Here is a 55405-nt window from a genome sequence, read left to right as displayed (position 1 = left end):
GCTCGCGCTGCGTCTGTCGATCTGACGATAATCCGGGGCGGCGCATGCGGCCCCCTTACACGAGGTTTTACCATGTCTGACATCACCATTTATCACAATCCCGCCTGCGGCACTTCGCGTAATACGCTGGCGCTGATCCGCAACAGCGGCGCAGAACCCAACGTAATCCATTACCTTGAAACCCCGCCGACGCGTGAAACGCTTGAAGCGCTGATTGAAGCGATGGGTACCGGCGTACGGGCGCTGCTGCGTAAAAATAGTGACCCGTATGAACAACTGGGCCTCGCCAGCGACAGCTTCTCAGATGAAGAGCTGCTGGACGCCATGCTGGCTCACCCGATCCTGATTAATCGCCCGATAGTGGTAACGCCGCTTGGAACAAAGCTTTGCCGCCCTTCAGAAGTCGTGCTGTACATTCTGCCTGATCCGCAGAAAGGTCCGTTTACTAAAGAAGATGGCGAAGTGGTGATTGGTGCGGACGGTAAACGCGTCAGCCAGTAATTAGAAAGGATGAAAAGAAAAACCGGCGAAACGCCGGTTTTATCAGATGCTGCGCTGGTTAACCCTGGCTGAGAGCTGCTCCGCGCTCTCCTTTCTCTCGCTGTAGCGATCGGTAAGATAGTCGCTGCGCCCACGCGTCAACACGGTGAACTTCATCAGTTCTTCCATCACGTCCACGATACGCTCGTAATAGGCCGACGGCTTCATCCGGCCCGCTTCATCGAATTCTGTCCAGGCTTTTGCCACGGAAGACTGATTAGGGATGGTAATCATGCGCATCCAGCGTCCCAGAATGCGCATCTGGTTGACCGCGTTAAAAGACTGAGAGCCGCCGCTGACCTGCATCACCGCCAGCGTTTTCCCCTGCGACGGGCGCACCGCGCCTGTTGACAGCGGTATCCAGTCAATCTGCGCTTTCATCACGCCGGTCATCGCGCCGTGACGCTCTGGTGAACACCACACCATGCCTTCTGACCACAGCACCAGCTCGCGTAGCTCGGCAACCTTAGGATGCGTTTCGGGGGCATCATCGGGAAGTGGTAAGCCGGATGGATTAAAAATCCTGACTTCAGCGCCCATCGCCGTCAGCAGTCGAGCCGCTTCTTCAGTGGCGAACCGACTAAACGAGCGTTCACGTACAGAACCGTACAGCATCAGTATACGCGGCGCATGAGTGGGCTCTGTTGCCAGCAGCTTTTCGGTCGTCACCGGTGCATCAAACAGGTCAGCATCGATATTGGGTAGCGTCATATCCGTCAGGTTCATTCTGTTTTCTCAGTTAACTGTGTTGGCAGGTTGAAGCCACATCCACCTTCTCCGCTACAGCACTCTTCGACGAGAAAGGCCAGCAGTTGCTCAAGCCGCTCATACTGTGGGAGACAAAAAAGTGTTCGCCCCTGTCGATCTTGCCGGATAAGCCCGACAGACATCAGCGCGGAAAGATGATGGCTCAGCGTGGATGCAGGAATATCCAGCAGCTTCTGTAAATCGCCGACCGGCAGCCCGCCGTGTCCGGCTTTAACCAGCGCTTTATAGACGGCCAATCGCGTGGGATGGCCGAGTTCTTTTAATGCGCTGGCTGCGGTATTCATGTCCATGATGCCTCCTTAAATCTATATTTCCAGAATAATGGAAATATAATTCAAGTCAACGAGTGTGATTGTGTTGTCATGTCCTCAATAAGGAAAATGTCCGCTGTTCGCTCTTAGCGGACATTGGCCTGTGCGTCATTCCGCTTTGTGCCAAAAGCGGACGTTGCTTGCATCATGGAATGTTAGTTTACCGGGAGCAGGTCAGCGCCTCTATGCAGCTAACCCCGCATCTAATGATTTTCTGCATATCGCCATTTTCAAATTTGAAGTCTGATTTATGAAACTGCGTAGTAAGAGATTTGACTGAATGGCCGGATGGCGCGAGTGCAGAACAGCGCCCCAGGGGGAAGGTGTAACGCGCCGTCCGGCACGAGAGGAATTATGAAGGCCATCTGCAATAGAAACAACTTTAAAGAGGAACGCGTTGCAGGTTGCATAACGGATGTTATGAGCGTAGCTCATATGGGCAATTGGGGGGTAATGCCAAATATTTCAACAGGCGTTTAATTAGTCCACCGGGCCTTTAAGTGCAAAAGTATAACTTTATCATGGTTTTAAATGAGATAAGCCATCCCTGAAGATGGCATTATCAAATGCAAATACAGACGCAGTTTTGTAAAAATGTTGCCGCATTAAATGGCACACAACCAAAGTATTTGAACCAATTATACAGCGTTTGTGCGGAATACGCTGACAGCATCCCTCAGGCTTGCGGCCCGGCTTGCAAGTTCATCAGCAGATGATGCAGACTCTTCAACCAGTACGGCATTCTGCTGCGTAACCTGATCCATCTGTGTCACCGCAATATTTATCTGAGATATGCCCGCACTTTGTTCTTCAGAAGAAGATGAAATCTCTCTGACTAATTGAGATGTTTGCTCAATAGCTTCCACGCTTTGCTTAACTTTTTCACCGGCATCCCGGGCCATCGAAATTCCCTGTTCGGCATGCTCAACTGACTGCTCAATCAGTCCTTTAATCTCCTTCGCCGCTCCAGCCGATCGCTGTGCCAGTGCTCTGACTTCAGATGCAACAACAGCAAAGCCCTTGCCGTGCTCACCTGCCCGGGCAGCTTCAACGGCTGCGTTTAAAGCAAGAATATTCGTCTGAAACGCTATCCCGTCAATAACGGAGATGATCTCTTTAATCTGCCCCGCACTGTTGCTTATCTTTTCCATTGAATTCAGCACTGACTCCATCGCCTCACCGCCTCTTAAGGCCGCACTGGTAGCGGAATTGGCCATTTCAGCAGCATGACGGGTGTTATCCGCATTATTGCCGATGATTGACGATAACTGCTCCATACTGGCCGCGGTTTCAGCCAGAGAGGCTGCCTGCTCTTCCGTTCGTGCCGACAGATCACCATTTCCGCGAGCAATTTCTTCAGATGACGTAGCAATAGTGACAGCGTTGCTTTTGATGTTTTCAACCGTAAGTGTAAGTCGCTGACTCATTTGCAGTAATGCCTTGAGCAGTCCGGCAGTTTCATTACGTCCTTTCACCGTAAATGTTGACGTAAGGTCACCACCTGCGACTTCAAGCGCAAGCTTTGAGGCTGCACTGATAGGCTTGGTAACGGAGCGAATGATAATCAGAGCGAAAATTACTGCTAACAAAACGATAAAAACAAGAACGGTCAGTAGAGCATATTGTGCATACCGGTGTTCCTTAATCTGCCCATTCAGCATTTCATTCAGTTCATTACCTCCGGCAATGGCGTAGTCGCTGAATTTGTTAATAGCGTGCGTAAAGAGCGCTGCATAGTCCTTCGGGTTCTGATTCGTCATGCTCCGGTTAATGAAAATCGCTTCAGCGGTTTTGAGAGCACTTTTTGCCTCCTCAACGGCTGCATCTGCATTTGCGCTAAATTTTTGCTTAAGTGTGTTATCAGATAAAAATAGTTTTTCAGAATCCTGAGCAAATAAATTCAGGTTATACGAACCATTACTGATTAAGGACTCCATACGGACAGAGTCTGCTTCACTTATGCTTTCATTTCGGGCAAGAAGGGAAGTGCCGAATGCACGTATTTTCCCAAGGCTTTCGGTCAATTCAGGCAATGATGAAAAATTACTCGTAATTAAACGGTACGTGTTGATATCTGAATCGAGAGAAAGGCCGTAAAAATCCAGCACATCACGGTTCGCGTTCAAAAGGTTGCGGATGAGGAGGGCATGCGCATCAAGACTGGCTGTCAGAGTCAGTTGTGAAGAATCGATTCTCTGCTGTAACTGGCTCCACTGTGTGCGCACATCATTGATTTTGCTGATTATGGCAGCGCTGCCTTCTGTCTTGGCCATATCTTTGGTAATAACATCAGTGATGTTTTCAATTTCATCTCTGACCTGAACGCGGGACGGTGTTGCGGGATTTTTGGTTGCAATGGCAAGGGCGGTTTCTGCACGATGGCGCTGTAGCAAATTGAGTAGGGCTAAAATCCTATTTTCTACGGGTACACCTGTTACCTCCCTTTGCTTGTCCTGAATGTATTTATTACCTTCGGAAACAAAAAGCATGGTAGGAACTGAGAACAGGACAAGGGAAAACAGGCCCAGAATGGCAAATTTAGCGGTAAGACTTATATTGTTAAGAATCTTATTCATTTATAATTCCTAGTGAATTAATTCGTTATAGTGACAATTACAAAAGATACATTTGCAAAGCACCTTAACCTTTTTATCGGTTATTCCTTCATTAACTTTATACCGCATTGTTGATTTACTGCTTTACGGAATAAACTTTAAGTAACGTTAAACAAAGCACTTAAGCTAAATAATCATTTTTTCTCGGGATGAAGTTCTGTTCGCAGCGGCATTAGCCATTGCTTGATTTTCATCTGAGAATTTTTACTGAGATTTGAATGAGTCGGCTGAACTAAATGCGGTTCGCGCACATGTATTATTAATATGTCGCCGAAGGACGTTGTCTCGGGGGTGTAAGGTGAAGCAAAACTATCTGACCTGGCAGGCGCTTTGATCGCTGCGAGTGACCTGCTCCCCGTTGCTTCACTCATAACGCTGTTAGCAATGTCCGCTTCTCGCTCATAGCGGACTTTAGCCAGCTGCAGGAGTTGACCTTGCCTTGCACCATCAGAATCTGGCGAGCCGTAGGAGTCCAGAAGGATACTTTTCTTTTTTCTGATTACAGTCGGTTTCAGCTGCAGGCAGAGCATCTACAAAAGCCTTCCTAGCAGCTTCTGTCTGACTGTGGAAAAATGACGAGTTGAATTTCAGGACAACAGAGGGATATGTATGTCGGCTTTTCATAACTGGCTACTTGAGATCGCAGGCGGGAATTACTTCGTTTACATTAAACGCCTTTCCGCCAATGACACTGGCGCAACAGGCGGTCATCAGGTCGGGCTTTATATCCCTTCTGGTATCGTTGAGAAGCTATTTCCGTCTATCAACCATACCCGTGAGCTCAACCCTTCAGTCTTTATCACAGCACATGTGTCATCACATGACTGCCCGGACAGCGAAGCCCGGGCAATTTATTACAACAGCCGTCATTTTGGTAAAACCCGAAACGAGAAGAGGATTACACGCTGGGGAAGAGGCAGCCCGCTTCAGGATCCTGAAAATACCGGAGCCCTGACTCTTCTGGCTTTCAGGCTTAATGAGCACGGCGGGGACAGTACGGCTGTGGACATCTGGGTCTGCGTCAGCCCTGATGAAGAGGACATCATTGAGACGGCTATTGGTGAAGTGATCCCCGGAACGCTTATATCCGGGCCTGCCGGGCGAATCCTAGGCGGCCTGTCTCTGCAGCAAATGCCCGTTAATCATAAATACACTATCCCGGAGGACTGGCAGCAGCGCTTTCCGTCCGGAAATGAAATTATTGAGTATGCCGCCGGCCATTATGTGAAAAATTCCCTTAATCCGGATGAGCAGCTTATTGACCGTCGGCGCGTCGAGTACGACATTTTTCTGTTGGTTGAGGAACTCCATGTTCTGGACATAATCCGGAAAGGATTTGGCTCCGTGGATGAATTCATTGCGCTGGCCAACTCTGTCAGTAATCGTCGTAAATCCCGGGCCGGAAAGTCACTGGAGCTGCACCTGGAGCATCTCTTCATTGAGCACGGGCTACGGCACTTTGCCACGCAGGCAGTTACGGAGGGCAATAAAAAACCTGACTTCCTTTTCCCTTCCGCAGAGGCTTACCACGACGCCGAATTTCCCGCAGAAAATCTGCGTATGCTGGCAGTTAAGACCACCTGTAAAGATCGCTGGCGCCAGATACTGAATGAAGCCAACAGAATTTCTCCGGTTCATCTGTTTACGCTGCAGGAGGGCGTATCACAGGCACAGTACAGAGAAATGCAGGCGGAAGGGGTCAGGCTGGTCGTGCCGTCGTCAATACATAAAAAATACCCGGAAGCGGTAAGGGCAGAATTAATGACGCTGGGCGCCTTTATTGCCGAGCTCACAGGGCTTTACGCCGATCTTCCTTAAATAATCTCCCGGCATACCCTGCCGGGAGGTGCACTCAGATGTTATCCGCCTTCCCAGCATCGGCAGAAACGGCTTTCAGAATGTAAGGCTCCAGCAGTCTCGCAACCGCTTCAAACACAGGAACCACTACGGAGTTACCGAACTGACGGTAAGACTGCGTGTCCGACACCGGAATACGGAAAGGCCTGCCGTCGGGCTTCTCGAAGCCCATGAGGCGCGCGCACTCACGCGGCGTCAGCCTGCGTGGCCGATGCGCCTGATTTTCTTCGTTCGCGAAATCTGTTTCACCCGTAGCCATATCCCAGCCACGATCAATCAGAATTTCAGATCCGTCTTTGTGATAGCGGGCAGAAAGCGTACGGGCAACGCTTTCCCTGTTTTCAGGGTTTACTAGGCCAAAACCGAAGCCGTTCCCCTTAGCCGCGTGCTTTTTGGCGTAGTTGTAAAGGTACTCCCAGAGCTTTGGCGTCAGGATATATTTGCTGTCCACCACAGGCTCCAGTAGTTCGCCAAATGACGGCCGCTGTTCCGGATAAAAACGACTGACGTCCCGCAGGGTAAAACCCTGGTGAATATTCAGATCGCGGCGGAAACCAACCAGCACGATACGTTCACGGTGCTGAGGCAGGAAATGCTTTCCGTCGATGACTTTAGGATCGCTTTTGCCCATGTCAGCCGCATCCGCCACTTCATAACCCAGCTCGTCCAGGGTCTCCATAATGACTTTAAAGGTTTTACCCTTGTCATGGCTCTTCAGGTTTTTAACGTTTTCCAGCACAAAGACAGCCGGCTTTTTGGCGCGGATAATGCGCGCGACATCAAAGAAAAGGGTTCCCTGCGCTTCACATTCGAAACCGTGCGCCCGGCCGAGTGAGTTTTTCTTACTCACGCCAGCAAGGCTGAACGGCTGACAAGGGAAACCAGCCAGAAGTACATCATGATCCGGCACATGCTCGTCAATGTAGGCATAGGCATCAGTTTCTGGTACTTCAGGTTTGTCACTGAGCGTAACTTCCCGGATATCGAGATTAAACGTGTGTGCCTGCTCATCGTTAAACCAGTTGGCTTTATACGTGCGCACAGCCTCTTTATTCCATTCACTGGTAAAAACGCACTGGCCACCGATGGCTTCAAAGCCTTTTCGTATACCGCCAATGCCGGCAAACAGGTCAATAAACCGGAAAGCATAGTCCGGGTGATGCGCTGGCGCTTCCGGCAGCATTTTTCGCAGAAGTGCCTCTTCGGCTGACGTCAGCGACTTAGGTGAACACTTACCATTAATCCAGCGATTAAGAGTTTCGCGAGTCCAGTCGTTTTTGCCGACTTTCCTGAGTAACTCGGCCACGTACTTCTGATCATAGATTTCCAGCACCTGCTCAATTAGCTTTTTATCATTTTCCTGCCGGAGCTTTTCGTCTATCTCTGCTTTCTCAAGCAGATCCTGCGCCAGTAATTCAAATTCAGACATAATGCCTCCAATGGGTCTTATAGGTGAAACTTTATCACTCATCTGACCCAGAGGGAAAGGTTTAATCTGGATATTTAAACAGTACCAGCCATCGATAGCTGCTGTTTCTAAAAAGCACCTTAAATGAGGCTTGGTACGGGAAATGGCTCCTTTACATAGTGATATGAGATTTATTAAGAGGGTAGTTAAGGCTCTTTACAATCGATCACGCTACGTGAATTCTGCTTAAAATTCGGCAGGTATGGCATAAAGCGGAGAAAATCGGCCCAGTATACCCAAAAGTCACCCCCTCAAATGCACCCATTTTATCATTAAGTCATTACCTAAAAGTCATGCTATGATAAGTCATCACCTATAAGTCATGGTAGCCTGAAAAATGTACATTTTTGCGTACCTCCGCGCATCTACCCGGCAACAAGATGCCGAGCGTGCTAAAAACAGCCTGCAGCAATTTGTAGCTGAGCGCGGCCATCGTGTAGCAAGCTGGTATGTTGAGAATGTTTCTGGTGCTTCACTTCAGCGGCCCGAACTTATGCGGCTACTTGAGAATGCCTCGCCAGGGGATGCCTTACTGATTGAGCAGGTAGATCGGCTTTCTCGTCTTGATGATGCTGGATGGGTAAAACTCAAGGAATTGATTAACAGTAAAAGTTTATCGATAGTAAGTTTGGATCTACCAACCAGTTACGTCGCGCTGGAGAACCATAGAAGTGACGACTTTACTGCTGCAATGCTCAGAGCAATAAATGCAATGATGTTAGATATGCTTGCAGCTATAGCCCATAAGGACTATCAGGATCGCAGACGCTGGCAGCAAGAAGGTATCAAAAAAGCTGTTGAGCAAGGAAAATTCAAAGGAAAGCAGGCTAACCATCAAATGCATAAAAACGTTATAAAACTGCGGCTACATAACGGGATGAGCATTAGTGAAACAGCCAATATTTGTGGGGTTTCTGAACGGCAGGTAATCAGGATTACTAAACGTTATCTTGCTGAGCATGATGAAAGTTTGCTTAATGAGTAGAGGTGATAAATGTTACAACCAAAGTTCTACAGACATTCTATGTGACTATTAAGCTCAAAGATTATTCTAAGGAGAGGCTATGGATAACTCAGCTTTCAACAGAGGAAGGCGTGCCGCCGGATTTTGGCTCAGGCTCTCTAAAAGCGCGAGAGCTGCTAACAATATTTGTATCGCATGGGCTGTCAGGCGTGAACTTCCTGCTTTTTTAGGGCGCATACCGGTTCCATTGGCGTGCTTTGTAGCGCTGTGTACTGCGGTCGCATGTGGAGTGATCTTCGGAACCATTATGATCATTGGCGGGATATTTGTTTATATGCTGTGCAACATAGCTATCAGCGGTGAAGATGGCTGCAGCGATGATCATGCCCCTTCTTATGGGACTGAGTGGCGTGATGGTTATGAGGGAACGGGGATTTATACAGGCTCATCAATGCCAGGAGCAACATCATCCAGGGTAGATAATTACGACGACGAGGAAGATTAGAGGGCATCCATGCCCACTAACAAAATCATAGCTTAGCGGCACTTTTAGCTGTATTTACAGCTGAGCCTCCCGCCTTTTGCACATCGTTTGTACCACTTTTGAACGCAGCATCCAGTGTGCCGCCAATACGTACGCCAGCCCATGAAAGTGCCCCCATCCATACTGCAGGCAGTACCAGAAACATCGTGGCCATAACAAAGTTCATGATCAGGTCATCCGAACTGTTCTGAAATCCGGCCATGTTAAAGCTACTGTGCGTGTCAGAGCTGTACAGCGCTGTCAGCAGCCAGCTGTCGAGCCACCGCGCCAGCTCCCACCAGAACGTCAGGAAGTTCAGCGCAAAAAGCACAAACGTAAGCGTAATAACGGTCTTAATTTCATAAGCAGAGAACGCCAGGATAAGCGGCAGAATCACCACTACGGCCATGAGCAACACGGCCTGGACCATTGGCAACGCCTGGCGCATGGCATCAAATGCTGGGAACGCTGCCAGACTGCCTAACGCGGTGCCGCCGATTGCAGCTACGCGGGCTACGGAGTTATCGAGCGTGAAATCGGCGTTGCCTCCGTAGCCGGCATAGACGTGTCCGCCCTGTGATACGGTCAGACTCTCAGGACTGACCAGGCGGCGGATAATAGCCTCTTTATAGTCCGCTGAGTTGCCCCCGATCATTTTCATGGCAGCTGTCAAACGGGTCCATAATCCCGGGTCAGCCTGATCGACGACGCGAGCCTCCAGCCCGGTATCAGCGCTATTCCACCACTCGCGGCATGTCGGATAGCCGCCCCGGCCTGTATCCGGCCTTCCGCTGTCGCGGCTTTCATTCCAGGCAAATTCAGCCCTGGGCGTTTTCGATTGCAGGCTGCCGTAATAATTACTGAGGAAAGTTTTGCTGCCTATCCACTCAATATCACGCAGCGTGGCTTTGTCTTTCGTCTGCCCCTGATCCTGACGTTTCCACATATACAGCGCGAGCGAATAGCAGTCGTTGGTAAAGTCCTGCAGCTCCTCCGCGAGAGATTTGTTGTTAATACGCGTGTGCTGCACCTCGAAGCGGAGCTGACGCATGTCCGGACGGCAGGGGATAGTGGCAACAGACGCCTGGGTAATGCCCTTTGCCAGCTTGTGAATCAGATACCACCAGACCGGCGCGGCAGCCGTCTGATCATTAATGCTCGATATGACCGGTGAATATCCCGTGTCATCGGGCGCTTTTGGCGTCCACGTCCCGCAGCTCTGCGCACGCGACGTGTCATATTTTATCGTGCTCATATCGACGTTCATCAGCGGCATACAGCAGGCAATCATCACCAGAAAAGACGTGTAAACCGCGTGCTCCATGCGGGGTATGGACAGGGCACCTTTATTCCCCTCATCTTCACCTTCTTCACGCACTTTCAGCCAGATGCCGATAAGCCGGAAAGCGACAGGCGCGGCAAACAGGCCGGTCGTGATGAGAATATTCCAGAGTCCGTTGTTAACCACCCAGCCGAGCAGGGTAAGGAAATATTCCAAGTAGCTGTTAGTCAGCATCAGGACGCTCCCGTGCCGCCGAGCAGCACTAGTTCACAGACAACGGCAAAAATAAGGCTGACAGCCGCAATGCGGATCAGCGGCTGCCGGTGTTGCGGGCCGAAGCCCGGTGCACGGAAAACTTTCACAAAACCCCACGCAAGCACACCATAAATCGCCAGGCGCCATATCAGCCAGCCATAGCGGGCATGCTCCATCCAGTCGCGAAATGTAGCGGCCTGTGCAGGATTTTTTATTGCCCGATCCGCGACGATGAGCCCGCCCAGCAGAAATGCCAGTAGAGCGCCGGCAGTACACAGCACGCGAAACAGCGCGGGGTGCCGACGGAAAAATGAGGCGCGTGTCGCCCCGTTATCGGTTTTCATAGGCTGCGCTCTCATCAGTTGTTTTCCGTCTCAGGAACGGCTAGATGGTTCATACGGTTGTCGGTGCTGTCATCGCTCTGCGTCTGAGGATTACTGTTAACGCGCCCGTTTTCCCGATCGATAATGGTGAGCACTGAATTACGAGACAGCTCGCGCTTAAGCTCCATTTCATTTCGTAAAGCGGTGATCTCACGATCGATGGCCGCAACGCGACGATCGCCTTCCTCAATGGCCGCATTCTGCGCGGCTGCGTTAGGCTCAGACATGCCGGTAACAATCATGCGGCGCATAATCAGCGCGGTTTCAACCGTATCCGCCATCGCCAGCTCGCCGGCGAGGCGGGCGGTCAGGGCTGCGTTATCAGGATCCCGCTGAAGTGCTCTGATAACGCCTGCAGTGATGGGCAAACTGCCTGTTTTGAGCTTTGCCAGGTTAGTCGCGTTGGGCTGTTCGGTGCCGTTAACGAGTTTTACCAGCTGTTCAGTATTCTCTTTGGTGGTCTCTTCCAGAATCGGAGCAAAGCCAGTGCCGGCCTGAGTAGCCCCCGGCTGCTGTTCGTCATCGCCGCTTGTACACTGAGATGCATCGCTGCAGGTGCGCAGGGAGCTGTCTCCCACAACCTGAACCACGGCTTTAGCGGCTTCTTCAGCACTCGCATATTTTCCGCAGGCTCCCCCGTTACAGCTGTTGCTGCTGATCGTGTCAGAGCTCAATACCGGCAGGCTGTTCATCATATTGAACCCTGCGGCCGTTAAGTCATGCGTTGGCCGGATGGCCTTCTGCCCCTGACCGCCCCGTTTTTGTCCGCCGATCCAGTTCTGGCCTGAGTTGCCCTGCAGCTTGTCCGCTGAGTTATTCACGCGGACAGCATCAGCGTCTCCACTGTTAACAAGCGATCGGTACTCATCCATTACCGCGCCCTGCGTCCATTTGTTGTTGCCGGCAAAATCCATCATGCGCTTCGACATGTTCTGGCAGTTGAGCTGGGCTTTATCAAAAGAGACGTTTGCCTGCAGCACGCCGTTTGTGAGCATGTCGTACAGGCCGGGATTGGCACGCTGGATAATCATTGCCGGCAAGCTGGCGACGGCACCGGTGGCGTTCTGAACCACGTCGCCCATGAGATTTTTGAAGCCATTTGTTACCCCGTTGAGCTGATTACCGACCGTCGTTTTCAGGTCGAAGTTGCCGCACATCAGGTCGCTGCTCCAGCCTGCGCTCATACCGATTTTACGCATGTTGCTGCGCGTTGCCGGCTGTGAAATCACTGAGCCGCCGCCGAGCGTATAGTAGAGCTTGTCAGAAACCGCGCCGCTGACGTCCTTGCCGTAGCCTATGGCGCTGTTATTTACGGAGGGCAGTGAAATACCGAATGTGCCGGACTGGTTATCATCAGCTGCCTGCGCGGATGCCGCTGCGGACGCAATACACAGGGCAAGTGCGGCCGATTTAAATTGAACTGGTGACATTGTGCCTCTCAGAAGTCAGTTGAATAGAGGAAGGTCTGGCCGCGTCGCTTGCAGCAGCTGTAGGGCTGCCATAGCGCATAGGCTTCGTTGCCGTCCTGAGCAATGGGATACGCGCCGTCAGGGAAGACGGCGCAGGAAGTAGAAAGCGTGGGTGAAAGGCGCTGCCATTTATGATTCGCCGTGCCCGTGTTTTCTTTCACCTCTCCTGGCGGCCAGTAGCCGGCTTTGTGCGTGCCCTTGAGTACCTGATAAACGTGAGGCTGCCCGGACCGGGTGATAATGTCGGCGACCCGCTGCGCGACCACGGCAGAGGCTTTGTCATCGTCCGTCTGGCTGACGAAGCCCGAGCGGGGATAAATATTGCCCCACATGTTGGCGTTGACCTGGCTGCCCAGTTCATGCTGGCCGGGAACCAGCGCCTCGGGATACAGCGATTCAGGTAATCCCGATCGCCAAACAAGTGAATCCAGCGTGCTCAGAAAGTAGGGATTAAATGGCGTGGCGGCGGTATTGCATGAATAACCGGGAATGCTGCCACCAATGACGGAGGTGGCTGGGTGGCCTATCGCATCGGCGTACTTGAATTTGATGTTCGACTTACGCTGCCCGGGAGTCTTAATATCGGCGGCATTACCACCGCCGGCTGGCGCCCCGCTGGTCAGCGCGTTATCGATCGTACCGGATGCGCCGCTCATAAACGCCATTTCTGTCCAGGGATTACCACCCGGGCCGGTGTAGGTGGACACTACGACTTCAGGAATGAAGTGCGTCACTTTAACGGAGGTTTTCACCGAACAGCCAAAGGGCGTACACATCAGCCAGTAACAGATGCCGCTGACGCGCCAGCTTATACAGTCCTGAGTGATGGCGCTGGCAATGATGCCGGCAGTATTAATGGCAGAAACCGTGGCCGGCGTCGCGGCTGCTACCAGCACGGTGGCAACGCCGGCGGCACGGAAGTGTGTTTCTGGGGAGAAGCGCATCATTTACCCCCCTGACTGCGAAGCATGGTAGCCCGCGCAACGTCGGACGTGCCATAAACCACATCCCGGTCATCGAAAACGACGGCAGGGAACTTATGTAGCCCGATCTCCCAGGCATGCACAACCTGCCGGTATGCCTGAGCAATCTGCTCCTGCTGTCCGGGCCACTGCGGCGACTGAATGATTTCGCGGGCCTGCTGAGCGGCCAGCTGCGGATCTGCAGCCAGCTGGCCGAAAATGGAGTTCTGCAGGCGGTCGGGGCCATCAAGCCAGACAACAGAGCTTTCTTCAGACAGATTCTGAGGCGGATGTCCGGCATCGGTATAGACAACGGTGCCGGCCATCAGCTGAAACGGTATAAACAGGAAAAATGAGTTTAATAGCCTGAGTCGCATAGCGGATCTCCTTCACGGTAACATGCCGTCAGAGTGGCAGCGCCGAGTCAGGCTTTCAGTAGTAAACTCTTTTTCAGAAAATGAAAATTTAGTTATTTCAAGAAAAAACTATTAGTAGAAATATAAACAGAGTAATTTATACCTCTGAAAATATTATAAAATGTTACTAGGTTAAGGTGGTTTTTATGAAGCTAGATTTTTTCAAGCCAATAGTAGACACTAAGGATTACCATCCTAACTTTGAAAGGCTTCTGCCCGACAAATATAACAGCGCAAAAAGGCTATTTAATGATTGGGCGTCTGGTTTTGATGATAGAGACGGTAAGTTGGTTAAAGAGTTTCAGACGACTTTTAACTCAACTTTTTGGGAGGTCTACCTACACGCCACTTTTAGAAGCTTAGGGTTTGAAATTGATTTTTCCTATGCATCACCTGATTTTAATTTAAATAAAAACGGGTCGGAAGTTATTGTTGAGGCCACAATTTGCAATTCTGCAAATGGAAAAACCCCAGAATGGGATCGGGCTGAGGAATATAAAAGTTCGATTCCAAAGAGGTTTTGGGATTTAAATAAAGAGGCAATGATAAGGATTAATAACTCAATTGTATCAAAGGTAAATAAGTACGAAAAAAGTTATAGTAAATTACCACACGTTAAAGGAAAGCCATTTGTGATTGCTTTGGCTCCTTTTGAACAGAGGTTTTTCAATCTTCAGAATGACCGCCCTATAAGAGCTGTTCTGTATGATGAATACATCAACGAAGACATATACTTAGACAACCCTGAGCGTTATCCTGATGGCCCTCCAGTGCAAAACTTAGGATTTGTAGAAAAAGATAATGGTGCAGAGATACCCCTCGGTATTTTTAACGATAATCAATATGAATGCGTGAGTGCTATAATTTTTAACAATGCGGCTACTTTCAGCAAGCTCCAAGCTTTAGCAAACAAAAATGGTGAAAAGGTAATGATCAGTTCAACATGGTCAACCCCTCCAACTGGTAAGCCAGAACACATCGAAGGTTGGTCATCAGACTATAAAGAAAACATAACTGATGGCCTTATGATATTCCATAATCCATTTGCAAGAATCAAGGTTGACCCAAAATTATTCCGAGCTGAACGTATTTTCCAAGTTTACGCAAGTGATGAAGAATGGACCTTAATATTTGAGAATTATGAAGACAGATTATTAACAAGGTCAGCCTATTCATTTTAATTTAAAACTTAATTATAAGTCAGTGGGTTATAGTTGGTTTTTTAAAACCGGCCTTGCGGCCGGTGATAATTTGAGGTTTGAATTAATCTGAGAAAATGGAGTTAATCCACAGTGTTAGGTAAACCATATCCGCAGCGTCAGGTACGTTTACATGCCAGCGTGGCGAATCGAATTCGTGATCCAGCGGGAGACCGGCACGGCCTTCCTGCGTCAGCAGAATGTCCGCACGCTTGCCTCTGCTGTCCTCAATATGAACCGACACGCAGCTACTCTTACCAATACGATGTGGATTACAGGTGATCGTTACCGGCGATTGCAGCCTTGACCTCAACGCGTTCTCCATTGCTTTAAGGCGCTCTGCCGTCGTTGCCGTCATCGCGGGCTCACCCTGCGGATGCAGCCTGAACATAGCAGGGGTTGGCGTATCGTCCGGCGCAGGGCGCTGGATCAGAGGTTGCGCATACTTGAGCTTAATCATGCGGTCAGCATCTCTCTCTTATCATTGTGTTCGGGCATCCCGTCCGCATCTTCCTTCATCAATCCACGCAGACGATCCAGTTTTTTCGCTACGAGAATAGCAGCATCCAGCTCAGAACAGTTATGTTTACGCATCAGCGCTTTACGTTCGGCTTTCTCTTCTTTTTCCGTCATCCCGAGCGCGAGGTAAAGGCTGGGCGGAACAGCGCGGAACAGCGCTTCAATTTTCTTCGAGAGCACCACACCTTCGGTATAGCACCTTGAGAGTTTACTGGCGGAAAGCAGCACGGCTTTTTGTTCTTCTGAAAGCGTTCGGAAGCGGGCAATATCCTCCACCTCTTTTTTCGGCATCGTCAGACAGATCCACCACTCCGCCATATTCAGCATCTTGCCGGCAGCGTTCGGGTAATCCTCAAGGTTCTGAGTGGCAAGCCACAGCCATGCGCCAAGCTTACGCCACATTTTGACTACTTTGGTCATGTAGGGGGCGAGAAGTGGGTTAACTGTCACAACGTGCGCCTCATCCACGGTGAAAACAATGTCACGTTCAAGGTACTGGTCACGTTCGGCAATGTTGTTGATGGTGTTCGTCAGCGACACCATCGTGAGCGCCATCTGCGCCTCGTACCCTTCACGGGCAAGGTGCGCTAGGTCGATCAGCGTAACGTCCGCCTCCGGCCACAGAGAGCCCTCCTGGTTAAAGAGCTCTGCCTCAAAGCTTCCGTGCTGCGTAAACATGCCCAGGGATTCGGCCATTTCAGCCGCTTTCGCCCGGCGGGTTTCATTACGTACCTGCCCGTTGCCGCTTTCAGTCTCCAGTGAAATGGCGTTAAGCGCATTCTGCAGGTCGCCTGGCAGCATCTGGCGGCCTTCCTCTAGGGTTTTACGCGCGGCCATAATCAGCGCCTCGCGGATCATGGCGCGGTCAGCACGTTTCAGCGCGGCGTCTTCTTTCGGGTCGCCGCCGGTAATCATCATTCGGGCAGAAATCTCCATTTCGCCCAGAATGTCGCGCTTACCGTTCTCTTCATCATCATCTGGATCGTCTTCAATATCCGGCAGGTCACTCTCATCAATTGCCGGGGCGGGCGCGTCGCCGTCAAACAGCTTATGCGCATCAGCAAAGGGGGGCAGCGATACGCCGCTGCCGGGTTTGACGCTGACTTTGTTAACCGTAAGGCCCAGACTTTCAAAGTAGTCAGCGGTCAGCCCGAAACTGTTACCGGCTTCCGCGATGAACAGACGCGGGCGGTGCACGGCCATCAGCTGACAGAGCATCGAGCAGAGCGTGGCCGATTTACCTGCGCCGGTCGGTCCGAACAGCAGCATGTGCGCGTTCTGAGAGCGGTCATCCTTGTTCAGAGGATCAAAATCAAGCACGTCGCCGCCACGGTTAAAAAAGCTGAATCCGGCGTTGCCGGTCCCGGTTTCGCGGCCGGTGACGGGCAGCAGCCCGGCAAGATGCTGAACCCACGTCAGGCGGGTATACCAGTTTTTTTTGTCGTGCTGCGGGTTAAAGCACATAGGCAGCGCTCGCAGCCAGGTGTTAAGCGGGCCGGTTTCATGTTCAGCGCGCACCGGCTGCAGCCCTTCGTTCAGGAGTACGGTGCTGAGCTCGATGCGCTTACGGTTCATTTCAGGCATGTCTTTTGCCCGGAGCACAAAGGTGATGGCGGCGCGATAAAGTTTGTGGCGGTTTCCCAGCAGCTCCTTGACCGCCGCAACGTCCTGACGGACGCGCCCCGACTCGGTATTCTCGCCGATGGCGTTTTTCGCCAAGCGGTTAAACTTCTCTTCCAGCGTGTCCTGCGGCTCAGCGACAACTGTCATGCACAGCATGGTGCCTTCGGGGAACGTGTCCATCAGCGCGTTAATTTTCTTTTCACCACGGCTCTTTTCTCCGGTGAGCGTGCCGGGCTCGGGGGGTTTACGCAGGCGCTCCACGGAAATGGCTGAATGGGCAATGTTATCCAGCCACCACACGCCGTTCTCAACGTCAGAACGTGGCGGTGTGAACAGCAGGGTTTCGGTGAAATCATTCTCTACGGGGATCATGCCAGCAGGCGTGTCGCGACTGTCTTCATAGGCAGCTGCGCGGTAAAACGCTTCTTTATTCATGCCCTCGGGCGCAGGATTGAACATCCGCAGCAGCCAGGCGTGAACCTGCAGACCGTTCTGACGCTTGCAGTGGATGTTCACGCTGGAAAAGGCGCTGCAGAGGCGCTCACACGCCTGATTCAGCATGCCAATGGGTGACATTAAATCAGCGCTGTTTTTTGTCGCCCAGCGGTAGATAACCATGCGCGTGCGCCGCTGCTGCCCGCGCCACGGCTGGCCGGTGATCAGCTTGTCTTCAAAGAGACCTTCAGGACGCGCAATCCCGCGCATATGCTGCTCAGTCTCCTTAAGCCACGCCTCGGTAAACTCGCTGCCCTGCGCGTGCGGCCTGACGTAGCCGCGCAGCCGGTTAAGGTAGGCATCAACGTTATTCTCATCCTGACAGTAGAACTGCACGATCCAGGGATTGCTCGCCAGATCGTCAAAGCTGTCCTGCAGCGCATCTTCCACCACGTCGCGGATCTGCTCCAGGCGCTCGTCAGGACGGCCTTCGGTTGCCGCCGGCGTCACTTCATATACGGCTCCCACGGAGAAACCATCATCAAGCAGCAGGCACTGCTCCGCGTCCAGAAACTCTGCCCACGGCAGATAATCAACGATAGACGGATTGTGTGAATAAACGCGCTTTTCATCGGCCTGAGACATTTTACCGGGACGGGCAACGGGCTCCGGACCGGCTTGCTCAGAAACGTCAGTTAAGTGACGGTTTTTTTCAGGGGATTTCCCTTTAAAGAGTCCAAACATTACAGCGCCTCCGTACGTTCGCCAGGCATGGCGTACTGCGTCTGGTCATAGAAGGGGAAAACTGTGCTGTAACCTGGCACGGGGGTGTTTCCGTGTGCGAGATGAGGGAACACGTACATCACCATGTCAGGATTAGGCAGCCGCGGGAACTGCTGGCTGATTTCGGACTCCTGCGTGCGGCTATAGCTTCGATCGTCGCGAAGTGCGGCCTGTTGCTCACTGTCAGAAAGGCCTCGGCGCAGCGTGCTGCGGGCTTCACTGCCTCGCGAGACGCCTGATTCACCGTCGGTGCCTTTCCACAGCTCCAGCATGTTGCTGTTGCCCGGCGGCAGCATTTCATCTTTGTTTGTGGAGCAGCCGGCAAGCGTGCTGGCTGCAATAATCATGAAAACCCCGAATTTTGCAGTAATACCCATGGTTATTCTCCTCAGTCCAGTCCGCCGGTGCTGCCGTCTTCGCCAGGCAGGGTAAAGTCGTAACGCACCCGGCGGCCCTTGTCTTCATAGTCGATCGCCAGCTCGCGGGTAATGTGTACGGCAAGTTTTGCCCCCGGCTGTACGTAGATAGCGTCAAAAGTCTGCCCGTAACGCTGTTTGACCCACTCGGTGATTTCGTCAGAACTGCCTGAAATCGCCTTGCCCAGAACGGCCTGTCCGGCGTCGCCGGTAAGGGTGGAGGTCACGCCGCCGTAGGCGTTGGTCTGGCTTGTCGTCTGGTTCTGGCCGATGGCATCTCCCGCCGCGCCGGCTGCGCCCAGCAGTCCGATCGTTGGTAGATAGCTTGAGGCATTCGACTTGCGCGTGCCGGAGATGCAGGGGATCCCGTTTTCATCAGAAATCCAGCCGATACCGCCACTGGTGCCGGTCTCTTTACCGCCGCTCTGGTTGCTGTTATTGCCGCCCTTGCCGCTGCGGTCCGGCTTCGGCAGAGTACGCACGGTGCCGTCGGTAAACACAAAGGTGACGCTGTTGACCTGACCACGCACGCAGGACAGGGTCCAGTCGCCGGAGGCGGTGCCGGAGACGATCGCACCCTCAACGTCCGGCAGCTCAATGCCGTTAGCCGTCAGGTTGTCTTTTCCGATAAGTACCTTAAAGGGATAAGGGTCGGTTACGGTGCCGTTGATCGGCACGCGACCGAGCAGTGCCGTCATGGCGCGGCTGCCAATCAGCGTGGAGTTCTCCGGAAGCGTATACACCGGTTCGGCCTCTTCTTCCGCGCCTTTTTCAGCGGTTGACCCCTTTACCTGCTGTTCATAGCTGCCTTTTTGCTTCGTCAGCGCGTTTTCACTGAGAAACGACGTCGGGAACTGTGAACCGCCGGTGCTGCTGCCCGACGCGCCATTTTTCTGCGCCGATGACGTGGAGGGGCTGTCCTGGGGCGTGACCCACATTAAGCCATCGCTGCCGGAGGCCGGGGCATTGCCACCGCCGGCACCCATACCGTCGAGACCCAGACCCAGCGGGATATCGCTGTCAGACCCTTTTGCCTTGTCTGTAATATCCTTACCAGCACTCTGCAGTTTATTCGTCAGCTCGTTGATTTTTTGCGTCAGGACGTTCTGCTGCTGGCGCATCTGATTTTCGCGCTCGTGATAGCTTTTCTCCACGCCCTGAACGGCCTGATTGACCTGTCCGGAAACGTTGGTATTGCGCTCGCGCAACTTTTCATTTTCATCCAGCAGCTTGGCATTCTGCCGGTTGAGAGAATCCTGCTGCTGACGAACGGCATTAAGCGAGCCCACGATCGTTTTCAGCGTGTCCTGAGGCGTATCGCCCTCGATGCCGAGCGCCTTGAGTTCCTGCGGAGACAGGTTTTTTAGCGCGTCATTTGTCTGTGCATGTGCAGTCTGCGTGGCGGGCTCCTGCGGCTTGCTGTTATGGCTTTTCACTGCAATAAATCCGCCACCAACCAGGATGGCCGGAACCAGCACTTTAACCAGTCCGTTTGACTTAATTTTCATAGCGGATCACCTTCTGGGCTGGGCGAGTAGCAGCCTTATGTGCGACGGAGGGCTCACGTACAAAAGCGTCATCAGGGCGACCGGCGGTAACTAGGTACAGTGTGGTTGTGTCTTCCGGCGTGCCGGCGGCACCCAGCCAGCGGTGCTGAAAGGTGGCCGTGACAAACTGGCCCTGCAGCTCTCGCGGATCGAGCACAACCTTCTGCGACGAGCTGTTACGGATCCTCAGCGCGATGACGGTACGACCGGCCACGCCCCAGCCGGCTACCGGTGACACAGTCACGGGGGCCGAGGGGTATAATGTCGTAATGCGTGATGGCAGGTGCGGGTTAACGGGATGAATGCCCGGCACGGCTTCAACGGTGCGCACCGGTGCATACAGGTTCTGGGCTGCGTAACGCGTCAGCAGTACCGGAACAGGAGCCTTATAGCTGACTTTTTTACGCTTCGCCTGCGTGCTGTTGCCGTCGCTGGCGGCTTTCTGTGCGGTGCCGGCGGCAGCACTGCTGACCGTAGTGACGTCACCGCTGTAAACGATTTTAACCGGCTCGGCTGAAGCGGTGGCCGTTGTACGGACGTCCAGAAGAATAACCTCCCCGCTTTCCATGTCCTGCAGCTGCAGGCGCGACTGAGGGAAATCACTGTCGGCTTTGAGATAGACCGCGCCGCCGAGGCTCTGCACGCGCAGCTTGCCGTTCAGTGCCGGCGGAAAACCCACGCGCACGTTTTTATCAACGAAAATTACGCGTTCCTGACCAGTTTTGAGGGGGATCTGCAGCGGTACGCGTTCCCATTTCATCAGCTCGTCCGCTTGCGCCGGCGCGGAAAGCATCGCTGTGGCCGGCAGTAGTGATAATGACAGCGCCACAAGGCATGCACGAGATCCTGAGGTAAAAGATGGATTCAACATCAGAACATCCCCTTTCTTTCTGGTTTCGGCTGTTCAGGTGCGGCGGCTAGACGCTGCGGGATGCCTTCATAGCAGTCCAGCGCCATACCAAATGGATTAGATTCAGAGTCGCCGTCCCAGCGCACGACTTTTAGCGGATAGCGCACCATCGCGCGTTTAACCGGCTCGGTGAGGTAGTATTCGTCGGCAACAAGGTCGAGTTTCACCACCCAGTTATCACGATCGATGACTTTCACGCTGTCACCTGAATAACCGCGCCCTGGAATTTCATAAACGACGCGCACGCGGTCGGTCAGTTCGTTTTTTTCACCGCGAACTCTTGCATCCTCAGTAAGAAATGCCTTGCACTGTGGCGTCAGATAAGCTGAAAGCGACTGAATGCGGGCGGGATAGTCCACTTTGCCGTTTTTAGGCCAAGCGTTCAGCTGCTGGAAAATGTAATACGTAAAGCCGTAAACGGTCGGAGGCGGGATTTCCCACCACGGGCGTGTGCTGCCTTTACGCAAATCAGGCGGGTTGTGGATGGTCAACTTTTCAGGTGCCCGCATCCAGCCCGCCATTGCGGTAACCAGCAACAGCAGCAACACTACACAGGCCGCCCGCAGGGTAAAAATATGCTGATCGCGGCCCTTAACCGCGTGGCGAAAACGACTCATTTGGTACTCCTGAGGTTTTTGCTGCGTCGCAGGGACCAGCCCCGCGAGTCAATAATCAATCTGGGATCGCCCAGCCCCATACGGCGCTTTTTTAAAGCAAACCGCTGCCAGAGAAAATTCTCGGGTTTGCCACGTTTTTTACTGCTGAGCCACCGGCCACCAAAAGCGATTAGGACGAGAGGAAAAAGCAGCGTTACCGTTGGCACAATCAGCCAGCTGAAGAACGGGAGCAGAAGCAGGGAGAGAATAAAGCCAACCGCTACACCGATTAGCGCCGCAAGCCCTAATTCGGGGGTGGTAAACCCCCGAAAGACCACAGGCTCAGCGTTCAGGCGATCCGGTAAAAATCTTATGGTCGCCATTCTGAAATATCCTTAGGCGATGATTTCGGCAGACTTACCGAGCAGCCAGATGATGGCAACCAGCAGCGCGACACCAACGACCACAATCGAACCAAACTTCACCCAGGTGGCGCGTTCGTTACGCACTTCGTTAAAAGTAACTAGGCAGTTCTGGGCAACCATAAAGAATGCAATTGCGCAAAGCACGAGTCCACCCAAGACCAAGCCATCCTGGATATACCCCGTCAGCTGACCATTCAGACCGGTTCCGGCACCACTTGAAGAAGGAGCTTCAACGGTTGGCAGGTCCGCAAAGGCCGGCTTAACAGAAAGCCAGCCGAACAGGCTCACCGCCAGAGCGCGAACATAAGAAGACTTAGCCTTAGAAACTGAACGGGATACAACAGAAGCAAATTTAGACATGATTTCACCTGCATTAAGGGATTGAGTAAGGGTTAACTGCCAAACATCCAGATACTTACAACTAACAATAAAACTGAGCGGACAACGGCTCTGCCCACCGCGCCTTCCTTCAGGCGCTGATTTGCCCAGCCCGAGTAAACGTCAACAATTGCCCAGGCTGCCCACCAGAACATGAAACCGAACAGAAGCCCGAGGCAGAGAAGGTGCAGACCTGATGGCTCAAGATTTCCGGAACCCGCTTTGAAGGCTGCTTCCTGTGCAGCTGTCATCGCCATCAGGGACGCTCCCGGCGATAATTTCCCGCCACGCTAGACAAATCGCGGGGTTGGGCACGCGTTGGTTCCATATAGCGATCAATACCGGCGCTGATGGTCTTCAAATCGCCATTAGCACGCTGGTAGTCGAAGAAGTAGCGGCCACGCTCCGACGGATCAGCCTGTGCTGCGGCAACCCGCGCCCGTTCCAGCGAAGCCTGAACCTGGACGATCATTCGCTGCGCGGATGCCAGCTCGTCTTTCTCAGATGCAGACGCCGGAGAGGACGCGAGAAAGGTCAGGCCCAGCACACCGCCGCATAACAGAAGTTGTGTCGCCGGACGAAGAGATTTCATATGCACCTCCAGTGGTTGTTGAGTGCGGTAAGCATGCGAAATCTGGCTGCCGGGTTCAGCCGTTAACTCTTTTTGGAAAAATAAAAATTTAGAGTTCAGCGCAAATGCTGATTTATATTGAGAAAAGACACCTAGTTTGTTGTAACTAACTTAAAAGCACTGACGCCCCGCTATGCGGGTTGTCTGCTGACGGCAGGCTTCTGAAAACAAGTTTCAGTAGCCTCCGTCCAGCTCCGAGTTAAGGTCACCGAAATGATTAATTTAGTTCGTGCATGAATAATTAAAGGAAGGGATTTGATCTGGACCGACAGTGGTATATACACGTTGAAAGAAATTTACTGATAGCAAAAAATACAGCCTGCGGCGTACAGGCTGTATGTCATCATGGTTAGAGATATTTTTTGAACGATGCTGTTGTTACCGTAATGGTCAGCCCAAGCATTAACGCTGCAGGCAACAGCAGAAAGTTTGGATAAACCGCTGAAGGCCATGAAAGGTAGGCCATCACCGGCAAATACACAGCCGGTTTAATCAACCTTTTTGCGCGGTGGTACAAAAAAGACGACTCGTAACCGGCACCAAAACGGCGCAGATCACGACGGCCAAGCCCTTCAACCACGGCAACACATATAACCAGTACGAACAGCGGGACAGAAAGAGCAATAATGGTAACGCGGATCAGCGTCACGATAGAAACATATACCGTTGCCAGCATGTACTGCTGCAGATAATTACCCAGCCAGCTGCTGGCACCTTTAAGGTTGCGTGATACCTCATTGCCGCTGTTCATTTCGGCCTGATATGTCTGCTGTATCCAGCCGATGATCCCACTGTCCACAAACGCCCATTGATAGGCATCAGTCACCCAGCGCGTCACTGTTACAGCCGGCTCGGAAAGCAGCAGGCTGCGGGTAAAATCAGAAGACAAATAGCCAAACTCGGTATTCATCACCGCCTGGCTGTGCGCGGCACCCATTTCAGGCCAAAAGAACGCAATCCCGACATATTCAATGACAAGGCTCACTATCAGTGAAGCCAAGATCACGCCAACGAGTTTCCACGGCCAGCCCCAGACCAAGTTGTAAAGCAGGCCGTGCTCACGCGGTTGCGCGGGGTACTGCTGCGGATATTGCTGCGGTGCGGTACGACGTGCCTCAGCCATTGTTATCTCCCTTCACTGGCGTAGCTGCAGAACTGCGGCTGTCCCACCACCCTTCACTGCTGTGATAATTCCGGCGCATCTCTTCTGCAAGCCGCGCGATGTTCTCAGGCATATGCACGTCACCTGCATCGCCTGCCGGCAGCGGCATACGAATTTTCCAGAGCTGGCCACCCTCAAGCAGCGCAAACGCCTGACCTTTAGGCAGTGTGACAATGTCGGCAGGCTCAAGCAGTGGCACCTTAATGGTGCCGACGCGATCCTGAGTGCTGGAGGTAAAATCGTGATTGACAGTGACGTCAGCTGAATCCTGATGACCTGAGACCAGCGTTTTACTGTAGATTTCAACCTGCGGCAGCTGTGATGTCAGCAGCTCTGCCGTCCGGTTTTCTCGCACGCGCAGCATGATCAGGTTATTGAAGTTACCCTGAACCTGAGAGGTTTTGGCCGCGCTCCCGATACGGGCTTCGATATCAGATGAGGTCTGCGTATAGGCCGTCACCTGCATGCCCGCACCGCCACCTTTATTGATGAGCGGGATAAACTCATTGCCCATCAGTTCGTTGAATTCATCACAGTGCAGGTTAATGGGGTCTTTACCCTCTTTTGAACCCGGCAGGCCGCCGTTGATACCGTGCTTGTAGATGTGACCGGCCACGCTCACCAGATCGGCAAACATACTGTTACCTACGGCGCTAGCAACCTCGCTGTCGCTGAGCGCATCAAGCCCCACGTAAACGATGCCTTTTTTACGGATAACCTGCTCCCAATCAAAAATAGGGCGCGGATCTTCCATATTCAGATAATCGGGAGACAACAGCTCCGCCGTTTTACCGGTGGTCAGTTTTTCCAGTAGCGGCAGCAGTGACGCCACAATTTTGTCAAAGTAGGTACGGTCATAACGTACTGCAGAGCGCAGTCCGTCAAGTATCGGGTCATACAGTGCGTTTCCTGCGTCCGAACTCAGCGCCACTTCAACTGCCCAAATCCGGATAGCTTCAGGCTGCCCCTGCATGTTGCGCGGCACGTCGTCCTCACCAAATGCGTTGGCATTGTTCTCGATCTGACTGTTCAGTTCGGGTAGTTTCTCAGTAATGATTTTGTCGGCGTAACGCAGATACAGTTCGGCGATGTTGTTCACATAGCGGGTGATGAGCGTGTAATCCGGGCGTTCCCCAAGAGCAACCAGCGCCCGGGCAACGATATTCACGAACCGCCAGGCAAACTCGCGAAACGCTGCGCTGTTACCTTCACCGCTGAGCTGGCCGGCAACGCGGGTAGCCACCTCTGATACGCGCCCGAAGCGGCCTACGGCGTTATACCGCGCGGAAATATCAGGCCAGCCCAGATGGAAAACGGTCAGCTGATCGCCCCGGCCTGCCCGGTGAGCTTCCGCCCAGACCCTTTTCAGTAAGTCCGCATCGCCTTTTGGATCAAACACGATAGTGACGTCTCCACGACGTATATCCTGAGTGATTAACAGCTCAGCGAGGCGTGTTTTGCCCACGCGGGTTGTACCGTAGACAACCGTGTGACCGACACGCTCACGTAGATCGAGCGTGACGTCGGTTTCATCCGGTTCAATGCCGTGTACGGCTGGATTACCGCCAACCGGGGGAAGCGGGCGAACCGGATTGACTGGCGTATCGGCACTGAGCAGTCTGCCAATCGCCGGCAAACTGTTTTCTGTCGCTTCCTCTAACTGGCGGGCAAGCTGATACAGCTTCGACGGCTTAAGGTAGTGGGCCACTTCCGGGCGCAGCGTATCGCGCAGGCGCTGGGTGTGTTTCTGGGTCCAGCGAAACCCACGGCCCAGAAAAAGCCGGCGTTTACTGACGGGGATCTGTTTTGACGTCATTACGTAGCGCGGTAAACGGCGAAGATTGCGGCGGTAGCGAATAACCTGTATTCCCTGACGCGCGCGCATGGCAGAAAACACGGCGAATCCGCCGGCGGTGACGTAGCTGACGGAGGGGGCCAGGGCTACTGCCCAAGGCGCTGTCACGCAGACGATGGCGGCAGTGCCCGCTGCGACCGCTGTATTCAGCTCCACAGCCGGGCGCAGAAGGGCTTCAATTACGTATTTATCACTCACAAAGAAAACTCCTTAAAGGGTTTACCTGCCAGCAGAGCCAGAAGGCGTTGTCCGCTGATAATCATCAGTTGCTGTGAACCGCTGCTGACAGCCCTGCTTTTCTGGCCCGTCCGGCCGGTATGAATAAACAGGCCACGCTGCCCCATGCGCGTCAGCAGCGCGTCAAAGTCCTGAACGTGCGACGGCGTTATCGCCCGGCTGTAGCGCTTAGCCTGAATCAGCCAGCACTCGCCGTTTATGTGTACCCGTCCGTCCAGGCCGCCGTCGCCGCTGTATGACGCATTGCGCTGTACGGCATAGCCCTGACGCTCAAATGCCAGCAGCAGTAACTCCTCAAAGACGTAGGGATTAATCTTGCGCAGATAGCTCATGCGCTGCCCGTCTCCGCTGAGCTGGCGAAGGCGGGTATAGACGCGCTCTGCCGTTGCGCGATACCGGCGGTGCCGCCGCTCGCTGGCCGACTGCCGGCGAAAGCGCCAGAGCAGAAAAATAATCACGGCCAGCAGGACCGGATTTGCCATCAGCAGTGCCGCGACGTAAGGAGCTGATATCACTGCCCTACCTCCTGAGATAAGCCGCTGTCCGTGATAAGTAAGGGGTAATGGGTCAGCTGCAGGCGGCGGGCAAGTTCAGATCCCGATGAGGGCGCCAGCTGAAGACCGGGCGCGAGACCGCGCAGAGCTTCCAGCGATTCTAGGCTTTCAACGTTCACCACGAGGCCGGCAGCATTTCTGGCCGAAAGCTGCTGTGCGTTCTGCTGCAGCCACTGCCGTGAATAGCTGTCATCACCAATGATAAACAGCGCTCCGATGCCCGGCAGCTGCAGCGACCGGGGAGTCACGTTTCCGGGGGAAAGTTCTGGCGTAATAACGGGCAGCATGGCCGCTTCACCCTGTTCAGGAGCTGCAGCAGGCGCAGGCGGCGTATCCTGGCGGTTTACGGCCTCGAAAATAGCCTGCGTGCTCTGCCCGCCCAGGTCTGCAATGACGTTGAGCTCAGCCAACGCGGCAGGCGAAAAGGCGATAAATGCGGTAACGATGAGGTTTTTCAGATTCATGATCACTGACTCCGTGGATCTATCCAGACGAGGCCGTTATCCGGCACCGATGCGGACGCTGTCTGCTCAACTGCGGTAGCGGCCGGCAGATGCGGCGAGGACTGGAGCATCGCGAGCTTGCTTTTAACGAAGGCGCGATAGCGGGCAGCGGGTGCGCCGCCTGCGGGATGGTGATAACAGCCGGCTGCATCGAGCCAGCTTCCGGGTTTCCGGTCCCAGCACTCGCGCAGGATGGCGGCAGCGGCGTTCAGATTCACGTAAGGATCCAGCGCCTCCCAAGTTGACGTAAAACGCTGGCCGTTCCAGCCGAGATTAACCTGGGCGATACCGACATCGATGCGCTTCAGTGAGTTTGTTTTCATGAACACCTGCAGCGCCTGCCAGGCTTCAAGGCGGGTTTTATAGCGATAGCCCTTACCCGCGACGTTGAGAGTCCACGGCCACGGGCGTTCGCCCTGCGGCAGCCTGCGCGATGATTCCTGCAGGCTGACGGAGTAGAGCGATTCTGGCGGCACGCTGTGCGCCTGCGCCACGCGCACATACCCCTCCGGAACGGTCTGTTTGCCACCGGCGAACGTGGAAAATGAAAGCAGCAGCAGCAGCGCCGCTCCGGTCAGAATGCGGCGAGTTGCCATCCGTCTTCCCCCTGCTGCAGAACCACCGGCATGATGCCGTTACCGAACCGCATCCAGCGACCGCCGTCGTGATTCAGTGTGATCTGACGGCTGCGCACCCTGTCCAGCGGAATGTGATGGTCTTTTGCCCAGCCGCGAAGTTTCCCGTCATCGCCCTGGCTGTCTACAAGGTAGATATCAACCGGCCTGTTATCGGCTAATACCGCTGCCAGCCGGGCGTCACATTGCCCGCAGCCCGCTGACTTAACGAACAGTGCCAGCCGCCCTCCTGTGTCGTGCGCAATGCCGGCTGCGTTGCCCATATTTACCGCAAGCGTTTCCGGATAGAGCCGCTTCCATGCGGCGGTGACTTCGCGCTGGAAATCCAGCTCTTTTTGCGTACGCGCAAACTCTTCCTTAACCCACTTCTCAGCATACTGACGACGCTCAGCCTGGCTCCGCGCCTCAATACCTAGCGTTGACAACGGATCCAGACCCGGTGACTGAATGCCGCGCGGACCGTTCATCAGCGACTGATAGCGCTGATAATCGTCCTGACTCAGCCCCCACTGACCGGCTTGCTGCTTCAGATCCTGCACGCTGCTTTGCTGCACGCTCTGCGCCGGCGCATCCACCGGTTCGCCTCTGGAATTCTGAACCTGAACGCTGGCCTGCGCAGAGCAGCAAAGCATAATCGCTGCAAGACTGGCTATTTTTAGCTTCATATCGCCTCCGTTAGCGAACTTTGATAGTCGTTAAGCGTCCGTTTACGCGAAATTGCGCCTGCCCGTAACCGGCGTGAACAAGTGTCCAGCCATTAACGGTCTGGCCTTCGCCGATCAGGCGGATTTCAGCCAGCGAGCTGAATCCCGACGGCGCGATGGCCGCAAACGACTCCGTGCCCCGCTTTTCAACGCCGGTCAGTACAAATGGCGCTTTGCGGGCCACGGTGTTGACTGCCCGGTGCGGCTTAGCGGGTGCCGGCTTTTTTACAGGCGCTGCCGCTTTGGGTTCAGCTGTGGCCTGCTGCGCTTTCTGGGGCGGGTTCTGCAGTGCGGTGACTGACTGTTCCAGTGCAGCCTGACGGCTCTGCAGTGCAGTCTGCGAATCGTTTAGCTCATCGATCGAATGACGAACCTGACCGACTGCTTCAGATAAGCCTTTGGCAGACCAGGCTTCGACAGATTTACGGACCGCATCGAGCTGAACCTGCTGCTTTTTTATCGCCTCGGCCTGCGTGCTGATATTTGCCTGGAGAGGTTCAAGATCGGTTTTAGCCAGCGCCTGGGTGTAAACCACGTTTTGCTGCTTTTCGACGTAGCTGAGACGGTTTTCCTGCGACACGCCGGCGCGAAGAGATATGAATGCGAGACCAAGCGCGGCAATAGAAAGCGTGGACAGTGCTATAGCCGGCAGCCGGCGTTTTACGGCGCTGAACCTGCCGCCTGATGACGGAACACCGTCATCTGCATTTTCGTGAGGGAAAGACGTTTCTGTGGTCATTTTGTCAGCCACCCTCCGTGAGCAGGCTGGGCCTGAATGGGACGAGGGGCGATCACCTGAGAGGAACTGGCAGAAGATGGAGTGCCTGCAGCCGGTGCGTAGGCGCTGGCAGAACGCGGCGGCAACTGTGTCACGGGCAACTGATAACCGGCACGCAGGCTGTGACAGACCACACGCTGTACGTCATCAACTTCAAGCTCCCATGCCGGGCCCGCCAGTACCTGCAGCGCGGTGCGAAGGCGCATAGGACCGAGCTGGAACTGGACTGCCGGCAGCGGCTGACGGTATAACACGCCGTTAGCCGGACCGGTCTGACAAAGCGAATAGCCGGACTGCTTCAGGGCATAGCGCATGGCGTCAGCCACGGTTGGCTGCACTGAGGAGGGGATGCGGACGTCAATAATCTGGGAAAGGGGGTCGCGTTGCACGGCTTGCGGATCCGTGCTGACCAGCAGGTAGCGATCGTAGCGAACCACTTCCGGCGTCCGCGCATATACATCATCAGCGGATGCCTGGATATTGCGGGATACGCTGACCGGGGCAACCGGTTCAGCAGGTGCCCGCTCCTGCAACTTCTGGGGCTGCTGAACGCACCCTGCCAGCAGCGCAAGCGGTAAAGCGGCAAAGACGGCGTTAAATTTCATCTGAAAAGTTCCTGTACAGTGAGAACAGGCTTCACTGTGCGCAACTCTTCGGCATGCTTCTATCAACAACTCTTTTTGCGATTTCAAAAAAAAACGCCGACCGGAGTCAGCGTTTTTTAATCAGCACCTTCAGGCGACCTGATGAGGCGGGTGCGTTACATCACCGCGCCCCTTTAACAAGCCATCGATTGAAATATCTTCGTCCAGTGCGTCCCAGTGGATACCACGGGGAGACAGTTCGTAATCTTTCAGCTGTTCGGCAGACGCGTTGCGAAGCCGGGGAAACCATGAAAGTGGTACGCCGATTATCCGCTCGTCTGAGAGTTCGACCCACATAGTGTGATGATCGAACCGAACGTTCTTAGCTGAAATAATCATTCCAGGCCTCCAGAAGCATGGGTTGGTGTTGCCTTATCACTGTCATCAACTCTTTTATCGTCCGGGAGTCAAATCCATCGTTGCTTGCCAGTTTTACAACCGGCTCCAGCCAGAATTTTGCTTCTGTACCGGCCTTTATCACATGAATGTGAGCAGGTTCGCGCGGATTGCCTTCGTTGGAGTAGAAAAAGAACCGAAAACCGTTCAGCCGTAGTATGGCAGGCATCGTCAGTAACCTTTAAAGGATTATGGTGAAATTTACTGCAGTAATCAAAAGGCAGTGAGGGGTCGCAAAAAAACAGCGGCATATTGTGTTATGCCGCCCTTCTATTACGGATGCTCTTTCTGAGTCCATAAGTTAGCTTTAAGCGCATTTTCAGCGTCAATTTTCTTACGAAAATATTCGTTAGATTCTCGGGTTGCCGGTGCACCGCTTTCCTGATCTGCTGTACCAATATAATAGCCTCGACCAGATTGCATAACTTCCAGCGGAAGCGCCACGTTGAGATATTTCTGAGCTAAAAAGCCTGTTTGAGTATTCATAGAGTTACCTGTGAAAGATGACTTACTCTGTTTATAGCAAGTCTAAGGTGAGCGGATTTAGAATGAGTTATCAGCGTAAGATTGCTGCTGTGAAACAGTATTCTGTGCCTGATGAGGTTCAGCGCGTTCAGTCTTGAAGACCATGTCCTGGCCTATCTTGATCCAGTCCACTTTGATCAGGCGGGCTTTCAGACTGACGCGGCTTTCACCTGCGTGCTCACCATTTTTCAGCTGAAAAATGTCCGTTGATGGGTTGCTCAGAACAAAGCCAATCAGCACTTTCTTATCCTCATCTACCGCTTTCTGGCAACGGTTAATGAGGCTGCTGGCTTCTTTGCCGGCAACGGTGACGTCGAAACGCACATAAGAAGGGCTGTCGCTCGGACCTGACAGTGCGTTGATCACGCAGCTGATAAAGGTGCCGGACTGAGCATTTACCTGGCGAACGTTGCTGAGATAGCCCAGTCCGTTGATGGTCAGGTTGAAGTAGTCTTTAGATTTACCGGTGTTACTGGCATTAGAGGTGTTGTTTACAGACATGATGTTTTCTCCATGGAGGTCAAATTTAGTTCGACGGAGAAAACTTCTGCCCGGACGGGAGAAGTATTCCCGTCGGGGAGTCAGAATCAGCTAAATTCTGACTGTCTTGATAGTTGAATGTACCTTCATCGTCAGGCAGTAGGAGCCGTGATTGACGATATCTGCTTCCAAAGGCGAGCAGATGTACCACACTGATGTGTTCTCCCTTGCAGGCTACAGGAGTGTTATGTTCAGCCACCCGAAGGCGATTCTCTCAGGCCGATGAATCATTGGTGGTCGTCAGAGACGACAGACAAGCACGTTTATTTTTAAGCCAAATGTCACTACTGTCAACCTTTCTGGCTCTGTAGATTGAGAGTAGCCGGCGCAGAAGCTGGGCTTTTCCGGCCTTTACCAGTGCCCCGGCTTTTCCCCGCAACCTGGCGTCGAGTTTTACGGTTTGTCTCACCAATGATCCCCTTACAGTCCGGGTACTTCACACAGCCCCAGAATTTACCTTCCTTACTCTTACGCTGATGGGTCTGTCCGCCACACAGCGGACAGACAGGGCCGACCGGAACCGTGACCTTAAAGGCAGTGTCCCGCTCTTTTTCGACCAGATGTCGGGTCCACTGGCTTTGCTTTTGCATAAAATCACTGAGCCTGCTTTTTCCCTGGGCAATGTCATCCAGCGCCTGCTCCCACAGGGCCGTCATGCCCGGACTGGTCAGCGTCTCTGGCAAAGCAGAGATCAGCTCCCGCGCCATCTGCGTGGCAATGATGAATTTTCCTTTTTTCTCCAGGAAGCCCCGTTTAAACAGCGTTTCCAGTACGCCGCTGCGCGTTGCTTCCGTACCGAGTCCCGCGTTATCGCGAAGCACCTTCCTGAGCTGGGGATCCGTGACCAGGCTGGCGGCATTTTTCATGGCGGCAATAAGCGTTCCTTCCGTGTGGTGCGGCGGCGCTTTTGTCACATTATCTTTGACGTCTGCACCGGTGACGCTGCAGACATTGCCCTGTTCCAGCACGGGCAGCTGCGCTGCAGACTCTTTATCACCCTCTTCCTCTTCGGCCAGCTCCCCTCTGAACAGGGATTTCCACCCGGCATGAACCATCACGCGACCGCGCGTGCGGAAAAGCTGATTACCGATATTGAAGGTGGCATCCGTCACATCGGATTCCTGCAGCGGCATAAACTGAGCCAGATAGTGCAGGCGGATAAGAGTGTAGACTTTGAGCTCTTTAGCGTTCAGCTTTGCTATATCGAAGGGCTGTCGCGTAGGAATAATGGCGTGGTGCGCGGTAATTTTCTTGTCGTTCCAGACACGCGAGGTAAATGCGGTATCAAGACGGGAAAGTTCGCCGCCGATAGCCGGATCAGAATGCTGTACAGCCTGAAGAACGTCATTGACCTCTTCCCGCATCGATACAGGCAGATAACCGCAGTCAGTTCGCGGATAAGTCGTTGCTTTGTGCGTTTCATACAGTGACTGGGCTATAGACAGCACCTCATTAGCGCCCAAGCCCCATTTCCTGTTGCAGGCTTCCTGAAGATCTCCGAGGGAAAAACAGAGCGGTGCCGGCGTTTTAGCCCGCTTTTTCTCAACGGAAATCACACTGCCGTTCCCGGATTTAAGGCAGAGCTGCTGAACCGCCTGTGCAATTTGCTGATTTACACACCGTTTTTCATCATCACAGTATTGCTCCGCAGCAACCCATTCAGCTTCAAAACGGACACCGTCTTTTTCAAGCTGCGCTCTGACTTTCCACCAGGGCTTTGGTGTAAAGCCGGCAATTTCAAGATCCCGGTTAACCACTATAGCGAGCGTGGGCGTCTGCACCCTGCCCACGGAAAACACTTCCGATAATCCGGCTTCACCGGCCTTAAGGGTATAAAGCCGCGTCAGGTTCATCCCGATAAGCCAGTCCGCCCGCGAGCGGCCAATACCCGCCTGATACAGTTTTTCGGTCTTGTCGCCTGACAGCATTTCACTAAGGGCTTTTTTGATGCTGGCTTCATCCAGCGCGGAAAGCCACAGCCGGCGCACGGCACCGGTGTAATTGCAGTAATCCATCAGCTCACGCGCGATCACCTCACCTTCGCGATCGGCATCGGTTGCGATGACTACCTCACTGGCCTGTTTCAGCAGTTTTTTGATAACGCCAAACTGATCGGCAGTGTCTTTCTTGACGGTCATCTGCCAGCGGTCCGGGATGATCGGCAGAACCTCCGTGCGCCACGGGCGTCCAAACTGCTCGCCATAGGTTTCGGGCGTGGCCGTTTCCAGCAGATGGCCAACTGCCCACGTGACCGTAATGTTACCGCCGGTAATACACCCCTGGCCGCGCTGGCTGACGCCCAGCACGCGGGCAATATCTTTGGCCTGGGAGGGTTTTTCACATAGATAAAGCTGCATGCCGGCCTCCGGTTTTAGCGTGCCTGACCAGAAGCAACCTGGCGGACCTGAGACATAACGTTGTTGAATGTGCTCCCGGTAAGGTGCGATGCGACGGGCGATTTGTATGTCACATATACCCGCGTACCGGAACCGTTCTTTTCAAGCTCGATATCCATATGGTCGTTGTCACCCACATCGCTGCCCATACGATAGGAGCTCCCCGGAACGGCCTCCCACACTGGATGAGCATCCTCAATAGCAGCAGCGCTCCAGCGGCTGTTACGATCTCTGGAACGAATACGTTCAATTTCATCCGCACTCACATAGCCGTAGTGGCGCTTTAGTCGCGCGGCTGCCGTATCAATATCTACCGGCACGCTGAACTGTTTGCTGGCACTCTTCCCGCCAGATCCTGATGCTTTTGTCAGCACCGGCATACCGTTGCCGGAATCCATGGAACTTGAATCACTGCCACGCAGGGTTTTACTGATACTGAAAGCGGTATCGCTGATATTTTTGTTGATGCTGGCAAAGTCAGTGCCGGCACAGCCGCTGAGAAGGGCGCAGATAACGCCCAAAGTAATCATCCGGTTCAAATTAATCGTCCTCTGAGGTAACGGCAGAAAGTGGAGAGAATGAAGAACGTTTTTTGCCTGACATAACGGCAGGATCCGGTTCCCCCAGGCGCTCTATGGCAGCCAGACCCCGCGCCGTTTTATGGCGGATATCCTCGTATGTCACCGGCACGGTCCGGTAGTTCTGAATCAACCCGTAGACTACACGTATCGCTTTACTCCCTTTTTCGAGGAAATCATCGCGCTGTGAACGGGAGATCAGACCGTAATGGAATGCCCGGAAGGCTTTCAGCGCCAGCTGATCGTAATGCACTAACAGCCAGACACAGCGATAACCAAGGGGGGAACGGCTGAATACATCAAGGTTCAGCGGCTCGGAAGATGTAACTTCAGATATGGTGATACCTGCCGGAATGGCGGCTGTAATGGTTTCTATCTTTTTGACTTGCTCTTCCACCTTCTGAGTCGCCAGCTTAATGGCCTCTTCAAGTTTGACCAGCAACTCATCACCATAGGGGTTGCCGGCCGCTGCATCACGCCCGGCGAACCCCGCCCGCGAAATCGCTTCCGGCATCCCCAGAATTTTGGGGCGTTTTTCCGCCTTTGATTTCTCATCTGATCGATTGCGCCCTTCCCAGAGCCTGATTGCATAATGCGAATGCAGCTCGACAGTCAGCGTGGATACTAATCCGCCAGATCGCCGGGACGCTGTTTGAGGGGTTGTCTGTTCGGCCATAGCTGTCTCCTGATTGGCAAAGGCTTTCGTAAGTTAAGTGGCGATCCTCATTCCTGAGAGGACCGTAAACAATTCGAAATCAGATATTCGAAAAGTAAAATTTGTTCGCTGCCTATGACGCTTAATTAATGACCACTGTTGCACCGTGCAACGCTGCTCTTTTTTTAACCACCGTTGCACCGTGCAACACCGCTCACTTTTTAACCTCTACTACACCGTGCAATACTGCTCGCTCTTGTGAGTCCGCTGGCTACCTAATCATTTCTCTGAGATCCAACAGACATTCGAAGACTCTGAACGATTTCTCTTACGCGCTCTTCACTGCACGTCTGCCGGCTATCAGGGCGGGAAGGCTTAAAAGGGCGTAGTTCAGGGCGCGGTGACGAGCTCATGTGATCAGGTACTTTTCGTACGTTTTCTGCAGGATAAAGCTCCCCCTGTCGGGCCTTTTTAAGCACCGTCAGCAACCAGCCAAGCGGGTTTTGCAGGCTGCCTTCACGCTGTGCACGAATAACATTCGACAGCACCGAGGCAGAACGCTCGGGCGACAGCGCCTGCAGCTGGCGATTAACCATGTCGCGGTCTGCTGGTTTCAGCAGTGAGGCGAAGTCATCTGGCAGGCAAACCGAACCGGTTACGTATGTTTTATCTGTATTATTAGTAAAACTACGTACGTAACTGTTCGGATTCCGAACCCGGTTGCCATTCCCGCTACTCTCACTGTGTTCGGAATCCGAACCGGGCTGCAGATCATGCTTTTTTAAGCTGAGTTCGGAATCCGAACCCGGCGAGCGGCCTGTCTGCCCGGGTGCGGCACGGCGGATCGATTCTTCAGGACTTTGGGCTGAGCCCAGACGGGCCTCAATCATCTGGAGATGACTGCGATGATGGAGCATTGTGGGATCAAGCCGGATTTCACTGATGATTATCTTTGCCGTGGCGCTGACGGTCCGGTTACTGCTCAGACAGGCTTCAGCCACCGTTTTAAGCCAGTGTGGGTCGAACATTTCTGCATCAGCAAATGACAATGGCTCATCATGCTGCGCATAAATATTTCCTCTTACCCTTCCCTTTTCATCCCTGACGCGTTTGCAGAGGCTGAGCCAGCCCGTGATGCGTAACATCAGAAGTATCCGGCTGATGGTCTCTTTTGATGCCCTGCCTTTACCCGGCGTTGCCAGCTGCAGCTGCAATTCTTCATAGGAGGGAAAAACGGTACCGTCATTGCTCAAAGCGTGTAAGCGGATAATTATCCAGCCCATTTTATCAAGCGGGGAGAGACGTTGATCGAGAAGCAGCCGGCGCGGCATAGAATCGTGTATGTTACCCGTGAACAACAGACCGCCACGGACATAGCTGTTCTGTTCTTCCGGTAAACGTGCCGTCAGCCGATCAGTTAATTTTGTGACTGCCTGATGGATAAGGCTGTCATCTGGTAATGTCATTCTTCACCTTCTGAATACAAAAAAATGCTGAGCAATGTGCCGCTAAAGGCTCATCGCTCAGCATTCTGACTACGCTTCAGTTGCGCATAGCCGTGTTATAGCGCTCATGGTTCATCATCTCCCAGGTACGCCCTTCATCACGGCTGAGCAGTCGCCAGAACGGGCCGAGATCAATCTTGTAATAGCCCGTGCGGTTTTCATTCAGGCGCTTATAGTTACGCTCTCCGTGCCAGAATCGTTGAACCGCGCTGACCGCTTTTTTAGACAGTGACGCCGGAACAGTCGTCGGGGCTTTCAGGCCCGGTATGATCTCTTTAAATCGCATCCTGCCCCCATCTGATTACAGTGAACGCACTCCGCCGGTTAAAACTCATGCTCTTCTCCGCGTGGCCGCTGTCAGATTTTCACTCTCCCACTTGAGAACAGTGTTCCAGACTGCAGTGAGAGAAATATCCATTTGTTCTGCGGCAAGCAGCATCAAATCCAGCCCCTCATCCGTTTCGCTTCGAAGTGCTTTATTGTCATTTGCCGCCCAGATTTCCCACAGCTCCGTACTTTGTTCATCGCTAAGAACGGTTCCACGACCTGCACGAACTTTTATGCCGGCTATCCTGCGACGCGCCGCAACGTCATTACTCATCAGCCCGAAAAAATGCTCCATGAGCTTGATGGAACCACCCAGAGCAAGTGCGCGATCAATACGTTGCTTACGCGTTTGTTCTTCCCTAGCTTGCGTCATCAGTCGGGCCAGATTGTCCTGGTTTATCTGGAACGAAAGGACAGAAACCTCGCTATTGATGATGTAATGAATATCTTCAATGGTCATATCTTTCAGCGTGGCAATCTCTTCAGACGTTAGTCCCATTTTGTCACAGCGCCGTATAAACCCATTTTTGAGTTCCATGACTAAGTCAAGCAGGAAGCCATTAGCAGCCCGGGAGAGGTTCGTGTTCATCAGTTACCCTTCATTTGCAGGAACAATGGAAGCAGCACTTTTGCGCTGCAGTTCTCGGAGACGACGAAGGATCCTGATTAGCCGAAACACCGTCAGGGTTTGCTCGTCATCAAAAACAGGTTTGGCTGATTCAGATGACCCGATCAGCAATTCAGAAGTGAGGTTCGCAGCATCCTGATAACTCGTATCGTCTGTCAGTGAAGCGAGAAATAAGGCTACAAGAGGAGCATCATTAACAGGCACTGAAAGCCGATAACCAGACTGTGATGCGTTTTCGCTGGCAGGTGTTAACGAATTACCACAGTCATGAGCACTGGCAATATCCCAGCTCAGACGCCAGGCCAAACTTTGCAAATGCTCAATGTCATCCTGAAGGGCACTAACGTGCCAGAGCGAATGGATTTCTGGTTGAGCAACAGCTGGCAAATAATCATCTGGGCCTTGTAAAGCATGCGATTCATCTTCTTTTACTAAAGAAGATGAATCCTTAGGTTGCTCCTTTACGGTAGGTTGCTCTACGCCAGAAGTATCATCCTCAAGCAGGGTTGAATCGCCTGGAGTCAATTCATCAGACAGCTGACTGAGTTCAGCTACATCGTCATTTGCAACCGTTGTGGAATTGGCCGGTAAACCAGAAGAAACAGCAAAAGTAATGTCTTCAGCAGGTTCTGCTTTTACTTTGTCGGCACCACGTAGCTCAAGCAACCAGCCATCATAGTCAAGGTCATCGCAAGGAAACGCATCTGTAAGGTCGCCAATAAGTTCATCAGTGAACATTTCAATTGACCATAGTTCAGGATCATCAAATTTACGGCAGCACTCGCCAAATACATTTGTGAAATCGGCTTCTGTACAAATATTCTTTTCAAACCGGTACTTATCCCAAACTTTTTCAGCTCCATGACGGAGTTTGAGCAATTTTCTAAGCTCACGACCACCAAAGCCGGATGCGAGCAATACAGGCATCCAGGGATAGATATTTGTCACCACATCTTCCATTCGGCTAACACTGGAGAAATGTACGGGCAGGCCGCTGTTAGTTAGTTCAACGGCAAGATTACGCAAAGAAATTTTTTTCCCACGTTCTTCTTCGAGCAATAACCGCGCTTCACTTACAGAGAGAGCTTTATCGATGAAAGTTAACTGTCCATGAGTTTCATTTTCAGCGAGGTGCCCCGCGAGACACTGGAAGCGTCCAGGCCACGGCTTTTCAATGCAGGTCATTTTGAAAAAACGTGGATCTCCAGTCTCATCCCAAAGTTCACGCATGATGGTGTAACGCGTGTTACCGCCATCGCTAAAGGTCCACTTACCATCGGGAAGACGGGGATCGCGCGTCACTAAAGGCACAGAATTAAGACCGCGCGCGCGAATAGATGCTTTGAGATCATCAAACAAAGGATTACGGCTTTTGCGCGGATTATCTGGATTCACACAAAGTTCATCCAGAGTAAAATCCCTGGCCTGATTGCTACTATTAACAAACGAGTTTTCTACCAGTTGAAGTTTACTCATTGACCAGCACTCCTAAAATCGTAACCAAAGTCATACCCGCCTTCAGGATATTCACTGAAGAGAGTAAACCTGCTGTCAAACTGGGTTTTGATGGTGCCGGTAGGGCCTTGACGCTGTTTACCGATGATGATTTCAGCCTGACCGGGATGCGCCGTATCAGCGTGGTAGACTTCATCGCGGTAAATAAATGCAATCAGGTCAGCATCCTGCTCAAGAGCGCCTGAATCACGCAGATCACCATTATTGGGACGTTTGTCCGCACGCTGTTCTACCTGTCGATTGAGCTGCGACAGAGCCAAGATGGGACAGTCAAGCTCTTTGCCAAGCGCCTTAAGCGAACGGGAAATTTCGGCGATTTCCTGCGTGCGGTTTTCCATATCCGGGCATCGCATAAGCTGTAAATAATCGACCATGATTAAGGCAGGCTTGCCGTACTTACGAACATAGCGACGCGCACGGGTACGTAGCGTCGCCGGCGTCTGGAAGCTGTTGTCGTCGATAATAAGTCGGTCGCGCCACGCTGCTATTTCTGTTGCGCCCTGGCTGATGCGGCCCCAATCTTCATCGCTCAGGTTGCCACTACGAAGTTTGGTCAGATCAACACGGCTGCGCATCGATAGCATGCGCATAGTTAGCTGATCAGTTGGCATTTCAATACTAAAAATAAAGACAGCGTCTTGAGGCTTACTTTCTATTGCACCGATGCACCAACTAACAGCCAGAGCGGTTTTACCCATAGAGGGACGTGCTGCGAGGATAATCAGATCACCTGGTTGCAAGCCACATGTCATGAAGTCCAATTCAGCCATGCCTGTTGATGTTCCAGTGATACCGTTTTCAGTTGCAGTAGCTACTTCAAGCTTGCTGAGCACTTGATCAAGGGCAACCATAATTTCTGATTCGCACTCGTTTGCGCTTGTGCCTTGCTCATGAAGCCGGAAGAGCGCATTTTCAGCTTGATCTGCGACCGTTTGCGAACTGAGCCGATTGGTTTGGATATCAGCTACAAGGCTGTTGCCGATAACCAGCAGAGTACGCAAACGGCTCTTTTCAACGATGACATCCGCATAACCAAGAATGTTTGCAGCTGAAGGCGTGTTCTTGCTCAATTCCGCTAAGTAAGCAAAGCCGCCACTTTGCTCAAGCGCACCGTCACGCTCCAACTTCTCGCTAAGGGTTATCAGGTCGATAGGCTGGGATAACAAAGACAAGCTGCTCATCGCCTTAAATATATGACGATGGGCAGCGACAAAGAAATCTTGTGCTGTCAGTAGGATGTTTATTTCATCCCAACGGTCATTATCCAGCATCAACGCACCCAGAACACATTGTTCGGCTTGCGTTGAATGAGGTACAGCTAACTGAGTGCTGGGCTGATTAGGCATGAGTCTATCCCTCCACAGAACATGTGGATTTGCTGAGCTATGGATAATGGATGTGTTACGTAATTGCAGACCTAGCAGTTAGTTCAGTTACGTATTGATCTAAATAAGTGTCGATAAGACCTTGAACGATTTTCGAAGCGCTTATAACTCGACCTGATGAATGAGTAAGCTTTACTGCACACCCTTCCAGATTGTTACGTCTTACTGGACCTATATAAATGATGGGAGCCGGGGCTCGTGATTGATTATGTGAGGGCATATCATCTCCAGGATAAGTTTTACTTAGGACTTTCCTTAACCCAAATGACGGGAAAGGAATATCAAATTGCTAAAACGGAGCGGAACCCTGATTGCTCAAAAACCCTCTCAGATGGCTTCTGGATGGGTTATGCCCTCACTTCTCACTTAAAAAGCGTCAAGAAAAGGTCATTTTATGATAATGTTTAACACTAAATTTGTTAACTGTTTACATATTACCACTACTAATGCCTTTTATGCAATTTTTTCCCATTAATCAGGAATTATTCCCGAAACCTATGCAATTTTTTCCTTTAAAATCATTGCAATAATTTCCGTTAAGGAATGCGAATGTTAGACACGATTGAGAAGAGACTTAAGTGTTGCAGGGCTGCGACGGGTACAACGCCACAGGAAGTTGTGAGCTACATACAGCAAAAAAATATGGACCTGTCCTACACCACTTACACACGCTGGGAATCTGACGGTTCAGTTCCTGCTCGTAGAATGGATGTGATTCATATAATTGCTGAGTTTTTCACCGAGAATGGTCTGCAGGTAAATGGTCAGTGGATCATGACGGGTGAAGGGTTCCCGCCCCAGTTCACAGAATATGCGAAGCTCGACGAAGACACGCTTTTCATCCTTGCAAGCCGCCAACTACCAGATGTTGAACTGGTTCAGATAGGCGGCATGTATGGTGAACCATATGTAAGTTTCGGAGAGTTCTGTATTGTATCTACAGTCACAAATATCGACCCTAATAATAATAAATTGTGTTATGTAAAAAGTGAAAGTGGGTTACATATTGGTGTACTGAAAGTAATGGATGAAAAATCAATCATTCTGGAAGGTAACCAAAGCATAACACTGATGAAAAATGATATTTATGAATGCCGGAGAGTTAAATGGATTCAAAAGAAGTGAAGTTAAAATTTCATCAGTGCAGCAATGAAGTAATAAATTTCCTCGATAAACTTGAGCGTACTACATACATTTCTACATTACTGGTCGTTAATAACAACATTTCAGCCCACCAAAGCAACGGCTACGCTGAATGGGATAACAAATTTTATTACGAAGGTAAGTATAAAGACAGCCTGTTAATAAAGATGGGAATTGAGCTTACAAAAATAAGCAAAGGTGACGTCAGCACTGTCATCTGGGATGACGCCTTACGCAATGAAAAAAATAACTTCATTGATACGCAAAGGAAAGAACATAATATATATCATGGCATTAGCTTCATATATGGTATAGAGAATGATATGAGCATGGCGCTTAATATCTGCACCGGAGCTGATACCTCGCAAAAAGAATTTGAAAATCTGATACTGCCAATGCGCTTTGCACTACTGAACTACTTTAAGGACTTATAATGTTTACCAAAACCTATTCCGTGGATGAAAAGCACGTTGATTTTCAAGGCGTTGTGGATGGACTATATTATCCCTTCTACATGGAGTGGACGCGTCACGCCTTTATGAAAGAGGAACTGGGACTGGATCTGGAACAGGAGTTCGCTGAAGGGCGCCTTCACATGATCCTTGAATACACGCTGCGCTTTAAAAAGAGCCTGCAGAAAGGGGATGAAATGCAGGTAACATGCGCCCTTCAGGCAAACGAGAAGCGCAGCCGTGTCAATTTCGTCCAGCAAATACTGGTTAACGATGTTGTGTATGCAGAAGCGGTATTCACCGCTACGTGTATCGCTAACGGCAGACCTGGTATCCCTGATGTAGTGAAAAATGCTATTCCTGTCTGAGTTTTCTGAGGGAACCCTGCCGGGTTCCCCTGTCAATTTTCAATCAGTATATATCGACTGTCTTTAACCTTATCCTTTCCTGCTTGATAAAATAAAGAGAGCCGAACTAAATATCCACTCCGCTTCTGATATTTACCTTCCAGACCTTCAGACTCATATATTCTCACCCTAAAAAAACGCTTATCGTTACGCATATGCAATACGCCATTCTTTTCAAATGACGCCTGAACAGCCCTACGATCGTTATCAATGCCTGCTGCCTCAATGAATTTAAAAGGTGCTCCCGGCAGGGAAATAAACATAAATCCACTCACTGCATGAAGCAGACTGTCGCTCTCATTCACGCTGAGAGATTTATTATTAACTGACTCTCTGAGCCACAATAAAAACTGCTCACCAAGATTACCTGCATTACTGCTTTCAGGTGCAGCGAGAATAACGGGGTGTTCACACGCCACTTTTTCGTTGTCGGTTTGATCCAGCACTGAATCAATCACAGGCGATATTTCCTGCGGCCTAGCATCGGGAATAAGTTCCGGGCTTTCATCCGGAACTGCAATCATCTGTTCATTCATATCCTGTACAGGCAAACACTCATCTGCTGTAGCCGTAACTGCTCTCTCCGCCTGTTCATCCTCGTTGGTGTCCGCCGGTTCAGCTGCTGCAAACATGCTGAGAAGGACGGTCGTATCATCATCATCCGCTTTTTCAGCCACTGGCTGCTCAGTTACTGCGCCGCAGTTTTCTGAAAGTGCCGAGGGCAAAGATCCGGTTTCATCATCCGCACTTAACGAAGGTTCTGCGTTCACTGGTGCGAGACCGGAGGCCAGATCCTCAGCACTTTCCGACCGGGTATCGGCGAGTGCAGAGGCGGCACTGATGATATCGCCCGGGGATATCGTTACCGGTATCCCCGGATCCGGCACCAGCTCCGCAGCGGCTATTGCAGGTAAGCCCGTCTGCGCATAACCGGCGGGTGAACCGCTCATTCCTCGCGCTTTGTCGAGAATTTCTTTGATGAGCGGCATAGCTGCCGCATCCCCGCCGGCCAGAGAAGCCATCACCCGCATGGCCTGGCGATCGCCACAGAGCCAGGTGACTCCGTCATCAGGCAACAGCCTGGCGGCCATTATTGCCGCCGTACCGGCATCAGCTACATTGCTTATCCGAAATCGATAGGGCGCACCCGGCGATGACAGACCGGGGATCCAGCATTGCCCGTCCAGTAATTCACCTTCAATCCTGCTCAGTTGTGGCAGATGCGCGGTAAGCGCTGACCAGAAAACAATCGCATTCCAGAGCGTGTTTTTAGCGGCCTGTTCCTCGGGTGACGCGCCGGGAGGAAACATATGGCCTTTTGCCAGCCTAACGCTGCAGGCGGTAAATTTCAGGGTGAGATCTATGTATCCGCCCTCTTTACTCCATTCACCTTCCGCGCTGGCCGGCACGTTCTGTACGCTCTCAACGAGTTTTTGAAGCGGTGCTAGGTAAAGCCGGTTATAAATCTCCTCAGGCAAAGACGTGTTATCCCAGATTTGCCTGAGAAGGAGCTTACGATGCGGGGAAGAAAGAAGCTCTACGGCTGAATTTGGCGCGAAATATCCCGGCGGAACCTTACCGCCAGCCTGCGCTGATTTAGCCGCGTTTTGCCCCCCGGATATCATGGTTATGAGCTTACTGAACATTCTGGCTCCCTGATAATTCAGCTTCATTGCTGATATTAAGCGCAGCCTTTGCGCTTTCTGAGTCCTTTCCGTCCGGCGTTTCAGAGTCTCCACTTAGTGCATCGAGGCAGCCGGTCACAATACAGACCAGCTCATTCGGCACCAGAATTTTGCGCGCGCGCGTCACCGATACGTACAGAAGATTCAACTCATCTTCTTTTTCGCGCGGGTTTAAAAGGGGATCGGTAATATCAACAAAATCGTCGTTCATTTTGACCACGTTCCACTCAAGCCCTTTACTGCGGTGCGCCGTGACGACCGTCACATCAGCATCGCTTTCGCGCGTCACCGCCTGCTTTTTTAACACGGCCAGTAGCATTGGCAGCGGAAAGAACATGTCCAGAAGCCGAACTCCCTGCCCCATTTCCGGATCCTTTGTTGCTTTGGCAGTAGACCGGTATGCTTCAAAATCGCTGAAGTCTCGCGTCAGCTGCGGCGACTGGATGCGATCCGGCATATCGACCGAAAGCCAGTACAAATCTTCCAGTTCACCAATGCGATATCCCTCCATGCCGCCCACCCAGTACACCTTTTTACCCGTCAGGCTCTCCATCAGGGCTGAGCCAATCACGCCCGCTACCGTTCGGCTGATAACGCAGCAGTGCGCGGTTCCGGCGGGCAGTTCAGGTACAACCTGGTCCTCACCGCCAAGGCCGCAGATCCGGCGGGTTTCCCCCGCCTCGGCAAGCAGGGTATTCGCAACGTCTGCGACCGCCGGCCCAAACCGGAAGCTGTTCGTCAGCCACAGCCTGTCTGCAGTCTCCAGCTGTAGAGAAACGAGAGCGTTTTCCGCCCCCCTGAAGCGATATATCTGCTGATAACGATCGCCGACAAGGATGATGCGACAGGGCTGGCTAAGAACAAACTGACTGGTCACCGGATTCGCATCCTGCGCCTCATCGAACAGGATTACGTCCCATTGCTTGTTCAGCTCCGGAACGGACAGCTGATAAAGTTTAAGATAGGTGTCATGCGTTACCGGAAAATGTGAGTCCATACGGGTCATTTCGTGCCATATGACCTGTGCAGCACCGAGTATTTTGCACGCGTCCAGTCCGCTCCGTTCGCTCTCATCGGGCAGATGCAGAAATGAGATTTCTTCGTCGGCGCTGTACAGAAAGGTATTGAGCGTGTTCAGCGCAGTCCGAGCCAGCAGCCAGTGACGGGTGTTGAGCAGCCGCGCAATATCCGTTACGCGCAGAGACGTGGTTAGCCGCGCCTGAAAGTGCCGCCCGAACGCCGGCCATGCCAGTTGATGAAACGTTCTGCACTCGACGTTAAAAGGAAAACGACGCTCGGACTCCTCCCTGATCGCGCGATTGTAAGCGAGATAAAGCATCCGCTCCGTGGGGTTTGCCAGCGCGTAGGCTTCAAGCGTGGACGTTTTGCCCGTACCGGCAAACGCCGTAACGACAAGTTTTGTGCCTTTCCAGGCGATGATCTGTGCCTGCTCCTGCGTGGGTTGCATTTATTCAGTACCTCCGTCAGCGTCATGCCATGAACCATGCCCTGCCGGGGAGGCGGTATCCACCGCAAACTCTATACTGACCAGCAAAAAAAAACGCCTCCGGAGAGGCGTTATGGTCAGGCTGCGCGTTGCTCTGCGCGGCCGAGTTTTACTGCCCACCTGGCGGTGTAGTGCAGCGGGGTGTAAAGCGTGCGACGCCGTTCAAGCGTCAGCGCATTTCCGGTCACAACCTCTGCCGCAATGCCGCAGAGCGAGAGCTGTATATAGGACATACTGGCGGCCAGCGGATCAACGTCCGTCACCGACACCCACAGCTGTTCTGAGACCGTGTAACCGCGCTGAGCAAACTCTTCAGCGAAGGCGATGACCATACAACCTGCACCGCTCGCCGGTTCCTGCAGGGTAATGAAGTCTTTTCCCTGCATCAGCGCATCGATGCCGGAAAGCTGCACTGATGCCATCATTCGCGATACGTCCCACGGCGTAAAAAACTGGCCGCGATACTTATCTCCCAGCTCAAGCTCCATAAAAACGCTGCCGAGAAAATCACAACGTTCCTGATCGAGCGCCATCACGACGTGACCCAGTAACTCAGCCATCCGGGTGACGTCTTCCTTCTCGTAGCCGGCAATTATGCTCAGATACTGCTTTTCCAGCTCTGCATCGTGCGCAACACCGTTGTGCAGCGCAATAGCAGCGCAGCTGACGAAGTCCTCAAACACTTTGTGCCGGTGATGATAACGGGCCGTGATGTTGAAAATCTTCAGGAATGCGCTGCGATGGTTGATAAAAGTCATGCGTGTTCTCCATAAAAAAAGGGGAACACGCCCCTGAGGAGGTGTTCCCCTCAGGGTGTGAGGCAAGCCCTACGGCCCGCCTTTTTTGGTTAGCAGCTGTACGTGGTGAATCCTTCCGCCTCCGGAGCCCCTGATTCAAAAATCAGGATTTCCACGGCATCCGAACGCATCAGTGAAGCGATCACGCGGCGGGCTTCTTTCGATAACCCGGCTTCTTTCAGCCGCAGAACCGGCGCGGTACACGCGGTTAACCGCAGAAGATAGCCCCCACCGATATAGTGGACCCACTCACCGTCACCGACTTCACGGGTCGTGATTTCATCCAGCAGCGCATTGTCTTCTGCGCTGAGGTGAGCCGTCGAAATAACGCGGCAGCGAAGGTACTCACTGTTGCCGCTCATACCTGTGCCGCCTGATGAACGGATGTTGCACCTTCTGATTCATAAGGTTCAACTACCGGCACCAGATGCAGCCCGGGCCTGCCGTCGTCCAGCTCGTCAATAATCACCTCAGCACTGCAGACGTGCTCGCCCCGATCGTAACAGTCATAACCATCAAGATCGTGAATCGGCTCGCTGTACCAGTGCCGAATTTCACAGTCAAAGGTCGATGACAGTGCCGCGATGACCTCTGCTGCCGGCGGGAACCAGGCGGAATCAAACGCAAGTTTTATGCTGCTGACGCCATCACGTTCCCAGCTGACATTGTGACCTGCCGGCCACTCCATACCGTACTGCCGGCAATAGAGGCTGCAGGACGTAGACGCCCCGGACAGGAGTCCGCCACTTCCGTTCAGTTCGGCAGCCAGCCGGCTCGGGATTATCTGCAGCATATCGCAGGGTTGCGCCCTGTCAGGCAGCTGACTCAGTCGTTCCCAGCACTGGCCCGGATCGATTTCCCGGGAAAGCGTGGCAATACCAAACCAGTCTGCATAGCGTTCCTCAATGAGTCGCGCGATATGTCTGCGTGAAACGTCCGGAATACTGTCCCAGCGGATCGCGTCGATACCCGACTGATGGTAAAGCCGCTCAATTTTGCGCAGATGCTCCCCGTCAAGCGGTACGTCATTGCGCAGTAAACCGAGCCACTGCTCAAACGCCAGGTTGGCTGGCGTGCCCTGTCCCGTTCCGCTCTGCATTAACTCGGGAAACGGCGGAAAAGACTCCGTTTTAACCGGGCGTAGCAGGCCGCCATACCCCGCCAGAAACAGCTTTATGCTGCGCATGACGGCGTGACGGTAAAGCGGTACAGCTTCACCGCTGATCCACTCTTCCATAATGCTGATGAGCGCGGATTTTCCGGTGATTTCTAAACGGTTATGGCACCAGTCTGACATGGTAGATTCCTCTTTTTTCAAAAAAAGAGGGCACTGTCCCGTGAGGAACAATGCCCTCACGGGACGGCAACGTGTTTACTTAACGATGCCGGGTTGGTGTGTTATGCAGCTTCAGCCGCACTTTTATCTAACTGCAGTAAGAATTCTGACGCTTCTCTTGCGTGCCGGCAGGCACGGAAAAGCGCTTTTTTGTCCGACTTCAGTACCTCAAGCCATGAATTTATATAGCTGTCGTGCTGGACATCGCCAAACACACCGAGCTGGGCGCAGAGAAACGCGCTGCCCATCTCCGCTATCAGCTCCTCAAACGCATAAACCGGATCGCCGAACTTTTTCGACGGTTTGGTTATGCCTTCGCGGTTCAGTCGTGACTCATGGCCGGTGGCGTGCACAACTTCATGCAGCAGCGTGCTGAAATAGTCGGCGTGGGTAAAAAATTGTTCAGCCTTCGGCATCAGTATGGAATCAGTGTGTCTGGCGTAACAGGCCCGGTTCTGTAATCTGAACTCAACCTTAACGCCCGCCATATGCACAATCTCACATATCCGTTTTTCCGTCGGCCAGTCGATCGTAGCGGGGTATTCAGCTACGGGAGGCTCATGCGGTACAGCCGCAACACTATCCGGTAAACCGTCACACTGCTCTACGTTAAACAGGAAGTTAGGCTTTATCATGGCCCGCGATTCCATCAGTGGCTTACCGTCGGAATCAAACAACTTGTTTCCGCTGGCGTCCTCAGCCTGCTTTTCAAAAGGTCTGAAGATAATTGCCTCTGATGACGTTTCACCTTTGCGAACCTGACCGCCCAGCTCCTGCGCCTGACGATACGTTACCCAGCGATCGGTGCTGTATCCTTTTTCCTCTGCGGCCAGCCATAACAGCAGCACGTTTACGCCGCTGTAAGGCTTACCGGTTAAGGCATTAACCGGTAACGGACCCGCTGCGGCGTAGCGGCCAGCAGTGCGCCACGGTTTTTTCCATGGCGCCACGCCGTTCTCAAGTGCCTCAACGATACGGTCAGTGACCTTCTGGTACAGATCGACACCCTCAGTTTTCTTCGTGCGACGGGTTTTGGTTGGTTTAGTCATGGGATGCTCCTTAAATGAAAAAAAGGGCGCATCCCTCCCCTGACGGGCGAGAAATACGCCCGTCAGGGAAAGTGGTTAACGCACCGGAGAAATAATCTTTCCGTCGGTGGTTATGCTGTTCAGCCGCAACCGGAGTTGCCACCTTGAATGATAGAAAGCGTGGCGGTCATGCCGCTTACTGTCAGTAAACATTGCTTCTTCAAGCATTAAAGCTGCCGAACCGAACCACCGGGCCCGCTCTTCGTCGCAGCTGCAGTCACAAAAATCCGAAGTCCTCATCCGGTCGATCCGCTCACGGTACAGCGCGAGTTTACGCTGACTGAGCCAGCTGATGGTTTTGCGCTTCAGCTGATAGGGTGAACGGACAGACAGAACAACCACCCTGTCTACCGGCGTTATGGGACTGAAAAAGGCCGGGTCATCGACAGTGAGATCGTATGTCTCTGAGATATGACCAAACTTCAGTTCTACCTGCACGCCCGGGTGGGTACTCCCACCGCTGTATTCAAGCGCATAAATTCGCGCCTTGCGGTAGAAAAGCTGACCGGGCGATCCGTTCCTGAACTCCAGGAACAAACCTTCCTGCGAACTGATAACAAGCCTGACTGACATAGCATGATGGTAAGTTTCATGAAACAGCTGCGCGAGCGCGTCACTGCTGAAAGTAAACATAGGATCACCTGCTGTAATAGCGGGATCTGTCTCCTTCCGGAGAGCAAATCCCGGAAGGATGGGTATACAGGTCAGCTGTTGTGCTGCTGAGCAAGCCAGAACTCAATGCCTGATATGGCTTCCCACTCTTCAGTGGTGACCTGCTTGCCGGGACCGGAGGTTTTTACCAGCAGCAGGTGTTCAATTGCGCCGGGTATAACAAACGATGCCGGTATTTTTTCAGGTGCTTTGGTAAACATATCCATATTCCATGCCAGCCATCGCTGCGCGAAATGCCAGTTTTGCGGACAGGAACTGGTTATGTGATAGCTGTCGGGACATAGGTTATGCAGAAGAACCAGCACGATACGCACGAATAAATCCTGTTTGCATCGCTGGCTCTCCACTTTACGGTATGGCCGAAAATTATCCGAAAGCGTCTGCCTGAGATAGAACGGATTGAGGCAGTAGCCTTCGCCGTCCTTATGGTTGAATGTGACCGAACCATCTTCGTCAAAAAGTTCTGACGCGCGGTTCATGTCAAAACCCAGCTGCTTATAAGGCCGGAGTTGAGCGGGAAGAAGCCAGAAAGCTTCTTTGACTGCGTCGGTAAATCTGAACCACTGTTCATCATTTATGGACGCTCCCTGCTCAAACTGGTAAACGCCCGGAAGGACCAGAGGATCAGTTGGTGTATGTGTCATGATAAATCTCCATTAAAAAGGGGATTTACCGCCCACAGGGAGGTAAATCCCTGTTGGGCTAAGTTAGTCTATCCGGAGAGTTAATCCCGGAAGGATGGTTCATAAAGGTAATGTCAGCGTTTGCCGGTTTTCAGTTCTTCGAGCGTGAACTCAAGTTCTGAAATCAGTCCCCAGTCAGCCGTCGTAAACGGACGATCACCCCCGGAAACGCTTCTGATGAGCAATTCATCAGCTGCGCCGGTAATGAAACCTTCCGTGCTAAAAGGCTGAGGAGCATTACTGTCAGCAATCAGTTGGTGCCGTATTGCCCAGCGAACAGGAAGCGCCCAGCTGACGCCGCCGACTGATGACGTTATCTCAAAGCAGTCTGAGCAATGGTGATACAGCATCAGTAGCGCTATCCGCGTGAAGAAGTCGATGGGCTGACCTTCAGTTTCAATACGCAAATCAGGGCTCATATCCAGAGTAAACATCACGCTTTTGGATATGTGATTTCCTTCGTCTTTTCCACCGAATTCAAAAGCCCCGGGGTGAGTAAACATCATGGATGCGCGTTCCAAACGTGTACCGTTAGTTGGCGAGCACGGACGGAGATGTACCGGTAACAGCCAGAATGCTTCTGTGACTGCCAGGGTGAAACTGTGCCACTGGCTCGGGGATATCGATCCGCTCTGCTTCACGGTGTAGGTAACGTGTTGGGGCGGTACGGAGATTGGTGTCATGATAAATCCTCAAAAAAAGGGGATTTATCCTCCTGATGGGGAATAAATCCCCACAGGGTTAAGTCAGATTAGAAAGATTTTAATCGGCCAATTGCCAGATCTCCCTCCATCACTGATATGCATAACGCAGTGTTGCCATCTGATTCGCCAGCTTCAGTGCAAAACGGCGAGCCTGACGGTAAGAGCGGAATACCTCATCCGGCTTTTTCAGAGAACCAAACCGGTGATTACCGTAAAACGTGCCGGAACGTGTAAGTATGCCGGCCGTCCATTTTCCTGAAGGTAACTGATGAACCTGAACCTTAAAGCTGAGTGAGCCAGTCCGGTTCGTTATCCAGTCTTCTTTTCTTTTACCGGCCGTGACGCGATCTCGCAGGGATGACGCTGCTGCGGAGGCTGCTGAAAAGATGCCTTTTAGGGAAAAGGAGGTTGGTAATAAAAGGGTATACATGGTGTTTCTCCTGTTGAGCGGGAAACACCTGCCCTGTCGGGAAGATGTTTCCCGATGGGCATTCGCATAGCGAATGTATGGTTCAGACGACTGCGCTGTTACTTCTGAGCGGTGAACACTCTGAAGGTCGCAGCATCAGACGCGGCATGCTGAGCGGCTTTCGCTGCAGCTTTATGTGTAAAATGCTCACCGTGCCGGCTAAAAATGAATTCATCACCAGGCTGGCCTTCAATCAACGTTCTAGCCATAACAATGGCGTGATAACGTTGATCGTCAAACCAGACGCGTGAACGGAATTCATAATGACCGGAAGGTGAAGCAAGCCACGATGTTCCCCTGAGTGCAGCCTTAAGGTCAGGACATTCAGATGCAACGCGGGTTGCAACGGAAAGGACTAGATCGAATGGCGTACGCAACTCATTCAGAAACGAGCGGGTTATGGACATAGTTTCTCCAGAAAACAGAGAAACATTTGCCCTGTCGGGAATGTTTCCCCGAAGGACGAAGGCCGGAGCCGGATGGTTGAATGTACCTTCATCGCCAGGCAGTAGGAGCCGTGATTGACGATATCTGCTTCCAAAGGCGAGCAGATGTACCACACTGATGTGTTCTCCCTTTCAGGCTACAGGAGTGTTATTTGCAGCTACCCGAAGGCGGTCATCTCAAGCTACAGACCATTGGTGGTTGTCCGAAGACAACGTAAGAAGCGTTTTAATAATAGCGTCTGCTTAAGGCAAATTACAAGAGCCCTTTATTCATCTGGCTCATCTGTCCGGTTATAAACCCGGGCAACGTAAGCACCACGTCCATCTCCGTGTCCAAGATCCATTGATACAAGCGCCTCAGCTTCTTTACGACTCATGCCATTCTCAAGATGATGGTTTACAGCATCCTGTGAATAAGCGTATCTGAGACTATGCGGCGCATGAATTCCGGTCATTCCACTTTCACGTAATACGTTATGATAACGATCAAGCGCCTGATGAAGCGTTGGCTTATCAATTAACTTACCGTTATTCTTTTCTATGTACTGAATAGCTTCATTTAACAGCTTACCAACCTTGGCTTTCTCAAAAACGGTGGCATCACGTGGACGCCCACCTTTAGAGCCAAACACAACGCGTACATTATCATTTCCGGCTTCAAGACTTTTCCGCCAGGTTTTTAATGACTTTGCAGACTGAACCGTTTCCTCCGCACGTAAACCAATATATCTGGCGAGCTGCACACCTAAGGCAATCCCCTTGTCTTTCTCTGAGACCGTCAAGACAATTTCTTTAAGACGTTCATCAGAAATGGCAACTTTAGTGCCTTCGCGGCTGGCTCCAGAAATATTTAACGCCTGATTACTCAATTTTTCATGCGCTGGGTTAGCCAGAACGTTACGCCCACCTTGAGAAAGGATTGAACGTAATGCGGCCATTTCATTTTGCAGTGTCCGGGACGAAATATTTTCATCCTGACGACTACGAATATAGTTTTCGATATGTTTGGTTTTAATATGGCTTACGTCCCGAATCTGAATATTAAGGGTTGCCAGTCGCTCCGAAAAGCGACTGGCAATCTTTGAACGATCAGAAACCGTTTTAAAACTTCCTCCGCCCTGACGTGCGAGCGTGACGAGCTGCTTACCTAATTTTCCGGACATTGCTTTTCTCCATCAGAACCCACAGCTGTATGACTCTGAATCTGTACATCTCTTCCCCGATGACACGGTTGCTTTTGCGCTTCCTGCGTCTCGACTGGTATCTGTGCATCGGGGCGGCGAAATGTTGAGTTCTTGCGAGGCTCCCCAGGTCTCTGACCTGTTTGCGGCTTGCGCCGTGCTGACGTTAGTCAGTCTGCCTCCGTACACCAGTTTCCTGATGTCGCCATCGATACCGAGTCGATCATTCTCCTTCTAGTAAAACGCCCTTAACGAGTTGTTCGTTAACGTCGCGTCATGGTTGATAAATAGCCAGCTGAGCATCTGAAAACACGTAATACGTGCACGTCAGATTGTACCGGCATGCTGAAAACCGCACTGTACGTGGGTTTGGTCGTTATGCGCTGCGCGCGTCACTTTGTTCTCGTTTCACTCGAACCAAAGTGACGCCGCGCAGCTTCATGCTCCTAATGCGTCTTCCGCAAGCGCCCAAATGTTCCAAATGGGCTTATGCGTCATAGCAAAAGTCGTATGCAGCTCAGGGCGTATCCCTGAAAATTCTCATAACGTAGGTGAATTAAGGCCTCTTTATGGACGCCTTTTAGCTTGCCAGGCGTAGGTGAAAGCCCAGGCTTTGAAGTGACTAATGTACCTTCATCGTCGCGTCGTAGGTGCGCGTTTTCTGACGATATCTGCTTCCAAAGGCGGGCAGATGTACCACACTTTTCGTGTTCTCCCTTTCAGGCTACAGGAGTGTTTTTGCAACTACCCGAAGGCGATCCTCTCAAGCTGCTGGACCATTGGTGGTCGTCAATGACGACTTACTTCACTTATGAGCTTAGCAATTTATTGAGGAACATGTCAAAATGATTTCATAATGATATCTTTAGCCTAACAATATAAATTCATAAAGGTAAAACAATGGGATTTGACCTTGCTCAATTAAACGATATGAAGACATGGCTGGCACCTTTAGTTACTTTAACTATAGGAATAAGTGGATTTATAATAACTACTCGCGCTCGAAAAAAGCGTTTCTCTAACGAGAGAATATCTACCCTCAAGGATATACAATCGCTCCCAGCATCTATTTCTGATGAAAAAAATATAAAGGAAGCTGTAAGCAATGAAATGCGCCTTGCTGTATTACATGATTTAACAGGAATAAAGAAAAAAAAAGAAGCAGAAACTTTCCTTCAGATAGTTTCATCTACAAACCTAGAGACAGAACAACTAACTTTGATCAAGAAGTCTTTATTGGCAATATCATTAGCAAAGGATGAAAAAAAAGAAGTTATTAACGAAAATGAAGATGCCAATCCAACAGATCAGACAGCGGTCAATCATAGAAACACTGACATAATAGTAAATACAGAACTACTGAAATACTCGTCTTACCTTAAATGTACTTTAATCATATCACTGCTTGTAGCAATAGTATTCATGCTCTACACTCTTATAGAAAATCTTAAAGGCATTGACTATTTATCTGCTTTTTTATCTTCAATATTAGGTATTGTGGCAACTATTCTATTGGCTTATATAGATACATGTTGGGTCTGGCCTTGGCAGGTTGATAAAGTTAATGAGCTTGCTAAAATCATAAACGACTCAATATATAATAAAATATCCAAAGAATTAGAAAAAATTGATTCCTATATTACTTAAATTTATATCTTACTTACCTGCAAAGATCACCTTACAAGCCATAATCTGGCATTTAAACATGCCAGCTATATTTAGTAGGCGTGGCAACTTTTAACATGAGAAATAGCCATATTTATCTCATAGGGAAGCAGCGCAGCGCGCATTAATATCCGAATAAAAAAACAACCATACATTTAGGATCGCCGGGCACCGCAGCGGGTTCGCCGGTGCCCCATGTGGGAAACAGCCCTACTTTGCAGGCAGTCGGGCGCTGCAGCGGACGCACCGGCGCCAGGTGTGGGAAACAGCCCTACATTCCGGCCCGCCAGGCATCGCAGCGGGCGTGCTGGCACCCGATGTGGGAAACAGCCCTACATTCCGGCCCGCCAGGCATCGCAGCGGGCGTGCTGGC

At 52.0% G+C, this 55405-nt stretch carries 62 protein-coding genes (1 of these 62 cut by a window edge); 10 read left to right on the top strand and 52 right to left on the bottom strand.

Annotation, left to right across the window (positions count from 1 at the left end; all coding sequences use genetic code 11):
- Both QLG07_RS16845 and arsC read left to right on the top strand, forming a co-directional pair.
- Positions 1-25: the final stretch of an arsenic transporter gene (locus QLG07_RS16845; RefSeq protein ID WP_282469731.1), read on the top strand. The gene continues 1259 nt to the left of window position 1, outside the view; 25 of the gene's 1284 nt are visible here — the last part of the coding sequence; its start codon lies off the left edge, out of view; its stop codon occupies positions 23-25.
- A gap of 47 nt (positions 26-72) precedes the next feature.
- Positions 73-501 carry an arsenate reductase (glutaredoxin) gene (gene arsC, locus QLG07_RS16840; protein ID WP_008109297.1) on the top strand — a complete coding sequence of 143 codons (429 nt, stop codon included), beginning with the start codon at positions 73-75 and terminating at the stop codon, positions 499-501.
- Between the two features lie 42 nt (positions 502-543).
- Here the strand turns inward: arsC and arsH are convergent, their stop codons facing one another.
- The 4 genes from arsH to QLG07_RS16820 all read right to left on the bottom strand — a co-directional run bounded on the left by arsH (position 544) and on the right by QLG07_RS16820 (position 4764).
- A complete protein-coding gene (gene arsH / locus QLG07_RS16835; protein WP_008109299.1) occupies positions 544-1266 on the bottom strand; it encodes an arsenical resistance protein ArsH in 723 nt (240 codons plus the stop codon).
- Positions 1263-1598: a metalloregulator ArsR/SmtB family transcription factor gene (locus QLG07_RS16830; RefSeq protein WP_008109300.1), complete on the bottom strand. Its 336-nt coding sequence runs from the start codon at positions 1596-1598 to the stop codon at positions 1263-1265. Before QLG07_RS16830 ends, arsH begins: the two co-directional genes overlap by 4 nt.
- A gap of 659 nt (positions 1599-2257) precedes the next feature.
- Positions 2258-4195, bottom strand: coding sequence for a methyl-accepting chemotaxis protein (locus QLG07_RS16825; protein ID WP_095427085.1), 1938 nt, complete (start codon positions 4193-4195; stop codon positions 2258-2260).
- 173 nt (positions 4196-4368) lie between these two features.
- Entirely contained in the window at positions 4369-4764 is a 396-nt protein-coding gene (locus QLG07_RS16820; protein ID WP_282469730.1) for a hypothetical protein, read from the bottom strand.
- Positions 4765-4837: 73 nt separating this feature from the next.
- Here QLG07_RS16820 and QLG07_RS16815 point away from each other — a divergent pair, with 73 nt between their 5' ends.
- Positions 4838-6052 (top strand): type II restriction endonuclease, encoded by a 1215-nt coding sequence (locus QLG07_RS16815; protein ID WP_162122896.1) that lies wholly within the window; start codon positions 4838-4840, stop codon positions 6050-6052.
- A 34-nt stretch (positions 6053-6086) separates the two neighbouring features.
- On the opposite strand, the gene QLG07_RS16810 is transcribed toward QLG07_RS16815, so the two are convergent.
- Positions 6087-7520 (bottom strand): DNA cytosine methyltransferase, encoded by a 1434-nt coding sequence (locus QLG07_RS16810; protein ID WP_065801635.1) that lies wholly within the window; start codon positions 7518-7520, stop codon positions 6087-6089.
- Positions 7521-7896: 376 nt separating this feature from the next.
- On the opposite strand from QLG07_RS16810, the gene QLG07_RS16805 reads away from it, so the two are divergent.
- Positions 7897-8544 (top strand): recombinase family protein, encoded by a 648-nt coding sequence (locus QLG07_RS16805; RefSeq protein ID WP_282469729.1) that lies wholly within the window; start codon positions 7897-7899, stop codon positions 8542-8544.
- A 79-nt stretch (positions 8545-8623) separates the two neighbouring features.
- Complete coding sequence (locus tag QLG07_RS16800; protein ID WP_040126231.1) at positions 8624-9028, top strand: hypothetical protein; 405 nt, start codon at positions 8624-8626, stop codon at positions 9026-9028.
- A gap of 25 nt (positions 9029-9053) precedes the next feature.
- On the opposite strand, the gene QLG07_RS16795 is transcribed toward QLG07_RS16800, so the two are convergent.
- From QLG07_RS16795 to QLG07_RS16775, 5 genes are read right to left on the bottom strand one after another with little or no spacing between them, the layout of a single operon-like run.
- Positions 9054-10562 (bottom strand): conjugal transfer protein TraG N-terminal domain-containing protein, encoded by a 1509-nt coding sequence (locus tag QLG07_RS16795; protein WP_282469728.1) that lies wholly within the window; start codon positions 10560-10562, stop codon positions 9054-9056.
- Entirely contained in the window at positions 10562-10927 is a 366-nt protein-coding gene (locus QLG07_RS16790; RefSeq protein WP_242461321.1) for a hypothetical protein, read from the bottom strand. The genes QLG07_RS16795 and QLG07_RS16790 overlap by 1 nt, the downstream gene beginning before the upstream one ends.
- 14 nt (positions 10928-10941) lie before the next feature.
- Positions 10942-12396, bottom strand: coding sequence for an integrating conjugative element protein (locus QLG07_RS16785; protein WP_081981872.1), 1455 nt, complete (start codon positions 12394-12396; stop codon positions 10942-10944).
- Positions 12397-12404: 8 nt separating this feature from the next.
- A complete protein-coding gene (locus QLG07_RS16780) occupies positions 12405-13379 on the bottom strand; it encodes a TIGR03756 family integrating conjugative element protein (protein ID WP_282469737.1) in 975 nt (324 codons plus the stop codon).
- On the bottom strand, positions 13379-13774 hold the full coding sequence (locus QLG07_RS16775) for a TIGR03757 family integrating conjugative element protein (protein WP_040126227.1): 396 nt from the start codon (positions 13772-13774) through the stop codon (positions 13379-13381). The genes QLG07_RS16780 and QLG07_RS16775 overlap by 1 nt, the downstream gene beginning before the upstream one ends.
- A 185-nt stretch (positions 13775-13959) precedes the next feature.
- Between QLG07_RS16775 and QLG07_RS16770 the strand changes: the two genes are divergently transcribed.
- Positions 13960-14994, top strand: a complete 1035-nt coding sequence (locus tag QLG07_RS16770; protein ID WP_167429579.1) for a hypothetical protein — start codon at positions 13960-13962, stop codon at positions 14992-14994.
- Between the two features lie 82 nt (positions 14995-15076).
- Here the strand turns inward: QLG07_RS16770 and QLG07_RS16765 are convergent, their stop codons facing one another.
- The 30 genes from QLG07_RS16765 to dnaB-PI form a co-directional block, all read right to left on the bottom strand.
- Positions 15077-15472, bottom strand: a complete 396-nt coding sequence (locus QLG07_RS16765) for a hypothetical protein (protein ID WP_040126225.1) — start codon at positions 15470-15472, stop codon at positions 15077-15079.
- Positions 15469-18333 (bottom strand): conjugative transfer ATPase, encoded by a 2865-nt coding sequence (locus tag QLG07_RS16760; protein WP_040126224.1) that lies wholly within the window; start codon positions 18331-18333, stop codon positions 15469-15471. The genes QLG07_RS16765 and QLG07_RS16760 overlap by 4 nt, the downstream gene beginning before the upstream one ends.
- Positions 18333-18749: a TIGR03751 family conjugal transfer lipoprotein gene (locus QLG07_RS16755; RefSeq protein ID WP_040126223.1), complete on the bottom strand. Its 417-nt coding sequence runs from the start codon at positions 18747-18749 to the stop codon at positions 18333-18335. The genes QLG07_RS16760 and QLG07_RS16755 overlap by 1 nt, the downstream gene beginning before the upstream one ends.
- Before the next feature lie 11 nt (positions 18750-18760).
- Entirely contained in the window at positions 18761-20296 is a 1536-nt protein-coding gene (locus QLG07_RS16750) for a TIGR03752 family integrating conjugative element protein (RefSeq protein WP_167429578.1), read from the bottom strand.
- Positions 20286-21206 carry a TIGR03749 family integrating conjugative element protein gene (locus tag QLG07_RS16745; protein ID WP_040126221.1) on the bottom strand — a complete coding sequence of 307 codons (921 nt, stop codon included), beginning with the start codon at positions 21204-21206 and terminating at the stop codon, positions 20286-20288. Before QLG07_RS16745 ends, QLG07_RS16750 begins: the two co-directional genes overlap by 11 nt.
- Complete coding sequence (locus QLG07_RS16740; RefSeq protein WP_167429577.1) at positions 21206-21862, bottom strand: PFL_4703 family integrating conjugative element protein; 657 nt, start codon at positions 21860-21862, stop codon at positions 21206-21208. Before QLG07_RS16740 ends, QLG07_RS16745 begins: the two co-directional genes overlap by 1 nt.
- Entirely contained in the window at positions 21859-22224 is a 366-nt protein-coding gene (locus QLG07_RS16735; protein ID WP_040126219.1) for a TIGR03750 family conjugal transfer protein, read from the bottom strand. The genes QLG07_RS16740 and QLG07_RS16735 overlap by 4 nt, the downstream gene beginning before the upstream one ends.
- A 12-nt stretch (positions 22225-22236) precedes the next feature.
- Positions 22237-22626, bottom strand: a complete 390-nt coding sequence (locus tag QLG07_RS16730) for a TIGR03745 family integrating conjugative element membrane protein (RefSeq protein WP_040126218.1) — start codon at positions 22624-22626, stop codon at positions 22237-22239.
- Positions 22627-22658: 32 nt separating this feature from the next.
- A complete protein-coding gene (locus QLG07_RS16725) occupies positions 22659-22901 on the bottom strand; it encodes a TIGR03758 family integrating conjugative element protein (protein ID WP_040126217.1) in 243 nt (80 codons plus the stop codon).
- Entirely contained in the window at positions 22901-23236 is a 336-nt protein-coding gene (locus QLG07_RS16720) for an RAQPRD family integrative conjugative element protein (protein ID WP_040126216.1), read from the bottom strand. Before QLG07_RS16720 ends, QLG07_RS16725 begins: the two co-directional genes overlap by 1 nt.
- Before the next feature lie 388 nt (positions 23237-23624).
- Positions 23625-24398, bottom strand: coding sequence for a TIGR03747 family integrating conjugative element membrane protein (locus QLG07_RS16715; RefSeq protein WP_167429576.1), 774 nt, complete (start codon positions 24396-24398; stop codon positions 23625-23627).
- Positions 24391-26490 carry a type IV conjugative transfer system coupling protein TraD gene (gene traD, locus QLG07_RS16710; RefSeq protein WP_282469727.1) on the bottom strand — a complete coding sequence of 700 codons (2100 nt, stop codon included), beginning with the start codon at positions 26488-26490 and terminating at the stop codon, positions 24391-24393. The genes QLG07_RS16715 and traD overlap by 8 nt, the downstream gene beginning before the upstream one ends.
- Positions 26487-27044 carry a restriction endonuclease gene (locus QLG07_RS16705; protein WP_282469726.1) on the bottom strand — a complete coding sequence of 186 codons (558 nt, stop codon included), beginning with the start codon at positions 27042-27044 and terminating at the stop codon, positions 26487-26489. The genes traD and QLG07_RS16705 overlap by 4 nt, the downstream gene beginning before the upstream one ends.
- Positions 27041-27547, bottom strand: a complete 507-nt coding sequence (locus tag QLG07_RS16700) for an integrating conjugative element protein (protein WP_167429573.1) — start codon at positions 27545-27547, stop codon at positions 27041-27043. The genes QLG07_RS16705 and QLG07_RS16700 overlap by 4 nt, the downstream gene beginning before the upstream one ends.
- Before the next feature lie 2 nt (positions 27548-27549).
- A complete protein-coding gene (locus tag QLG07_RS16695; protein ID WP_282469725.1) occupies positions 27550-28182 on the bottom strand; it encodes a lytic transglycosylase domain-containing protein in 633 nt (210 codons plus the stop codon).
- The gene (locus QLG07_RS16690; protein ID WP_167429571.1) at positions 28161-28886 is read right to left on the bottom strand and encodes a TIGR03759 family integrating conjugative element protein; all 726 of its coding nucleotides are present in this window, start codon (positions 28884-28886) and stop codon (positions 28161-28163) included. Before QLG07_RS16690 ends, QLG07_RS16695 begins: the two co-directional genes overlap by 22 nt.
- Before the next feature lie 10 nt (positions 28887-28896).
- Positions 28897-29664, bottom strand: a complete 768-nt coding sequence (locus QLG07_RS16685) for a DUF2275 domain-containing protein (protein ID WP_167429570.1) — start codon at positions 29662-29664, stop codon at positions 28897-28899.
- Positions 29661-30308, bottom strand: coding sequence for a PilL N-terminal domain-containing protein (locus QLG07_RS16680; RefSeq protein WP_282469724.1), 648 nt, complete (start codon positions 30306-30308; stop codon positions 29661-29663). The genes QLG07_RS16685 and QLG07_RS16680 overlap by 4 nt, the downstream gene beginning before the upstream one ends.
- Positions 30309-30437: 129 nt before the next feature.
- A complete protein-coding gene (locus QLG07_RS16675; RefSeq protein WP_135778150.1) occupies positions 30438-30686 on the bottom strand; it encodes a DUF2442 domain-containing protein in 249 nt (82 codons plus the stop codon).
- On the bottom strand, positions 30670-30912 hold the full coding sequence (locus tag QLG07_RS16670; protein WP_135778149.1) for a DUF4160 domain-containing protein: 243 nt from the start codon (positions 30910-30912) through the stop codon (positions 30670-30672). The genes QLG07_RS16675 and QLG07_RS16670 overlap by 17 nt, the downstream gene beginning before the upstream one ends.
- A gap of 104 nt (positions 30913-31016) precedes the next feature.
- The gene (locus QLG07_RS16665; RefSeq protein ID WP_101826806.1) at positions 31017-31229 is read right to left on the bottom strand and encodes a hypothetical protein; all 213 of its coding nucleotides are present in this window, start codon (positions 31227-31229) and stop codon (positions 31017-31019) included.
- 57 nt (positions 31230-31286) lie between these two features.
- Entirely contained in the window at positions 31287-31769 is a 483-nt protein-coding gene (locus QLG07_RS16660; RefSeq protein ID WP_167429568.1) for an STY4534 family ICE replication protein, read from the bottom strand.
- A 329-nt stretch (positions 31770-32098) separates the two neighbouring features.
- Positions 32099-34165 carry a DNA topoisomerase III gene (locus QLG07_RS16655; protein WP_167429567.1) on the bottom strand — a complete coding sequence of 689 codons (2067 nt, stop codon included), beginning with the start codon at positions 34163-34165 and terminating at the stop codon, positions 32099-32101.
- A 14-nt stretch (positions 34166-34179) separates the two neighbouring features.
- Positions 34180-34734: a hypothetical protein gene (locus QLG07_RS16650; protein ID WP_167429599.1), complete on the bottom strand. Its 555-nt coding sequence runs from the start codon at positions 34732-34734 to the stop codon at positions 34180-34182.
- A gap of 10 nt (positions 34735-34744) precedes the next feature.
- Positions 34745-35458, bottom strand: coding sequence for a PFL_4669 family integrating conjugative element protein (locus QLG07_RS16645; protein WP_135778145.1), 714 nt, complete (start codon positions 35456-35458; stop codon positions 34745-34747).
- A 254-nt stretch (positions 35459-35712) separates the two neighbouring features.
- Positions 35713-36903, bottom strand: coding sequence for an STY4528 family pathogenicity island replication protein (locus QLG07_RS16640; RefSeq protein ID WP_282469723.1), 1191 nt, complete (start codon positions 36901-36903; stop codon positions 35713-35715).
- 76 nt (positions 36904-36979) lie between these two features.
- Positions 36980-37228 (bottom strand): hypothetical protein, encoded by a 249-nt coding sequence (locus QLG07_RS16635; RefSeq protein WP_049852763.1) that lies wholly within the window; start codon positions 37226-37228, stop codon positions 36980-36982.
- Positions 37229-37273: 45 nt separating this feature from the next.
- Entirely contained in the window at positions 37274-37858 is a 585-nt protein-coding gene (locus QLG07_RS16630; RefSeq protein WP_101826812.1) for a DUF2857 domain-containing protein, read from the bottom strand.
- Positions 37859-37861: 3 nt separating this feature from the next.
- On the bottom strand, positions 37862-39373 hold the full coding sequence (locus QLG07_RS16625; RefSeq protein WP_167429566.1) for a ParB family protein: 1512 nt from the start codon (positions 39371-39373) through the stop codon (positions 37862-37864).
- Positions 39370-40758, bottom strand: a complete 1389-nt coding sequence (gene dnaB-PI, locus QLG07_RS16620) for an SPI-7-type island replicative DNA helicase (protein WP_282469722.1) — start codon at positions 40756-40758, stop codon at positions 39370-39372. The genes QLG07_RS16625 and dnaB-PI overlap by 4 nt, the downstream gene beginning before the upstream one ends.
- Positions 40759-41346: 588 nt before the next feature.
- On the opposite strand from dnaB-PI, the gene QLG07_RS16615 reads away from it, so the two are divergent.
- From QLG07_RS16615 to QLG07_RS16605, 3 genes are read left to right on the top strand one after another with little or no spacing between them, the layout of a single operon-like run.
- The gene (locus tag QLG07_RS16615; protein WP_167429564.1) at positions 41347-41922 is read left to right on the top strand and encodes a hypothetical protein; all 576 of its coding nucleotides are present in this window, start codon (positions 41347-41349) and stop codon (positions 41920-41922) included.
- A complete protein-coding gene (locus QLG07_RS16610; protein ID WP_135778140.1) occupies positions 41904-42374 on the top strand; it encodes a hypothetical protein in 471 nt (156 codons plus the stop codon). The genes QLG07_RS16615 and QLG07_RS16610 overlap by 19 nt, the downstream gene beginning before the upstream one ends.
- On the top strand, positions 42374-42760 hold the full coding sequence (locus tag QLG07_RS16605) for an acyl-CoA thioesterase (RefSeq protein ID WP_167429562.1): 387 nt from the start codon (positions 42374-42376) through the stop codon (positions 42758-42760). The genes QLG07_RS16610 and QLG07_RS16605 overlap by 1 nt, the downstream gene beginning before the upstream one ends.
- 32 nt (positions 42761-42792) lie before the next feature.
- Here the strand turns inward: QLG07_RS16605 and QLG07_RS16600 are convergent, their stop codons facing one another.
- The 12 genes from QLG07_RS16600 to QLG07_RS16545 form a co-directional block, all read right to left on the bottom strand.
- Positions 42793-44445 (bottom strand): TraI domain-containing protein, encoded by a 1653-nt coding sequence (locus QLG07_RS16600; RefSeq protein ID WP_167429561.1) that lies wholly within the window; start codon positions 44443-44445, stop codon positions 42793-42795.
- Entirely contained in the window at positions 44435-45952 is a 1518-nt protein-coding gene (locus QLG07_RS16595; RefSeq protein WP_282469721.1) for a UvrD-helicase domain-containing protein, read from the bottom strand. The genes QLG07_RS16600 and QLG07_RS16595 overlap by 11 nt, the downstream gene beginning before the upstream one ends.
- Positions 45953-46068: 116 nt before the next feature.
- Complete coding sequence (locus QLG07_RS16590) at positions 46069-46749, bottom strand: N-6 DNA methylase (protein ID WP_167429559.1); 681 nt, start codon at positions 46747-46749, stop codon at positions 46069-46071.
- Between the two features lie 89 nt (positions 46750-46838).
- The gene (locus QLG07_RS16585; RefSeq protein WP_167429558.1) at positions 46839-47150 is read right to left on the bottom strand and encodes a DUF5983 family protein; all 312 of its coding nucleotides are present in this window, start codon (positions 47148-47150) and stop codon (positions 46839-46841) included.
- Positions 47147-48085: a DUF1281 domain-containing protein gene (locus tag QLG07_RS16580; protein ID WP_282469720.1), complete on the bottom strand. Its 939-nt coding sequence runs from the start codon at positions 48083-48085 to the stop codon at positions 47147-47149. Before QLG07_RS16580 ends, QLG07_RS16585 begins: the two co-directional genes overlap by 4 nt.
- Before the next feature lie 101 nt (positions 48086-48186).
- Positions 48187-49173, bottom strand: a complete 987-nt coding sequence (locus QLG07_RS16575; protein WP_167429556.1) for a zincin-like metallopeptidase domain-containing protein — start codon at positions 49171-49173, stop codon at positions 48187-48189.
- Positions 49174-49248: 75 nt separating this feature from the next.
- Positions 49249-49845 (bottom strand): hypothetical protein, encoded by a 597-nt coding sequence (locus tag QLG07_RS16570; protein WP_167429555.1) that lies wholly within the window; start codon positions 49843-49845, stop codon positions 49249-49251.
- A gap of 71 nt (positions 49846-49916) precedes the next feature.
- Positions 49917-50528 carry a hypothetical protein gene (locus QLG07_RS16565; protein ID WP_167429554.1) on the bottom strand — a complete coding sequence of 204 codons (612 nt, stop codon included), beginning with the start codon at positions 50526-50528 and terminating at the stop codon, positions 49917-49919.
- Between the two features lie 113 nt (positions 50529-50641).
- Positions 50642-51250 carry a hypothetical protein gene (locus tag QLG07_RS16560; RefSeq protein WP_167429553.1) on the bottom strand — a complete coding sequence of 203 codons (609 nt, stop codon included), beginning with the start codon at positions 51248-51250 and terminating at the stop codon, positions 50642-50644.
- 109 nt (positions 51251-51359) lie between these two features.
- Entirely contained in the window at positions 51360-51701 is a 342-nt protein-coding gene (locus tag QLG07_RS16555) for a hypothetical protein (protein ID WP_167429552.1), read from the bottom strand.
- 98 nt (positions 51702-51799) lie between these two features.
- Positions 51800-52147, bottom strand: coding sequence for a hypothetical protein (locus QLG07_RS16550; protein ID WP_135778128.1), 348 nt, complete (start codon positions 52145-52147; stop codon positions 51800-51802).
- Between the two features lie 305 nt (positions 52148-52452).
- A complete protein-coding gene (locus tag QLG07_RS16545; RefSeq protein WP_167429551.1) occupies positions 52453-53349 on the bottom strand; it encodes an integrase domain-containing protein in 897 nt (298 codons plus the stop codon).
- 918 nt (positions 53350-54267) lie between these two features.
- Here QLG07_RS16545 and QLG07_RS16540 point away from each other — a divergent pair.
- Entirely contained in the window at positions 54268-55014 is a 747-nt protein-coding gene (locus tag QLG07_RS16540; protein WP_282469719.1) for a hypothetical protein, read from the top strand.
- Positions 55015-55405: the final 391 nt, after the last annotated feature.

Origin of the sequence: Erwinia sp. V90_4, from assembly GCF_029967685.1 — a bacterium.
In the GTDB taxonomy this organism is placed as follows: domain Bacteria; phylum Pseudomonadota; class Gammaproteobacteria; order Enterobacterales; family Enterobacteriaceae; genus Erwinia; species Erwinia aphidicola.
Note: the sequence above shows the minus strand (reverse complement) of the source record. Positions and strands in the feature narration are given on the sequence as shown.

Excerpts from the sequence above, each read along its gene's own strand:
- arsC (WP_008109297.1), top strand. The coding sequence starts at position 73 with ATGTCTGACATCACCATTTATCACAATCCCGCCTGCGGCACTTCGCGT.
- arsH (WP_008109299.1), bottom strand. The coding sequence starts at position 1,266 with ATGAACCTGACGGATATGACGCTACCCAATATCGATGCTGACCTGTTT.
- QLG07_RS16830 (WP_008109300.1), bottom strand. The coding sequence starts at position 1,598 with ATGGACATGAATACCGCAGCCAGCGCATTAAAAGAACTCGGCCATCCC.
- QLG07_RS16825 (WP_095427085.1), bottom strand. The coding sequence starts at position 4,195 with ATGAATAAGATTCTTAACAATATAAGTCTTACCGCTAAATTTGCCATT.
- QLG07_RS16820 (WP_282469730.1), bottom strand. The coding sequence starts at position 4,764 with ATGCTCTGCCTGCAGCTGAAACCGACTGTAATCAGAAAAAAGAAAAGT.
- QLG07_RS16810 (WP_065801635.1), bottom strand. The coding sequence starts at position 7,520 with ATGTCTGAATTTGAATTACTGGCGCAGGATCTGCTTGAGAAAGCAGAG.
- QLG07_RS16805 (WP_282469729.1), top strand. The coding sequence starts at position 7,897 with ATGTACATTTTTGCGTACCTCCGCGCATCTACCCGGCAACAAGATGCC.
- QLG07_RS16800 (WP_040126231.1), top strand. The coding sequence starts at position 8,624 with ATGGATAACTCAGCTTTCAACAGAGGAAGGCGTGCCGCCGGATTTTGG.
- QLG07_RS16795 (WP_282469728.1), bottom strand. The coding sequence starts at position 10,562 with ATGCTGACTAACAGCTACTTGGAATATTTCCTTACCCTGCTCGGCTGG.
- QLG07_RS16790 (WP_242461321.1), bottom strand. The coding sequence starts at position 10,927 with ATGAAAACCGATAACGGGGCGACACGCGCCTCATTTTTCCGTCGGCAC.
- QLG07_RS16785 (WP_081981872.1), bottom strand. The coding sequence starts at position 12,396 with ATGTCACCAGTTCAATTTAAATCGGCCGCACTTGCCCTGTGTATTGCG.
- QLG07_RS16780 (WP_282469737.1), bottom strand. The coding sequence starts at position 13,379 with ATGCGCTTCTCCCCAGAAACACACTTCCGTGCCGCCGGCGTTGCCACC.
- QLG07_RS16775 (WP_040126227.1), bottom strand. The coding sequence starts at position 13,774 with ATGCGACTCAGGCTATTAAACTCATTTTTCCTGTTTATACCGTTTCAG.
- QLG07_RS16770 (WP_167429579.1), top strand. The coding sequence starts at position 13,960 with ATGAAGCTAGATTTTTTCAAGCCAATAGTAGACACTAAGGATTACCAT.
- QLG07_RS16765 (WP_040126225.1), bottom strand. The coding sequence starts at position 15,472 with ATGATTAAGCTCAAGTATGCGCAACCTCTGATCCAGCGCCCTGCGCCG.
- QLG07_RS16760 (WP_040126224.1), bottom strand. The coding sequence starts at position 18,333 with ATGTTTGGACTCTTTAAAGGGAAATCCCCTGAAAAAAACCGTCACTTA.
- QLG07_RS16755 (WP_040126223.1), bottom strand. The coding sequence starts at position 18,749 with ATGGGTATTACTGCAAAATTCGGGGTTTTCATGATTATTGCAGCCAGC.
- QLG07_RS16750 (WP_167429578.1), bottom strand. The coding sequence starts at position 20,296 with ATGAAAATTAAGTCAAACGGACTGGTTAAAGTGCTGGTTCCGGCCATC.
- QLG07_RS16745 (WP_040126221.1), bottom strand. The coding sequence starts at position 21,206 with ATGTTGAATCCATCTTTTACCTCAGGATCTCGTGCATGCCTTGTGGCG.
- QLG07_RS16740 (WP_167429577.1), bottom strand. The coding sequence starts at position 21,862 with ATGAGTCGTTTTCGCCACGCGGTTAAGGGCCGCGATCAGCATATTTTT.
- QLG07_RS16735 (WP_040126219.1), bottom strand. The coding sequence starts at position 22,224 with ATGGCGACCATAAGATTTTTACCGGATCGCCTGAACGCTGAGCCTGTG.
- QLG07_RS16730 (WP_040126218.1), bottom strand. The coding sequence starts at position 22,626 with ATGTCTAAATTTGCTTCTGTTGTATCCCGTTCAGTTTCTAAGGCTAAG.
- QLG07_RS16725 (WP_040126217.1), bottom strand. The coding sequence starts at position 22,901 with ATGGCGATGACAGCTGCACAGGAAGCAGCCTTCAAAGCGGGTTCCGGA.
- QLG07_RS16720 (WP_040126216.1), bottom strand. The coding sequence starts at position 23,236 with ATGAAATCTCTTCGTCCGGCGACACAACTTCTGTTATGCGGCGGTGTG.
- QLG07_RS16715 (WP_167429576.1), bottom strand. The coding sequence starts at position 24,398 with ATGGCTGAGGCACGTCGTACCGCACCGCAGCAATATCCGCAGCAGTAC.
- QLG07_RS16700 (WP_167429573.1), bottom strand. The coding sequence starts at position 27,547 with ATGAATCTGAAAAACCTCATCGTTACCGCATTTATCGCCTTTTCGCCT.
- QLG07_RS16695 (WP_282469725.1), bottom strand. The coding sequence starts at position 28,182 with ATGGCAACTCGCCGCATTCTGACCGGAGCGGCGCTGCTGCTGCTGCTT.
- QLG07_RS16690 (WP_167429571.1), bottom strand. The coding sequence starts at position 28,886 with ATGAAGCTAAAAATAGCCAGTCTTGCAGCGATTATGCTTTGCTGCTCT.
- QLG07_RS16685 (WP_167429570.1), bottom strand. The coding sequence starts at position 29,664 with ATGACCACAGAAACGTCTTTCCCTCACGAAAATGCAGATGACGGTGTT.
- QLG07_RS16680 (WP_282469724.1), bottom strand. The coding sequence starts at position 30,308 with ATGAAATTTAACGCCGTCTTTGCCGCTTTACCGCTTGCGCTGCTGGCA.
- QLG07_RS16675 (WP_135778150.1), bottom strand. The coding sequence starts at position 30,686 with ATGATTATTTCAGCTAAGAACGTTCGGTTCGATCATCACACTATGTGG.
- QLG07_RS16670 (WP_135778149.1), bottom strand. The coding sequence starts at position 30,912 with ATGCCTGCCATACTACGGCTGAACGGTTTTCGGTTCTTTTTCTACTCC.
- QLG07_RS16665 (WP_101826806.1), bottom strand. The coding sequence starts at position 31,229 with ATGAATACTCAAACAGGCTTTTTAGCTCAGAAATATCTCAACGTGGCG.
- QLG07_RS16660 (WP_167429568.1), bottom strand. The coding sequence starts at position 31,769 with ATGTCTGTAAACAACACCTCTAATGCCAGTAACACCGGTAAATCTAAA.
- QLG07_RS16655 (WP_167429567.1), bottom strand. The coding sequence starts at position 34,165 with ATGCAGCTTTATCTATGTGAAAAACCCTCCCAGGCCAAAGATATTGCC.
- QLG07_RS16650 (WP_167429599.1), bottom strand. The coding sequence starts at position 34,734 with ATGATTACTTTGGGCGTTATCTGCGCCCTTCTCAGCGGCTGTGCCGGC.
- QLG07_RS16645 (WP_135778145.1), bottom strand. The coding sequence starts at position 35,458 with ATGGCCGAACAGACAACCCCTCAAACAGCGTCCCGGCGATCTGGCGGA.
- QLG07_RS16640 (WP_282469723.1), bottom strand. The coding sequence starts at position 36,903 with ATGACATTACCAGATGACAGCCTTATCCATCAGGCAGTCACAAAATTA.
- QLG07_RS16635 (WP_049852763.1), bottom strand. The coding sequence starts at position 37,228 with ATGCGATTTAAAGAGATCATACCGGGCCTGAAAGCCCCGACGACTGTT.
- QLG07_RS16630 (WP_101826812.1), bottom strand. The coding sequence starts at position 37,858 with ATGAACACGAACCTCTCCCGGGCTGCTAATGGCTTCCTGCTTGACTTA.
- QLG07_RS16625 (WP_167429566.1), bottom strand. The coding sequence starts at position 39,373 with ATGAGTAAACTTCAACTGGTAGAAAACTCGTTTGTTAATAGTAGCAAT.
- dnaB-PI (WP_282469722.1), bottom strand. The coding sequence starts at position 40,758 with ATGCCTAATCAGCCCAGCACTCAGTTAGCTGTACCTCATTCAACGCAA.
- QLG07_RS16615 (WP_167429564.1), top strand. The coding sequence starts at position 41,347 with ATGTTAGACACGATTGAGAAGAGACTTAAGTGTTGCAGGGCTGCGACG.
- QLG07_RS16610 (WP_135778140.1), top strand. The coding sequence starts at position 41,904 with ATGGATTCAAAAGAAGTGAAGTTAAAATTTCATCAGTGCAGCAATGAA.
- QLG07_RS16605 (WP_167429562.1), top strand. The coding sequence starts at position 42,374 with ATGTTTACCAAAACCTATTCCGTGGATGAAAAGCACGTTGATTTTCAA.
- QLG07_RS16600 (WP_167429561.1), bottom strand. The coding sequence starts at position 44,445 with ATGTTCAGTAAGCTCATAACCATGATATCCGGGGGGCAAAACGCGGCT.
- QLG07_RS16595 (WP_282469721.1), bottom strand. The coding sequence starts at position 45,952 with ATGCAACCCACGCAGGAGCAGGCACAGATCATCGCCTGGAAAGGCACA.
- QLG07_RS16590 (WP_167429559.1), bottom strand. The coding sequence starts at position 46,749 with ATGACTTTTATCAACCATCGCAGCGCATTCCTGAAGATTTTCAACATC.
- QLG07_RS16585 (WP_167429558.1), bottom strand. The coding sequence starts at position 47,150 with ATGAGCGGCAACAGTGAGTACCTTCGCTGCCGCGTTATTTCGACGGCT.
- QLG07_RS16580 (WP_282469720.1), bottom strand. The coding sequence starts at position 48,085 with ATGTCAGACTGGTGCCATAACCGTTTAGAAATCACCGGAAAATCCGCG.
- QLG07_RS16575 (WP_167429556.1), bottom strand. The coding sequence starts at position 49,173 with ATGACTAAACCAACCAAAACCCGTCGCACGAAGAAAACTGAGGGTGTC.
- QLG07_RS16570 (WP_167429555.1), bottom strand. The coding sequence starts at position 49,845 with ATGTTTACTTTCAGCAGTGACGCGCTCGCGCAGCTGTTTCATGAAACT.
- QLG07_RS16565 (WP_167429554.1), bottom strand. The coding sequence starts at position 50,528 with ATGACACATACACCAACTGATCCTCTGGTCCTTCCGGGCGTTTACCAG.
- QLG07_RS16560 (WP_167429553.1), bottom strand. The coding sequence starts at position 51,250 with ATGACACCAATCTCCGTACCGCCCCAACACGTTACCTACACCGTGAAG.
- QLG07_RS16555 (WP_167429552.1), bottom strand. The coding sequence starts at position 51,701 with ATGTATACCCTTTTATTACCAACCTCCTTTTCCCTAAAAGGCATCTTT.
- QLG07_RS16550 (WP_135778128.1), bottom strand. The coding sequence starts at position 52,147 with ATGTCCATAACCCGCTCGTTTCTGAATGAGTTGCGTACGCCATTCGAT.
- QLG07_RS16545 (WP_167429551.1), bottom strand. The coding sequence starts at position 53,349 with ATGTCCGGAAAATTAGGTAAGCAGCTCGTCACGCTCGCACGTCAGGGC.
- QLG07_RS16540 (WP_282469719.1), top strand. The coding sequence starts at position 54,268 with ATGGGATTTGACCTTGCTCAATTAAACGATATGAAGACATGGCTGGCA.